General features: G+C 71.6%; 50 protein-coding genes, 1 pseudogene and 1 riboswitch (1 of these 52 running past the window's edge). Of the genes and pseudogenes, 38 read left to right on the top strand and 13 right to left on the bottom strand.

What is annotated here, in order from left to right:
- Positions 1-313, bottom strand: the 5' portion of a protein-coding gene (locus ACFWVE_RS08270; RefSeq protein WP_384009460.1) for a cold-shock protein. Its footprint begins 95 nt before the window's first position; only the first 313 of its 408 coding nucleotides appear in the window; it begins with the start codon at positions 311-313; its stop codon lies off the left edge, out of view.
- Between the two features lie 340 nt (positions 314-653).
- Between ACFWVE_RS08270 and ACFWVE_RS08265 the strand changes: the two are divergent.
- A pseudogene (locus ACFWVE_RS08265) lies at positions 654-885 on the top strand (type II toxin-antitoxin system Phd/YefM family antitoxin).
- The gene (locus ACFWVE_RS08260) at positions 885-1,259 is read left to right on the top strand and encodes a type II toxin-antitoxin system VapC family toxin (protein WP_384009458.1); all 375 of its coding nucleotides are present in this window, start codon (positions 885-887) and stop codon (positions 1,257-1,259) included. Before ACFWVE_RS08265 ends, ACFWVE_RS08260 begins: the two are co-directional and overlap by 1 nt.
- Positions 1,260-1,367: 108 nt before the next feature.
- On the opposite strand, the gene ACFWVE_RS08255 is transcribed toward ACFWVE_RS08260, so the two are convergent.
- The 4 genes from ACFWVE_RS08255 to gcvT form a co-directional block, all read right to left on the bottom strand.
- Positions 1,368-2,735, bottom strand: coding sequence for an L-serine ammonia-lyase (locus tag ACFWVE_RS08255; RefSeq protein ID WP_384009456.1), 1,368 nt, complete (start codon positions 2,733-2,735; stop codon positions 1,368-1,370).
- A 182-nt stretch (positions 2,736-2,917) separates the two neighbouring features.
- Positions 2,918-4,177, bottom strand: coding sequence for a serine hydroxymethyltransferase (gene glyA / locus ACFWVE_RS08250; protein WP_384009454.1), 1,260 nt, complete (start codon positions 4,175-4,177; stop codon positions 2,918-2,920).
- Between the two features lie 15 nt (positions 4,178-4,192).
- The gene (gene gcvH, locus ACFWVE_RS08245) at positions 4,193-4,570 is read right to left on the bottom strand and encodes a glycine cleavage system protein GcvH (RefSeq protein ID WP_042167847.1); all 378 of its coding nucleotides are present in this window, start codon (positions 4,568-4,570) and stop codon (positions 4,193-4,195) included.
- A 140-nt stretch (positions 4,571-4,710) separates the two neighbouring features.
- A complete protein-coding gene (gene gcvT / locus ACFWVE_RS08240; protein WP_384009451.1) occupies positions 4,711-5,889 on the bottom strand; it encodes a glycine cleavage system aminomethyltransferase GcvT in 1,179 nt (392 codons plus the stop codon).
- A 159-nt stretch (positions 5,890-6,048) separates the two neighbouring features.
- Positions 6,049-6,148: riboswitch (glycine riboswitch) on the bottom strand.
- 236 nt (positions 6,149-6,384) lie between these two features.
- Between gcvT and ACFWVE_RS08235 the strand changes: the two genes are divergently transcribed.
- The 10 genes from ACFWVE_RS08235 to ACFWVE_RS08190 all read left to right on the top strand — a co-directional run bounded on the left by ACFWVE_RS08235 (position 6,385) and on the right by ACFWVE_RS08190 (position 17,454).
- Positions 6,385-7,053, top strand: coding sequence for an AAA family ATPase (locus ACFWVE_RS08235; protein ID WP_384009449.1), 669 nt, complete (start codon positions 6,385-6,387; stop codon positions 7,051-7,053).
- A gap of 130 nt (positions 7,054-7,183) precedes the next feature.
- A complete protein-coding gene (locus ACFWVE_RS08230; protein WP_384009446.1) occupies positions 7,184-7,990 on the top strand; it encodes an enhanced serine sensitivity protein SseB in 807 nt (268 codons plus the stop codon).
- 166 nt (positions 7,991-8,156) lie between these two features.
- Complete coding sequence (locus tag ACFWVE_RS08225; protein WP_384009485.1) at positions 8,157-8,900, top strand: enhanced serine sensitivity protein SseB C-terminal domain-containing protein; 744 nt, start codon at positions 8,157-8,159, stop codon at positions 8,898-8,900.
- A gap of 681 nt (positions 8,901-9,581) precedes the next feature.
- Positions 9,582-11,252: an ABC transporter substrate-binding protein gene (locus ACFWVE_RS08220; RefSeq protein ID WP_384009444.1), complete on the top strand. Its 1,671-nt coding sequence runs from the start codon at positions 9,582-9,584 to the stop codon at positions 11,250-11,252.
- A 105-nt stretch (positions 11,253-11,357) separates the two neighbouring features.
- Entirely contained in the window at positions 11,358-12,362 is a 1,005-nt protein-coding gene (locus tag ACFWVE_RS08215; protein ID WP_384009442.1) for an ABC transporter permease, read from the top strand.
- A gap of 1 nt (position 12,363) precedes the next feature.
- Positions 12,364-13,323, top strand: coding sequence for an ABC transporter permease (locus ACFWVE_RS08210; RefSeq protein WP_384009440.1), 960 nt, complete (start codon positions 12,364-12,366; stop codon positions 13,321-13,323).
- 6 nt (positions 13,324-13,329) lie between these two features.
- Positions 13,330-14,331 carry an ABC transporter ATP-binding protein gene (locus ACFWVE_RS08205; RefSeq protein WP_384009438.1) on the top strand — a complete coding sequence of 334 codons (1,002 nt, stop codon included), beginning with the start codon at positions 13,330-13,332 and terminating at the stop codon, positions 14,329-14,331.
- On the top strand, positions 14,328-15,581 hold the full coding sequence (locus ACFWVE_RS08200) for an ABC transporter ATP-binding protein (protein ID WP_384009436.1): 1,254 nt from the start codon (positions 14,328-14,330) through the stop codon (positions 15,579-15,581). The genes ACFWVE_RS08205 and ACFWVE_RS08200 overlap by 4 nt, the downstream gene beginning before the upstream one ends.
- A 298-nt stretch (positions 15,582-15,879) precedes the next feature.
- Positions 15,880-16,539: a trimeric intracellular cation channel family protein gene (locus tag ACFWVE_RS08195; protein WP_384009483.1), complete on the top strand. Its 660-nt coding sequence runs from the start codon at positions 15,880-15,882 to the stop codon at positions 16,537-16,539.
- Between the two features lie 54 nt (positions 16,540-16,593).
- The gene (locus ACFWVE_RS08190) at positions 16,594-17,454 is read left to right on the top strand and encodes a thioesterase family protein (protein WP_384009434.1); all 861 of its coding nucleotides are present in this window, start codon (positions 16,594-16,596) and stop codon (positions 17,452-17,454) included.
- A 37-nt stretch (positions 17,455-17,491) separates the two neighbouring features.
- Here the strand turns inward: ACFWVE_RS08190 and ACFWVE_RS08185 are convergent, their stop codons facing one another.
- Positions 17,492-18,211, bottom strand: a complete 720-nt coding sequence (locus ACFWVE_RS08185) for a TetR family transcriptional regulator (RefSeq protein ID WP_384009432.1) — start codon at positions 18,209-18,211, stop codon at positions 17,492-17,494.
- A 132-nt stretch (positions 18,212-18,343) separates the two neighbouring features.
- Here ACFWVE_RS08185 and ACFWVE_RS08180 point away from each other — a divergent pair, with 132 nt between their 5' ends.
- From ACFWVE_RS08180 to ACFWVE_RS08170, 3 genes are all read left to right on the top strand, one after another.
- Positions 18,344-18,505, top strand: coding sequence for a hypothetical protein (locus tag ACFWVE_RS08180; protein WP_384009430.1), 162 nt, complete (start codon positions 18,344-18,346; stop codon positions 18,503-18,505).
- A gap of 5 nt (positions 18,506-18,510) precedes the next feature.
- Positions 18,511-18,777 (top strand): DUF4190 domain-containing protein, encoded by a 267-nt coding sequence (locus ACFWVE_RS08175; RefSeq protein ID WP_384009428.1) that lies wholly within the window; start codon positions 18,511-18,513, stop codon positions 18,775-18,777.
- Between the two features lie 67 nt (positions 18,778-18,844).
- Positions 18,845-20,014: a cysteine desulfurase family protein gene (locus ACFWVE_RS08170; RefSeq protein ID WP_384009426.1), complete on the top strand. Its 1,170-nt coding sequence runs from the start codon at positions 18,845-18,847 to the stop codon at positions 20,012-20,014.
- Between the two features lie 35 nt (positions 20,015-20,049).
- Here ACFWVE_RS08170 and ACFWVE_RS08165 read toward each other — a convergent pair whose 3' ends face one another.
- Positions 20,050-20,730 carry an N-acetylmuramoyl-L-alanine amidase gene (locus ACFWVE_RS08165; protein ID WP_384009424.1) on the bottom strand — a complete coding sequence of 227 codons (681 nt, stop codon included), beginning with the start codon at positions 20,728-20,730 and terminating at the stop codon, positions 20,050-20,052.
- A 59-nt stretch (positions 20,731-20,789) separates the two neighbouring features.
- On the opposite strand from ACFWVE_RS08165, the gene mnmA reads away from it, so the two are divergent.
- Entirely contained in the window at positions 20,790-21,935 is a 1,146-nt protein-coding gene (mnmA, locus tag ACFWVE_RS08160; RefSeq protein WP_384009422.1) for a tRNA 2-thiouridine(34) synthase MnmA, read from the top strand.
- Between the two features lie 497 nt (positions 21,936-22,432).
- On the opposite strand, the gene ACFWVE_RS08155 is transcribed toward mnmA, so the two are convergent.
- From ACFWVE_RS08155 to ACFWVE_RS08145, 3 genes are all read right to left on the bottom strand, one after another.
- Positions 22,433-22,912: an RICIN domain-containing protein gene (locus tag ACFWVE_RS08155; protein ID WP_384009420.1), complete on the bottom strand. Its 480-nt coding sequence runs from the start codon at positions 22,910-22,912 to the stop codon at positions 22,433-22,435.
- A gap of 511 nt (positions 22,913-23,423) precedes the next feature.
- Complete coding sequence (locus ACFWVE_RS08150; RefSeq protein WP_384009419.1) at positions 23,424-24,203, bottom strand: alpha/beta fold hydrolase; 780 nt, start codon at positions 24,201-24,203, stop codon at positions 23,424-23,426.
- A gap of 80 nt (positions 24,204-24,283) precedes the next feature.
- Positions 24,284-24,607, bottom strand: a complete 324-nt coding sequence (locus ACFWVE_RS08145) for a DUF427 domain-containing protein (RefSeq protein WP_384009417.1) — start codon at positions 24,605-24,607, stop codon at positions 24,284-24,286.
- A 147-nt stretch (positions 24,608-24,754) separates the two neighbouring features.
- Between ACFWVE_RS08145 and ACFWVE_RS08140 the strand changes: the two genes are divergently transcribed.
- The 9 genes from ACFWVE_RS08140 (at position 24,755) to gatB (ending at position 35,737) form a co-directional block, all read left to right on the top strand.
- Positions 24,755-25,294, top strand: a complete 540-nt coding sequence (locus ACFWVE_RS08140) for a TIGR00730 family Rossman fold protein (protein ID WP_384009415.1) — start codon at positions 24,755-24,757, stop codon at positions 25,292-25,294.
- 18 nt (positions 25,295-25,312) lie between these two features.
- Positions 25,313-26,023: an SDR family oxidoreductase gene (locus ACFWVE_RS08135; RefSeq protein ID WP_384009413.1), complete on the top strand. Its 711-nt coding sequence runs from the start codon at positions 25,313-25,315 to the stop codon at positions 26,021-26,023.
- Positions 26,024-26,203: 180 nt separating this feature from the next.
- Positions 26,204-27,211 (top strand): methionine synthase, encoded by a 1,008-nt coding sequence (locus tag ACFWVE_RS08130; RefSeq protein WP_384009411.1) that lies wholly within the window; start codon positions 26,204-26,206, stop codon positions 27,209-27,211.
- A 14-nt stretch (positions 27,212-27,225) separates the two neighbouring features.
- The gene (ligA, locus tag ACFWVE_RS08125) at positions 27,226-29,445 is read left to right on the top strand and encodes an NAD-dependent DNA ligase LigA (protein WP_384009409.1); all 2,220 of its coding nucleotides are present in this window, start codon (positions 27,226-27,228) and stop codon (positions 29,443-29,445) included.
- Between the two features lie 291 nt (positions 29,446-29,736).
- The gene (locus ACFWVE_RS08120) at positions 29,737-31,998 is read left to right on the top strand and encodes a putative bifunctional diguanylate cyclase/phosphodiesterase (protein ID WP_384009407.1); all 2,262 of its coding nucleotides are present in this window, start codon (positions 29,737-29,739) and stop codon (positions 31,996-31,998) included.
- 177 nt (positions 31,999-32,175) lie between these two features.
- Positions 32,176-32,472, top strand: a complete 297-nt coding sequence (gatC, locus tag ACFWVE_RS08115) for an Asp-tRNA(Asn)/Glu-tRNA(Gln) amidotransferase subunit GatC (protein WP_042167914.1) — start codon at positions 32,176-32,178, stop codon at positions 32,470-32,472.
- Between the two features lie 5 nt (positions 32,473-32,477).
- Positions 32,478-33,971, top strand: a complete 1,494-nt coding sequence (gene gatA / locus ACFWVE_RS08110; protein WP_384009405.1) for an Asp-tRNA(Asn)/Glu-tRNA(Gln) amidotransferase subunit GatA — start codon at positions 32,478-32,480, stop codon at positions 33,969-33,971.
- A complete protein-coding gene (locus tag ACFWVE_RS08105) occupies positions 33,968-34,207 on the top strand; it encodes a hypothetical protein (protein WP_384009403.1) in 240 nt (79 codons plus the stop codon). The genes gatA and ACFWVE_RS08105 overlap by 4 nt, the downstream gene beginning before the upstream one ends.
- Before the next feature lie 15 nt (positions 34,208-34,222).
- Positions 34,223-35,737 carry an Asp-tRNA(Asn)/Glu-tRNA(Gln) amidotransferase subunit GatB gene (gene gatB / locus ACFWVE_RS08100; RefSeq protein ID WP_384009401.1) on the top strand — a complete coding sequence of 505 codons (1,515 nt, stop codon included), beginning with the start codon at positions 34,223-34,225 and terminating at the stop codon, positions 35,735-35,737.
- 109 nt (positions 35,738-35,846) lie between these two features.
- On the opposite strand, the gene ACFWVE_RS08095 is transcribed toward gatB, so the two are convergent.
- Positions 35,847-36,650 (bottom strand): SAM-dependent methyltransferase, encoded by an 804-nt coding sequence (locus tag ACFWVE_RS08095; RefSeq protein WP_384009399.1) that lies wholly within the window; start codon positions 36,648-36,650, stop codon positions 35,847-35,849.
- Between the two features lie 190 nt (positions 36,651-36,840).
- On the opposite strand from ACFWVE_RS08095, the gene ACFWVE_RS08090 reads away from it, so the two are divergent.
- The 7 genes from ACFWVE_RS08090 (at position 36,841) to ACFWVE_RS08060 (ending at position 45,136) form a co-directional block, all read left to right on the top strand.
- Positions 36,841-37,314 carry a hypothetical protein gene (locus tag ACFWVE_RS08090; RefSeq protein WP_384009398.1) on the top strand — a complete coding sequence of 158 codons (474 nt, stop codon included), beginning with the start codon at positions 36,841-36,843 and terminating at the stop codon, positions 37,312-37,314.
- Between the two features lie 226 nt (positions 37,315-37,540).
- On the top strand, positions 37,541-39,787 hold the full coding sequence (locus ACFWVE_RS08085) for an MMPL family transporter (RefSeq protein ID WP_384009396.1): 2,247 nt from the start codon (positions 37,541-37,543) through the stop codon (positions 39,785-39,787).
- Positions 39,765-40,334: a GNAT family N-acetyltransferase gene (locus ACFWVE_RS08080; RefSeq protein ID WP_042167928.1), complete on the top strand. Its 570-nt coding sequence runs from the start codon at positions 39,765-39,767 to the stop codon at positions 40,332-40,334. Before ACFWVE_RS08085 ends, ACFWVE_RS08080 begins: the two co-directional genes overlap by 23 nt.
- A gap of 34 nt (positions 40,335-40,368) precedes the next feature.
- Positions 40,369-40,959 carry a hypothetical protein gene (locus ACFWVE_RS08075; RefSeq protein WP_384009394.1) on the top strand — a complete coding sequence of 197 codons (591 nt, stop codon included), beginning with the start codon at positions 40,369-40,371 and terminating at the stop codon, positions 40,957-40,959.
- A 250-nt stretch (positions 40,960-41,209) separates the two neighbouring features.
- Positions 41,210-41,395 carry a hypothetical protein gene (locus ACFWVE_RS08070; protein WP_384009392.1) on the top strand — a complete coding sequence of 62 codons (186 nt, stop codon included), beginning with the start codon at positions 41,210-41,212 and terminating at the stop codon, positions 41,393-41,395.
- Between the two features lie 362 nt (positions 41,396-41,757).
- A complete protein-coding gene (locus ACFWVE_RS08065) occupies positions 41,758-44,886 on the top strand; it encodes an AAA family ATPase (protein WP_384009481.1) in 3,129 nt (1,042 codons plus the stop codon).
- A gap of 37 nt (positions 44,887-44,923) precedes the next feature.
- Positions 44,924-45,136 (top strand): DUF6191 domain-containing protein, encoded by a 213-nt coding sequence (locus ACFWVE_RS08060; RefSeq protein WP_384009390.1) that lies wholly within the window; start codon positions 44,924-44,926, stop codon positions 45,134-45,136.
- On the opposite strand, the gene ACFWVE_RS08055 is transcribed toward ACFWVE_RS08060, so the two are convergent.
- Both ACFWVE_RS08055 and ACFWVE_RS08050 read right to left on the bottom strand, forming a co-directional pair.
- Positions 45,133-46,296, bottom strand: a complete 1,164-nt coding sequence (locus ACFWVE_RS08055; protein WP_384009388.1) for a PQQ-dependent sugar dehydrogenase — start codon at positions 46,294-46,296, stop codon at positions 45,133-45,135. The two genes, ACFWVE_RS08060 and ACFWVE_RS08055, sit on opposite strands and share 4 nt — an antisense overlap.
- 150 nt (positions 46,297-46,446) lie before the next feature.
- Entirely contained in the window at positions 46,447-47,445 is a 999-nt protein-coding gene (locus tag ACFWVE_RS08050; protein WP_384009386.1) for an aldo/keto reductase, read from the bottom strand.
- A 75-nt stretch (positions 47,446-47,520) separates the two neighbouring features.
- Here ACFWVE_RS08050 and ACFWVE_RS08045 point away from each other — a divergent pair, with 75 nt between their 5' ends.
- From ACFWVE_RS08045 to serA, 6 genes are all read left to right on the top strand, one after another.
- Positions 47,521-48,471, top strand: coding sequence for a 2-hydroxyacid dehydrogenase (locus ACFWVE_RS08045; RefSeq protein ID WP_384009384.1), 951 nt, complete (start codon positions 47,521-47,523; stop codon positions 48,469-48,471).
- 333 nt (positions 48,472-48,804) lie between these two features.
- A complete protein-coding gene (locus ACFWVE_RS08040) occupies positions 48,805-51,945 on the top strand; it encodes a putative bifunctional diguanylate cyclase/phosphodiesterase (RefSeq protein ID WP_384009382.1) in 3,141 nt (1,046 codons plus the stop codon).
- 228 nt (positions 51,946-52,173) lie between these two features.
- Positions 52,174-54,066 carry an acetolactate synthase large subunit gene (locus tag ACFWVE_RS08035; protein WP_384009380.1) on the top strand — a complete coding sequence of 631 codons (1,893 nt, stop codon included), beginning with the start codon at positions 52,174-52,176 and terminating at the stop codon, positions 54,064-54,066.
- 28 nt (positions 54,067-54,094) lie between these two features.
- Positions 54,095-54,619, top strand: coding sequence for an acetolactate synthase small subunit (gene ilvN, locus ACFWVE_RS08030; RefSeq protein WP_030216544.1), 525 nt, complete (start codon positions 54,095-54,097; stop codon positions 54,617-54,619).
- Between the two features lie 118 nt (positions 54,620-54,737).
- The gene (ilvC, locus tag ACFWVE_RS08025) at positions 54,738-55,736 is read left to right on the top strand and encodes a ketol-acid reductoisomerase (RefSeq protein ID WP_384009378.1); all 999 of its coding nucleotides are present in this window, start codon (positions 54,738-54,740) and stop codon (positions 55,734-55,736) included.
- Between the two features lie 264 nt (positions 55,737-56,000).
- Entirely contained in the window at positions 56,001-57,590 is a 1,590-nt protein-coding gene (gene serA / locus ACFWVE_RS08020) for a phosphoglycerate dehydrogenase (protein ID WP_384009376.1), read from the top strand.
- Positions 57,591-57,671 lie beyond the last annotated feature (81 nt).

Raw genomic sequence — 57,671 nt, 5'->3', positions numbered from 1 at the left:
GCAGGACCTCCGTGACCTCCTGGAGGTACTCCTCGGCGGTGAGCACGTCGCACAACGACTCGTCGCCGTCCGGGTGCCGGCCCACCCCGGCGGAGGGCACCGCGCTCGCGCCCTGGGCCAGCCGTACACCCGAGGCCTTGAGCCCCCGCTCGCCCTCCTCGATTTCGAACTCCACGGTGACCCCGGGACGCAGCTGATGCTCCGGAATCCGCACGTCGTTGACGTGGAGGAAGACGTCCTCCCCACCGTGCTCCGGAGCGATGAACCCGTAACCCCGTACGGCGTCGAACCGCACCACACGACCAGCAACCATGTGCACCAACCCTCAACAGAACACCGGACCCCATGCCCGGACCAGAACCCGACCAACGAGGACAACATACGCCGTCCGCGACGCCCCGCCCTCAACCCGTGTGCCGTTTCCTTGCGGGGCCCCCGCAGCGGACCAGGTCCGGCCCACGCCCGGGGGCCCCGTCGCTGCTTGGCACCCCGAGATCCACAACAACTTCGTCGGCGGGCCCCGGCGCTCCACGACCTGTCGACAACGTCGGCGTGATCACCGGGCCGGGAGCGCGACCGGTGCGTCGCGCCTCTCGGAGAGCCATCCTTGGTCCAGCGCTTGGTCCACCTGGTGACCGTATGGTGAGGCAGCCATGGAAGCAGCCCGTCAGTACAACGTCCATGCACTTCCCGCGGATCCTGGAGCAGGTCGCGACCGGTGAGGAGATCGTGATCAGCAAGGCGGGGGAGCCGGTGGCCAAGGTGGTGCCGCTGCGTCCCGAGGTGAAGCGGACCGGCCGGGGCTCGCTCCGGGGGCGGATCCACATCCCCGACGACTTCGACGAACTGCCCGACGACATCGCCGACGCCTTCGGGATGCACTGATGCGACTCCTGCTCGACACCCGTGTGGTCCTGTGGTGGCTGGACGACTCCGCCGAGCTGACCGGTGGGATCAAGGATCTGCTCGACACCGAACCCGCGGTGTACGTCAGTGCCGTATCGCCGTGGGAGATCGCCGTCAAACAGTCCCCCGGAAAACTGGAAGGCCCGGAAGACCTGGCCGAGCGGGTACACGACAGCCAGTTCACCGGCCTGCCCGTCACCACCGGGCACGGGGTGCGGGCAGGCAGGCTTCCGGCGCATCACCGGGACCCCTTCGACCGGATACTGGTCGCTCAAGCACAGATCGAGGGGATGACCCTGATGACGAGGGACAAGCGGATCCCGCGGTACGACGTGCGGATCGTGCCCGTGTGAGGGGCGGTCCGCTCCCTTCCGGTTCTGTCCCAGGGCCCCTCCGCCGCGCAGGCAGAGAAGGCCCCGCCCGCGCTAAAGGAAGGAAAAGAGCTGGTCAGGCCCTCATCCTCAGCACTCGATGATGTTCACCGCCAGCCCGCCCCGCGCCGTCTCCTTGTACTTGACGGACATGTCCGCGCCGGTGTCCTTCATGGTCTTGATGACCTTGTCCAGGGACACCTTGTGCGAGCCGTCGCCGCGCATCGCCATCCGTGCCGCGGTGACCGCCTTCACCGCGGCCATGCCGTTGCGCTCGATGCACGGGATCTGGACCAGGCCGCCGACCGGGTCGCAGGTCAGGCCGAGGTTGTGCTCCATGCCGATCTCGGCGGCGTTCTCGACCTGTTCCGGCGAGCCGCCCATCACCTCGGCGAGGGCGCCCGCCGCCATCGAGCAGGCGGAGCCGACCTCGCCCTGGCAGCCGACCTCGGCCCCGGAGATGGACGCGTTCTCCTTGAACAGCATGCCGATCGCACCGGCCGCCAGCAGAAAGCGGACCACGTCGTCCTCGTCGGCACCGGGGACGAAGTTGACGTAGTAGTGCAGGACGGCGGGAATGATGCCGGCCGCGCCGTTGGTCGGCGCGGTGACGACCCGGCCGCCGCCGGCGTTCTCCTCGTTCACGGCCATCGCGTAGAGCGTGATCCACTCCATGGCGAGGGCCTTCGGGTCGCCCTCCGCGCGCAGCTTGCGTGCCGTGTTCGCGGAACGCCGGCGCACCTTCAGGCCGCCCGGCAGGATGCCCTCGCGGGACATGCCGCGCGCCACGCACGCCTGCATCACCCGCCAGATCTCCAGCAGTCCCTCGCGGATCTCCTCCTCGGTCCGCCAGGCGCGCTCGTTCTCCAGCATCAGCGCCGAGATGGACAGGCCCGTCTCCCGGGTCAGGCGCAGCAGCTCGTCGCCCGTGCGGAACGGGTACTTCAGGACCGTGTCGTTGAGCTTGATGCGGTCCGCGCCCACCGCCTCCTCGTCGACGACGAAGCCGCCGCCCACCGAGTAGTACGTCTTCGACAGCACCTCGGCGCCGGACGCGTCGTAGGCCCACAGGGTCATGCCGTTCGCGTGGTACGGGAGCGTCTTGCGGCGGTGCAGTACCAGGTCGTCGTCGAAGGAGAACGCGATCTCGTGCTCGCCGAGGAGACGGATCCGGCCGCCGTCCCTGATCTTCTCCACCCGCTCGTCGGCCGTCTCCACGTCCACCGTGCGGGGCGAGGCGCCCTCCAGGCCGAGCAGCACCGCCTTGGGCGTGCCGTGGCCGTGTCCGGTGGCGCCGAGCGAGCCGTACAGCTCCGCGCGGACCGAGGCGACCGAGTCCAGCAGCTCCTCGTTGCGCAGCCGCCGGGCGAACATGCGGGCAGCCCGCATCGGGCCGACCGTGTGCGAGCTGGACGGCCCGATACCGATCGAGAACAGGTCGAAGACCGAGAGGGCCACGGGAGGACTCCTAGGGGTTCGGCGGACGCCGCTGTCCGCCGGGCAGGGGGTGGACCGAAGGTGAGGTCGGAGAGGGATCGGGGAGGGGATGTCGCGTGTGCGGTGCATGGTGCGGGGCACCGCGCTCACTGACCCAGTGTGCGCGGTGCCCCGGACGTCCGTACGAATGAAAGCGTACGAAATTACTGCAGACCGGGATACAGCGGGTGCTTCTCGGCGAGAGCCGTGACCCGCGCCCGGAGCGCCTCGACGTCGTAGGACGGCTTCAGCGCCTCGGCGATCACGTCCGCGACCTCGGCGAAGTCCTCGGCCGTGAAGCCGCGGGTGGCCAGGGCGGGCGTGCCGATCCGCAGACCCGAGGTGACCATCGGGGGGCGCGGGTCGTTCGGGATCGCGTTGCGGTTGACGGTGATGCCGACCTCGTGGAGCCGGTCCTCGGCCTGCTGCCCGTCCAGCTCGGAGTCGCGCAGGTCGACCAGGACCAGGTGCACGTCCGTACCGCCGGACAGCACGTCCACGCCCACGGCCTTGACGTCGTCCCGGACCAGGCGCTCGGCCAGGATGCGGGAGCCCTCCAGGGTGCGGCGCTGGCGGTCCTTGAACTCCTCGGACGCCGCGACCTTGAAGGCGACCGCCTTGGCCGCGACCACGTGCTCCAGCGGGCCGCCCTGCTGGCCGGGGAAGACCGCGGAGTTGATCTTCTTGGCCAGCTCGGCCGTGGAGAGGATCACGCCGCCGCGCGGGCCGCCGAGCGTCTTGTGCGTGGTCGTGGTGACGACGTGGGCGTGCGGGACCGGGTTCGGGTGCAGGCCCGCCGCGACCAGACCGGCGAAGTGCGCCATGTCGACCATCAGGTACGCGCCGACCTCGTCCGCGATCCGGCGGAACTCGGCGAAGTCCAGCTGCCGCGGGTACGCCGACCAGCCGGCGACGATCAGCTTCGGCCTGCTCTCCTTGGCCAGCCGCTCGACCTCGGCCATGTCGACCCGGCCGTCGTCGCCGACGTGGTAGGCGACGACGTCGTAGAGCTTGCCGGAGAAGTTGATCTTCATGCCGTGGGTCAGGTGCCCGCCGTGCGCGAGGTTCAGGCCCATGATCGTGTCACCGGGCTTGAGCAGCGCGAACATCGCGGCGGCGTTGGCCTGCGCGCCCGAGTGCGGCTGCACATTGGCGTGCTCGGCGCCGAACAGCTCCTTGACCCGGTCGATGGCGATCTGCTCGATCACGTCGACGTGCTCGCAGCCGCCGTAGTAGCGGCGGCCGGGGTAGCCCTCGGCGTACTTGTTGGTGAGGACCGTGCCCTGGGCCTCCATCACCGCGACCGGGGCGAAGTTCTCCGAGGCGATCATCTCGAGGGTGGACTGCTGGCGGTGCAGCTCGGCGTCGACCGCGGCGGCGACGTCGGGGTCGAGCTCGTGCAGGGGGGTGTTCAGAAGCGACATGCGGGTACGGCCTCCTCAGCCCTGGACGAAGGCGTCGTACTCGGCGGCGGAGAGCAGGTCGGCCGGCTCCTCGCCGGTCCGCACCCGGAACAGCCAGCCGCCCTCGAAGGGGGCCGAGTTCACCAGCGACGGGTCGTTCACCACGTCCTCGTTGATCTCGGTGACCTCGCCGGTGACCGGGCAGTACAGGTCGCTGACCGACTTGGTCGACTCCAGTTCGCCGCAGGTCTCGCCCGCGGTCACGGTGTCACCGACCTCGGGAAGCTGGACGAACACGACGTCGCCGAGCGCGTTGGCCGCGTGCTCGGTGATGCCGACCGTCGAGACACCGTCCTCGGCGGCCGACAGCCACTCGTGTTCCTTGCTGTAACGCAGCTGCTGGGGGTTGCTCATGACCTGGATTCTCCTGTACGCGGGGGATGTGCTGATGAGTCGGAAACTACGGCAACCTGCGCCGTCGTACGGCACCCGGCGCCGCCGGACGACGACGTGCGAAAGCCCGGAAGGCCGCGCCGGGGTCGTCTACGACGGTGTCACTTCTGCCGCTTGTAGAAGGGCAGTGCCACGACCTCGTACGGCTCGTGGCTGCCGCGGATGTCCACGCCGACGCCCTCCGTGCCCGGCGTCGCGTGCGCCACGTCGACGTACGCCATCGCGATCGGCCGGCCCAGCGTCGGGGAGGGCGCGCCGGAGGTGACCTCGCCGATCACCTCGCCGCCGGCGACCACCGCGTACCCGGCGCGCGGGATCCGGCGGCCCTCGGCGACCAGGCCGACCAGGGCGCGGGGCGGGGCCGCCTCGACGCGGGCGGCGGCCTCGGCCAGGGCGGCGCGGCCCACGAAGTCGCCCTCCTTCTCGAACTTCACCACCCGGCCGAACCCGGCGTCGAACGGCGTCAGGGAGGTGCTCAGCTCGTTGCCGTACAGCGGCATGCCGGCCTCCAGGCGCAGCGTGTCCCGGCAGGACAGCCCGCACGGGACCAGCCCGGCGCCCCCGCCCGCCTCGGTCAGCGCCTGCCACAGCCCGACCGCGTGCTCCGGCTTCACGAACAGCTCGAAGCCGTCCTCGCCGGTGTAACCGGTACGGGCGATCAGCGCGGGGACGCCCGCGACCGTGCCGGGCAGTCCGGCGTAGTACTTCAGGTTGTCGAGGTCGGAGTCGGTCAGGGACTGGAGGATGCCGGGGGACTCGGGGCCCTGCACCGCGAGCAGCGCGTACGCGTCGCGGTCGTCACGGACCTCGGCGTCGAAGCCGGCCGACCGCTCCACCAGCGCGTCCAGCACCACCTGGGCGTTGGAGGCGTTCGCGACCACCATGTAGTGAGGAGAACCGGCGTGAGGGGAACCGGCGTGAGGAGAACCGGCGTGAGGGGAACCGGCCCCGGTGTCCTCGAGCCGGTAGACGATCAGGTCGTCCAGGATGCCGCCGTCCTCGCGGCAGATCATGGTGTAGCGGGCGCGGCCGGGCTTGACGGTCCCGATGTTGCCGACCAGCGCGTGGTCGAGGAACCGGGCCGCCTGCGGGCCGGTGACGGTGATCTCGCCCATGTGGGAGAGGTCGAAGAGGCCGGCCCTCGTGCGCACGGCGTTGTGCTCGTCGCGTTCGGAGCCGTAGCGCAGGGGCATGTCCCAGCCGGCGAAATCGGTCATCGTGGCGCCGAGCGAACGATGCAGGGCGTCCAGTGCGGTCCGGCGGGGTTCGGTACTGCTCATCGGTCGGTCTCCCAGGGCAGGACAGGCGAGGTCGTTCCTCCCCATCTGTCATCGGAACCTGAGAGGTTCGCCATGACCGCCCGCGCAGGGGACGACCACGGTTTGCACCTTGGGTGGAGCCGCCGGAAACACGCGCGGCGGCCCGCTTTTCAGATGTGCCTCGCCCACGCGGTAACGGTGCCTGAGAGATTCAAGGGAGGGACTTGCTCCTTCGGCGCCCCGGCGGCAACGGTGCCGGGGACTCTCCCGCGCGGATTCAAACGGCCGGTATGCAGTTGGCGCCCACATCATTGCACGCATCGCCGGGCCGCGGCAGGGGGAGCCTTCCGAGAGGAAGCGCAGGGTGCTCGGGTGTTCACGGACGGCTGTGACAGGCCTGTATCGGGAAAGGGAAGGAATCCGGAAGCCCTCGGCGTTACCGTCCCTTTACACTCGGCGGGGAGACGGTCCGGTACCTGGCCACAGGGCCGGACCGCCCCCAGGGGAGGACTCACGGTGAACAAGGCCACGGCGTACGCCGCCACCACGGGCGTCGCGCTGCCCGAGCATCAGGCCCCCTCGGCCCGGGAGGCCTGCGCCGCCCTGCCCGCGCCGGCCGTCCGGGACCTGCGCGAGCGCGCCGGCCGCAGCCCGCACGCCCTGCTCTTCGGCCGCCGCGACCTCGTCGTGGTCACCGGACTGCCCGGCAGCGGAAAGTCCACCCTCATGCGGCGCGCGGCGCGCGGCACCCGCATCGACTCGCAGGACACCCGGGACCGCTGGGACCGCGGCATGCCGCGCCTCCTGCCGTACGCGGTCTACCGGCCCCTGGTCCGCCTCGCCCACTACACCGGACTGCGGCGCGCCCTGCGCACCGGCGAGGGCGTCGTCGTCCACGACTGCGGCACACAGGCCTGGGTGCGCCGCTGGCTGGCCCGCGAGGCCCGCCGCCGGGGCGCGGTCCTGCATCTGCTGCTGCTCGACGTCCCCCCGGAGCAGGCCCTGGACGGCCAGCGCGAGCGCGGCCGCGGGGTCTCCCGGTACGCCTTCCGGCGCCACCGCACCGCCATCGACCGGCTGCTGACGTCCGTGACGCGCGGCGACCTGCCCGCGGGCTGCGGCTCGGCGGTCCTGGCCGACCGCGACGCGGCGGACGCGCTGCACCGCATCGAGTTCGCGGACTGATCACGGGCCGCCGGCTCCACGGGGCCGTCGGCTCCACGGGGCCGCCGGCCGGTGGACGGGCCGCGCGCCGGGGTGCGGCAGCGGTTAGCCTTTCCAGCCACAGCAGTGGTCCCAGGCAGGCGGTAGGCAGATGGACTTCCCGGCGGGCTTCTCCGCGGACTTCCCGGCACAGACTCACCCCCACCCGCACGGCGGATGGCCCGGCAACGAGCTGGAGGAGGTGCTCTCCACCTCCCTCGGCGTCCCCTCGGCCGACGGCCGGATCATCGAGGTGCTGGGCCGCAGCCATCTGTGGATACCGCTGCCCAACGGCGGCGGACCGGACAGCGGCCCGCTGGACCTGCCCACGACGGAGATCGACGGCCAGGCGTACGTACCGGTCTTCAGCTCCGAGGAACAGTTCCGTCAGGTCGTCGGCACCCACATGTCGTTCACCGTCGCGCCCGCGGTGGAGTTCGCGCGCGGTCTGCCGCCGCAGGCCGGGATCGCCGTGAACCCCGGGGGAGTGGTCGGCCTCCCGCTGCCGCCTCCCGCCGTCGCCGCCCTGTGCCGCGCCGGACGCGGCCCGCTGGACGGCCCCGCGAGCGGCGGCCGGGTCAAGCTGTTCGAACCCGACTGGCAGGACGACCCGGTGGACTTCCTCGCCGCCGCCTCCGCGGAGTTCGACGCCCTCGGCGTCGTGACCACCGCCCGCCGCTGCCTCGCCGAGATCGAGACGGCCGACCCGGTGCTGTTCGTCGGCGTCGAACTGGCCCCCGCCGGACTGTCCCGGACCGAGGGCGACCTGCGGGCCGCGCCGACGGACGCGCTGGGCCGCGCACTGGGCCGCGAGCCGGTGAGGTGGCCCGTCAACCTCGTCCTCCTGGACGTGGCCCAGGACCCGGTCGGCCAGTGGATGCGCGACCGCGTCCGCCCCTTCTACCAGGGACAGCGGTGAGAAGGCCGCAGCGCTGCCGGAGACCGGTCGCCGACCGGCGGAGCTCCCCGGCGCCGGGAGGCGCTTAAGCTAGGTTCATCGGCTCGGGCGAGGGCGTTGTACGGGTGGCACGGAGGGGCGATACAAAGTGAGCGCTGGCACCGCGGCGGCCGGGCAGGTCGAGCACATGCTGCGCCAGGTGACACCCGGGCGTTACGACGCCTATGAGGCGTTGCTGCGCGCGCTCGCGACCCCCTCCTCCGGTCACGTCTGGATGCTGCTGTGGCACGGCCAGGCCGGCTCCCCGGACGCCCAGTACGGGAACATGGAGGTCGACGGCTTCGGCTACGCGCCCTGCGTCACCTCCGCCCAGGAGCTGTCCGCCAGCGGCTGGAACCGGTCCTACGAGGTCGTCGACGGCATCGACGCCGCCCGTACCCTCTACCCCGACCGCTACGGACTCTGGCTCAATCCGCACGCCCCCGGCGGCGGCCTCGGCATCCCCTGGCTCGATCTGCGCCGGCTCGCCACCGGGCTGGACCGCCAGCCCGCCGGACCCCTGCGGCTGTCCGAACCCGCCATCGCGATCCCGCAGTTCTACGCCCTGCTCGCGCAGAACGCGCACCGCACCCCCGCCGTCCGCTCGCTGCGCCGCGCCTGGGTGCAGCCGTCGCTCGGCGCCCCGTATCTCGCCGTCGGCCTGGACGTGTACGACACGTCGCCGCCGGCCGTGGACGCGGTGCGCGCGATGATGCAGCAGTCCCTCGGCGCGGTCCCGGACGGGCTCCCCGTGTCGACCGTCGCGATGTCCGACGAACACGACCCGGTCACGATGTGGCTGCGGGCCAACGCCCGCCCGTTCTACGACCGCGAGGCGCACGGCGCCGCTGCGCCTCCCGCCGCGGGCTCCGGCTACCCGCCCGCGCGTTAGGGCCCGACCGGCGGATCGTGCCAAAGACGCGGGGGCCGGCACGCCCTCCCTGGAGCTCTTCGAGCGGAGGGAGCCCCCAGCGGAGTTGCCGTCGGTCGCCGGCTCCCCCGCTCTCGACTGCGCTCGAGTGGGGCCCCATCGCGTCGACGCCCTCCTCCGCCTTGCGGCTGAACGCACCAGCCCCCGCTCGGCCCAGCGGGAGAGATACCGCCAGTCACCTCCGACTTGATCCGCCGGACAGGCCCTGGCGCTGACCGGGGCGTATGCGCGAGAGGCCGGTCCGGAAGGACTCGACCGCACCCTCTGTGCTGACTCAGCGTGACGGTGTCCGCGGAATGGACACACGGGCAGGCGAGGAGTACCGGCTCCGCCCCCGGGTGCTGATTTCGCGTCAGATTTTCGGCCATGTGCGCTCAGCTATGACCGGTCGACCGCCTGTCACCTGCGGTTTCACCCGTTCTTCACGCTGCCCGACGCCCTCTTCGAGGTTGCTGACGAGTTGTCAGATGTGTCTGAACGGTTAATTCATGACGAGGGGACGCCTGAACCGTCCCTTATGTCAACTGTTCAGATCTCAGGTGGGTATCACCGCTATCCGGACTGTTCTCGACTCGCTGTGAACATCTGTAGTGTTCGGCCGGTCAAGATGCATCCACATAGCGGACCCGGAGTGGCCCCAATATGCGCATACCCAAGTCCCGAGTCGCTCGGGCGATCACGGCCGCGGTGGCGGTCGGTCTGATCGCCACGGGCTGCTCCAGCGAACGGGACACTGACAACAAGAGCGACGGCGAGAAGGACACCTTCGTCTTCGCCGGTGCCGGTGACCCGGGCTCCCTCGATCCTGCCCTGGCGAGCGACGGTGAAACCTTCCGCGTGACGCGGCAGGCCTTCGAGGCGCTTCTGGAGCACGAGTCGGGCGGCAGCGAGCTCGTCGGCGGTCTCGCCGAGAAGTGGTCGAGCAACGACGAGGGCACCGTCTGGACCTTCGACCTCCGCAAGGGCGTGAAGTTCCACGACGGCGAGGCGTTCAACGCCGCGGCCGTCTGCGCCAACTACGACCACTGGTTCAACTGGACGGGCACCTACCAGTCCAGCGCGGTCTCGTACTACTGGCAGTCCATCATGGGCGGCTTCGCGAAGAACGAGGACAAGGAAACGCCCGAGGCGAACTACAAGTCCTGCACCGCGAAGGACGACAACACCGCCGTCATCGAGGTCAAGAAGCCTTCCGCCAACCTCCCCGGCGGCTTCTCCCTCCAGGCCCTGGCGATCCACTCGCCGAAGGCCCTCGAGGAGTACAAGAAGCAGGACGCCTCCGCCAAGGGCGACGCCATCACGTACCCCGAGTACAGCCAGAAGGCCGGCACGGTCGCCGGTACCGGCCCGTACAAGATCACGAAGTGGAACAAGGGCAACAAGGAAGTCTCCCTTGAGCGCTTCGACGGCTACTGGGGCGACAAGGCCAAGATCAAGAACCTGGTCTTCCGCACCATCGACACCGAAGAGGGCCGCCGTCAGGCGCTCCAGGCCGGTGACATCGACGGCTACGACCTCGTCGCTCCGGCCGACGTCAAGACCCTCGAGGACCAGGGTTACGGCGTCCCGACCCGTGGCGTCTTCAACCTCTTCTACGTGGGCATGAGCCAGGAGGCCAACCCCGCGCTCAAGAAGAAGGAAGTCCGCCAGGCCATCGCGCAGTCGATCGACCGGGAGAACCTGGTCAAGACCCAGCTGCCCGAGGGCGGCAAGGTCGCCGACCAGTTCATGCCCGACACGATCGAGGGCTACTCCAAGGACGTCAAGCAGTACCCGTACGACACGGCCGCTGCCAAGAAGCTCCTCAAGAAGGCCGGCCAGGAGAAGCTGAAGGTCGACTTCTGCTACCCGACCGAGGTCACCCGCCCGTACATGCCTGCCCCGCAGGACCTGTTCGAGCTGATGAAGGCCGACCTGGAGAAGTCCGGCATCACCGTCACGCCGAAGGCGATGAAGTGGGCCCCGGACTACCTGGACGCCACCGAGGCAGGCTCCTGCGACCTGCACATGCTCGGCTGGACCGGTGACTTCAACGACGGCTTCAACTTCATCGGCACCTGGTTCGCCGGGTACGACAAGCAGTGGGGCTTCAAGGACAAGAAGGTCTTCGACGCCGTGAACGCCGGCTCCAAGCTCGGCAACCACGAGGAGCGCGTGGCCGCGTACACGAAGGCCAACGAGGTCATCATGGACTACCTGCCCGGTGTCCCGGTCTCGTCCTCCCCGCCGGCCATCGCCTTCGCCAAGAACGTGAACCCGCCGAACGTCTCCCCGCTGACGCAGGAAGTCTTCGCCGAGACCTCGTTCAAGTAGGCGAGCAGTAGTCACCCAAGCACAAGGAGTCCGCCCGGCCGTCGCAACTCGGCGGCCGGGCGGGTCCGTTCATGTCACACATCACGTAAGAAAGGGGCATGCGGGGTGCTGCGTCTCGTCGTACGAAGACTGCTCCAGCTCATACCCACGCTGCTCGGCCTGTCGGTTCTGCTCTTCCTGTGGCTCGACCGGCTGCCCGGCGGACCCGCCTCAGCGATCCTGGGGGAAAAGGCCACCGAGGCCGAAGTGGCGCGCATCAACCGTGCGCTCGGGCTGGACCAGCCCGTCTACGTCCAGTACTGGCGCTTCCTCAAGCGCATCGCCGAACTCGACCTGGGTACCAGCACCCAGACCGGACAGCCGGTGTGGGACGAGTTCGTCCTGCGCTTCCCCGCGACGGTGGAGCTGGCCCTCCTGGGGATCCTCATCGCCGTAGCCGTCGGCATCCCGCTCGGCTACCTTGCCGCCCGCCACCGCGGCGGCTGGCTCGACGTCACCGCGGTCTCCGGATCGCTCGTCGGCATCTGTATCCCGGTCTTCTTCCTGGCCCTGATCCTCAAGCAGATCTTTGCCGTCGAGCTCGGGATCTTCCCCAGCTACGGACGTCAGGACACCGGCATCAACGCCACGAGCGTGACCGGATTCGCCGTCCTGGACGGCGTACTCACCGGGGAACTCGACGCCGCCTGGGACGCGATCATGCACCTGATCCTGCCCGCCGTCGCCCTGGCCTCCATCCCGCTCGCCGTCATCGTGCGCATGACCCGCGCCAGCGTCCTCGAGGTGCAGGACGAGGACTACGTCCGCACCGCCGAGGCCAAGGGCCTCAAGCGGAGCGTCGTGCGCAGCCGCCACGTGCTGCGCAACGCGATGCTCCCCGTGGTGACCGCGGTCGGCCTGCTCACCGGTTCCCTGCTGTCCGGCGCCGTCCTGACCGAGTCCGTGTTCTCCTTCGGCGGCATCGGTTCCTTCATCCGGACCGCGATCGACGGCCGCGACTATCCCGTGCTCGTCGGGTTCATCATGTTCATCGCGCTGGTGTATGTCCTGATCAACCTGCTGGTGGACGTGGCGTACAGCCTCATCGACCCGAGAGTGCGGGTGTACTGACGTGAGTGTCGCCACCAAGACCGAAAAGATTCAGCGGCTCGCGGAACTGACCGCGACCAAGGAGACCGGCACCGGCGCCAGCCTGTGGCGTGAGGCATTCCGCCGTCTCAAGCGCAGCAAGATGGCGATCATCGGCGCGGTCGTCATCTCCCTGTTCATCCTCCTCGCGATCGTCGGGCCCTACCTCGCGCCGTACGCCGCGACCGCCCAGACCTGGCGGGGCGAGGTCTTCCCCAACCGGGGCGAGTTCGTCGGCCCGCGCGGCGAGAACTGGTTCGGACTCGACCACCTCGGCCGGGACATGTTCTCCCGCATGCTGATCGGCGCCCGCCAGACGCTGCTCGTCGGCGTCGTCGCCACGCTGATCGGCCTGATCATCGGCTTCCTGATCGGCGGCCTCTCCGGAGCCGCCGCCACCCTCGGCGGCGACACCGGGCGACGCATCGACTCCGTCATCATGCGCCTCATCGACATGATGCTGGCGATGCCCTCGCTGCTGCTCGCCGTGTCCATCGCCGCCGTCATGGGCCAGTCACTGACCACCGTGATGATCGCCGTGGGCGTCGTCCAGATTCCGGTGTTCGCCCGGCTGCTGCGCGGCTCCATGCTGGCGCAGGGCGGCGCGGACTACGTGCTCGCGGCCAAGTCCCTGGGCGTGCGCAAGCGGCGCATCGTGGTCTCGCAGATCATCCCCAACTCGCTCAGCCCGGTGATCGTGCAGGCCACGCTCTCCCTGGCCACCGCGATCATCGAGGCGGCCGCCCTGTCCTACCTGGGTCTGGGCAACCCCGACCCGGCCATCCCCGAGTGGGGTGTCATGCTCACCCAGGCGCAGCGCTTCTTCGACAACGCGCCCTTGATGGCGGTCTACCCCGCTGTCGGCATCATCATCACCGCCCTCGGCTTCACCCTCCTCGGCGAGGCCATGCGGGAAGCCCTCGACCCGAAGCTGAGGGGCTGAACCACCATGTCTCTGCTCACTGTCGACGAACTGACCGTCACCTTCGGCGGCCGCGGCCGCAAGGAGTCCCGGGCGGTCGACGGCGTCTCCTTCGAGGTCGACCAGGGCCAGGTCGTGGGCCTGGTCGGCGAGTCCGGCTGCGGGAAGTCCGTCACCTCCCTGGCCCTGATGGGCCTGCTGCCCCACAAGGGCGTCACGGTCGGTGGCCGTGCCGAATTCGACGGTACGGACCTGTTCACCATGAACCCGTCCGCCCGCCGCGACCTGCGCGGCAGCAGGATGGCGATGATCTTCCAGGACCCGCTGTCCTCGCTCAACCCGGTCGTGCCGATCGGCGTGCAGGTCACCGAGATCCTGGAGCGCCACCGCGGGATGAAGGGGGAGGCCGCCCGCAAGGAGGCCGTCCACCTGCTGGACCGGGTCGGCATCCCCGACCCGACCCGGCGGCTCAAGGAGTACCCGCACCAGCTCTCCGGCGGTATGCGCCAGCGCGCGCTGATCGCCATGGCGGTGGCCTGCGCCCCCAGCCTGCTCATCGCCGACGAGCCCACCACGGCCCTCGACGTGACGATCCAGGCCCAGATCCTGGAACTGCTCAAGGAACTCGTGGACCAGGAGGGCACCGCCCTGCTGATGATCACCCACGACCTCGGGGTGGTCGCCGGCCTCTGCGACGAGGTCAACGTGCTCTACGCGGGCAAGGCCGTGGAGTCGGCCGGGCGCCGTGAGCTGTTCGCCCACCCGACCCACCCCTACGCGCACGGACTGCTGGGCTCCATCCCGCGCCTGGACGCTCCCCGGGGCGAGGCCCTCAGGCCCATCCGCGGCTCCATCAACGACCGCATCGCCTGGGCCGACGGCTGTGCCTTCGCGCCCCGCTGCGACCGGTACGAGATGGGCTGCCTGACCGGCACCCCGCAGCTCACCGAGCCGCGCGCCGCCGGTCACCAGGTGCGGTGCGTCAACCCCGTACTCGACGACGCGAAGGCCGAGGAGGTCCCCGCATGAGCCTGCTCGAACTGGACGGCGTCAAGGTCCACTTCCCCATCAAGAAGGGCGTGCTGTTCGACCGTACGGTCGGGCACGTCTACGCCGTGGACGGGGTGTCCCTGAAGGTCGAGGCCGGCGAGACCTACGGTCTGGTCGGCGAGTCCGGCTGCGGCAAGACCACCCTCGGGCGGTCGGTGCTGCGGCTCGTGGACATCACCGAGGGGTCGGTCGTCCTCGACGGCACCGACCTGGCGAAGCTGCCCGGCGAGGAGATGCGCCGCTTCCGGCGCCGGCTCCAGATGGTCTTCCAGGACCCGCTGGGCTCGCTCAACCCCCGGCAGAACATCGAGTCGATCCTGTCCGAGGGCATGGTCGCCCACGGCATCGGCAAGAACCAGGAGGAGCGCCGGGAGAAGATCAAGGCGATCCTGGAACGCGTCGGCCTGCCCTCCAACGCGCTGGCCCGCTACCCGCACGAGTTCTCCGGCGGCCAGCGCCAGCGCATCGGCATCGCCCGCGCGCTGGTCCTCGAACCGGACGTGATCATCTGCGACGAGCCGGTCTCCGCGCTCGACGTGTCGATCCAGGCCCAGGTCGTCAACCTCCTGGAGGAACTCCAGGAGGAACTCGGCCTGACCTACCTGGTGATCGCCCACGACCTCGCGGTCGTCCGGCACATCTCCGACGTGATCGGCGTGATGTACCTGGGCTCGCTGGTCGAGGAGGCACCGAGCGACACGCTCTACGCCGAGCCCAAGCACCCGTACACCAAGGCCCTGATGTCGGCCGTGCCGGTGCCGGACCCGGAGGTGGAGGACCGCCGCGAGCGCATCCTGCTCACCGGCGACCTGCCCTCCCCGGCGAACCCGCCCGCCGGCTGCCGCTTCCACACCCGCTGCCCCTGGGCCCAGGCCGAGAAGTGCGCGACCGAACGGCCGGAACTGCGGGACATCGGCGGCGGCCACCGGGTGGCCTGCCACTACACCGCCGAGATCGCGTCGGGAGAGCTGACGCGGACCCGGCCGACGGGCATCGAGGCCGTCACGAAGACCGAGGACGCGCTGGTGGAGCGGACCGAGGGCGAAGCGGAGGTTCCCGCCGCGCTCCTGCCGGCCGACTCGACGACCAAGCCGGACGCCGCGGTGGTCAAGGAGAAGGTACCCGCAGTGGTCGAGGTCCCGAGTGACCCGACGGCCGATGCCGTCGCGAAGGGCCACGACACCACGGGGCCGGACGCGTCCGGCAAGGGTTCGGCCGGGACCGGCTGACGGACCGCCGTGCTTCTCGGATTCCCGGAGCACCGGACGGAGCAGAACCCTCCGGTGGTCCGGGAACCCTCCGGGTCACCGCCCGGTGCCCGCCCGGATCGGTTCGCGCCTTCGCGGCCGGCCCGGCGGTCATCGGACGACCGGACCGCGGGTCTGATCCAGCGGCGATCGGCCGGGGAAGCGTCTGCCCCGCGGAGGCCTCGGCCGGCCCCGCTGATCGATCCACGGACAGCACGTTCGTCTCGCCCCTCGCCTTGCTTTGTAAGGCGAGGGGTTCTTGCTGAGTAAGAATGTGCGGGTGCTTCAGCAACTCTTCAGCCCGTCCCTCCTGCACGCGCTCGACCTGATCGGCATCTTCGTCTTCGCGATCTCGGGCGCCCTGCTGGCCGTGCGCAAGAACCTCGACGTCTTCGGCATCGCCGTACTCGCGGAGGTCACCGCCCTCGGCGGCGGTCTCTTCCGTGACGTGGTCATCGGGGCGGTGCCGCCCGCCGCCTTCACGGACCTGGGGTACTTCGTCACCCCGCTGTTCGCCGTGGTGCTGGTCTTCTTCCTCCACCCGCACGTGGAGCGCATCCAGAACGCCGTCAACTTCTTCGACGCCGCCGGGCTCGGTCTGTTCTGTGTCGTCGGCACCGTCAAGGCGTACGACTACGGGCTCGGCCTGACCGCCTCCGCCTGCATGGGCCTCGCCACCGCGGTGGGCGGCGGTGTGCTGCGGGACGTGCTCGCCAACGAGGTGCCCTCGCTGCTGCGCTGGGACCGCGACCTGTACGCGGTACCGGCCCTCGTCGGCGCCACCATGGTCGCCCTGTGCATCCGGTTCGACACGCTGAACGCGCTCACCAGCACCCTCGCCGTGATCACGGCGTTCGCGCTGCGGCTGCTGGCACTGCGGTACCACTGGCGGGCGCCCCGCGCGTGGCAGCGGCGCTCGACGGTCCGGGAGGAGGAGTAGGAGGAGGAGAGTCCAAAGCTACCGCTTAGTAGGTAACTCTTGTACTGTTCAGCCATGCCAGAAGCAGCCTCTGCCCCGGCCACCCGGGCCCTCATCGGCGACAGTGAGTTCGACCGCGACACCGCGGTCACGCCCCGCGAACCGGGCGTCTACGACACCGATCTCTCCGCCGGCTGGACGATCATCAGCGCCGTCAACGGCGGATACCTGCTGGCCGTCCTGGGCCGCGCCCTCGCCGACACCCTGCCGCACCCGGACCCGTTCACCCTCTCCGCGCACTATCTGACGGCCTCCCAGCCGGGCCCGGCGGTCGTCCGTACCCAGACCGTCCGCACCGGGCGCACCCTCTCGACCGGCCAGGCGTCCCTCTTCCAGACGGACGACCGGGGCCGTGAGGTCGAGCGCATCCGCCTCCTGGCCTCCTACGGCGACCTGGACGCCCTCCCCGACGACGTCCGTACGTCGGCCGAGCCGCCCGCGATACCGCCCATGGACCAGTGCCTCGGCCCCGAGGACGGACCGGCCCCCGTCGACGGCAGCTCCGCCATCATGGACCGGCTGATGCTCAAGCTGGACCCGTCGACCCTCGGCTGGGCCCTCGGGAAGCCCTCCGGCAAGGGGGAGATGCGAGCCTGGTTCGGGCTCGCCGACGGCCGGGACCACGACCCGCTCTCCCTGCTCCTCGCGGTGGACGCGCTGCCTCCCACCGCCTTCGAACTCGGGCTCAAGGGCTGGGTCCCCACGGTCGAGCTGACGGTGCACGTCCGCTCCCGTCCGGCGCCCGGCCCGCTGCGGGTGTCGATCACCACCCGCAACCTCGCCGGCGGCTTCCTCGAGGAGGACGCCGAGGCCTGGGACAGCACCGGCCGCCTGGTGGCCCAGTCCCGTCAGCTCGCCCGGGTACGCCTGGGCTGAGCGGTTCCACGCGGTCCTTCGCGGTGCGGCCGGCACGTCAGCCGGCCGCACCGTCGCCGTTCGTTCCGCCGCCGGGCGTGCCCCTGCCGGCCGGGTGGTCCAGCCAGTGCAGACGGCCGATGCTGATCAGCCGCAGCCGGCGGGCCGCCGTCAGTGCCACGCGCTCCCGCGTCCGCTCCCGCTCCCCGGGTCCTGCCGCCGGTCCTGTCGCCGGTCCCGGTGCCGATGCCTCCAGGAAGAGGCATCCCGTGGCGATCATCTGGTCGACGTAGAGCTGGGCCAGCATCAGCAGGTCGTCCTCGCCCCAGCCCGCGGACACCGGGTCCTCGGCCAGCGCCTTCGCGACCTCCTCGGCGAACCGGGCGAGCTGGTCGCGTATCGCCTCCCGGACCGCCTGCACCCCGCCGTGCCGCTCGCGGACGATGAACCGCATGTGTGCCGGGTACCGGTCCACATGCCCGGCGATCAGCTCCACGGCACGCGCGATGCGCTCCTCGGCGTCACCGGTCGTGGCCACCGCCGTCCCGATCAACGGGTGCAGGCTCTCGAGCGCCTCCCCGACCAGTGCCACGCCCAGATCCTCGATCGAGCGGAAGTGCCGGTAGAAGGCGGTCGGGGCGATCCCCGCGGCCCGGGTGACCTCGCGCAGGCCCAGGCTGCCGAGGCTCTGTTCCTCGAGCAGCCCCAGCGCCGCGTCGAGAAGTGCCCGCCGGGTCCTCCGCTTCTGGGCCTGCCGGGTGCCGAGGGTGTGACTCATGCCATGCAGTCAACAACTGTTCTCCGGAATTGCAAAGTGCGACGGCGGGCGGCGAGTGTTTAGACTGCAGAGTCAGTGAACACTCGTATCTACAGTTGTTCACCGAATCCCGAAGTCCGGAGGATCCGACTCATGCTGTTCCTCGTCGCCGCGCTTCTGCTGATGGGCGTCGTCCTGGGCACCGTGGCCCACGCACCGCTGACCTTTTCCGTGGCCGGGGGTGCCGTCATCGCCGTCTGGCTCGCCGTCTTCGCCCTGCGCGAGCGCCACGCCCGCACCCACCGGGAGGGCTGACCACCATGCACCCCGCCTCCCGGGTCCCCCACCGAACCGCTGCCCAGGACGCCGACGGCATGGCGGTCGCGTCCTTCGTCCTGGGACTGCTGGGCCTGCTCGTCCTCAACGTCGTTCTCGGGCCGATCGCCATCGTGCTGGCGGGCGTCGCCCTGCGGCGGGGCACGACCCGGCGCGCACGCGCCTGCCTGGGCCTCGGCCTGGGCATCGCCGACCTGCTGGTCCTGCTGGCGTTGATGCAGATGAACGACACGGTCTCCTGGAGCTTCTGAGCGGGTGTGGTATCCGGCCGACCGCACCCCGGGACCACCGGGCGCGGCCCGTAGAATCGGCCCCACCATGGCTTACCTCGACCACGCCGCGACCACCCCGATGCTTTCCGAGGCAGTCGAGGCACTCACCGCGCACCTCGGCGTCACCGGCAACGCCTCCTCCCTCCACGCCGCCGGCCGGCGTGCCCGCCGGAGTGTCGAGGAGGCCCGCGAAGCCCTCGCCGAAGCCCTCGGCGCCCGCCCCAGCGAGGTGGTCTTCACCTCGGGCGGGACCGAGGCCGACAACCTCGCCGTGAAGGGCCTGTACTGGGCCCGCCGCGACGCCGAGCCGGCCCGCACCCGGGTCCTCGCCAGCCCTGTCGAGCACCATGCCGTCCTGGACGCCGTCCACTGGCTCGGCGAGCACGAGGGCGCCACCGTCGAGTACCTGCCGGTCGACCCGCACGGCAGGGTCCACCCGGACGCCCTGCGCGAGGCGATCGCCCGCAATCCCGACGACGTGGCCCTGGCCACCGTGATGTGGGCCAACAACGAGATCGGGACAATTCTGCCGGTCCGCGAACTCGCCGAGGTCGCCGCCGGGTTCGGCGTCCCGCTGCACTCCGACGCCGTCCAGGCCTTCGGCCAGGTGCCCGTGGACTTCGCCTCGTCGGGGCTCGCCGCGATGACCGTCTCGGGCCACAAGATCGGCGGCCCGTACGGCATCGGAGCGCTGGTCCTGGGCCGCGAGTACACCCCCGTACCCGTGCTGCACGGCGGCGGTCAGGAGCGGCACGTACGCTCCGGCACACTCGACGTGCCCGCGATCGCCTCCTTCGCGGTCGCCGGCCGGCTCGCCGCCCGGCAGCGGGAGTGGTTCGCCCACGAGATCGGCGCGCTCCGCGACGAACTGGTCGCCGCGGTCCGTGAGGCCGTCCCTGACGCCGTTCTCGGCGGCGACCCCGCGCCCGGGGGCCGGCTTCCGGCCAACGCCCACTTCACGTTCCCCGGCTGCGAGGGCGACTCCCTGCTGCTCCTGCTCGACGCCCAGGGCATCGAGTGCTCCACCGGCTCCGCCTGCACCGCCGGTGTCGCCCAGCCCAGCCACGTCCTCCTGGCCACCGGCACCGACCCGGACCTGGCCCGCGGCACCCTCCGCTTCTCCCTCGGCCACACCTCCACCCGTGCCGACGTCGAGGCCCTGGCCAAGACCATCGGACCGGCGGTGGAACGCGCCCGCCGGGCAGGGCTGACGTAACGGTCCTCCGCTCTCCACCAGGCAGGGCGGGTCCGTCAGGCCTGTGCCGTACGCGCCCGGCGGACCAGCTTCATGTAGCGGTCCCAGTCCCAGTGCGGACCCGGGTCGGTGTGGTCGGTGCCCGGCACCTCGATGTGGCCGATGATGTGCTCCCGGTCGACCGGGATGTCGTACCGGGCGCAGACACGGGCCGTGAGCCGGGCCGAGGCTTCGTACATCTCGTCCGTGAGGTCCTGCGGCCGGTCCACGAACCCCTCGTGCTCGATGCCGATACTGCGCTCGTTGTAGTCGCGGTTCCCCGCGTGGTAGGCCACGTCCAGCTCGCGGATCATCTGCGTGACGCGTCCGTCCTGGCCGACGATGTAGTGCGTCGCCGCCTGGTGCCCGGGGTCCTGGAAGGCCCGCACCGCGCTGTCGAAACTGCCCTGGGTGACATGCACGATCACCATGTCTATGCCGAAGTCGTCGGGCCGGTCCGCGCGCCGCCAGTTGGCGTCCGAGGCCGCCACCCAGCGCGCGCCCGAGAAGTCGACGACACCGTCCTCGCGCGGCTTCTCCACCCCGGGCACCCTCCACCACAGGCGGCCCAGCTCGTCCCGCGCCAGCACGGCCGTACCCGCGGCGGCGGCCACACCGCCGACGATCAGGGCCCGCCGGCCGATGCGACGGTCCCCGTCCTTGGCGGCCCGGTCCCTGGAAAGTCTTCTCTCCCCCATGCGAGCAACAACGGATACCCGGCGGCTCCGGTTCCCGTGCCCCGTACCCTGGAGGGGTTATGACTGACACCCCGCAGCCCTCCCGCCCCCGCCCCCTCCGGGTACTGGCCGCCATGTCCGGCGGCGTCGACTCCGCCGTGGCCGCAGCCCGTGCCGCCGAAGCGGGACACGACGTGACCGGCGTCCACCTCGCGCTCTCCGCGAACCCCCAATCCTTCCGCACGGGCGCGCGGGGCTGCTGCACCATCGAGGACTCGCGCGACGCCCGCCGCGCCGCCGACGTCATCGGCATCCCGTTCTACGTGTGGGACCTCGCCGACCGCTTCCGTGAGGACGTGGTGGAGAACTTCGTCGCCGAGTACGAGGCCGGCCGCACCCCCAACCCGTGCCTGCGCTGCAACGAGAAGATCAAGTTCGCCGCGCTGCTGGACAAGGCCCTCGCCCTCGGCTTCGACGCCGTGGCCACCGGCCACTACGCACGCGTGGTCACCCTGCCCGACGGCACGCGCGAGCTGCACCGAGCCTCCGACATGGCCAAGGACCAGTCGTACGTCCTCGGCGTACTGGACGACCGGCAGCTCGCCCACGCGATGTTCCCGCTCGGCGACACGGTCACCACCAAGGACGAGATCCGCGCGGAGGCCGAGCGCAGGGGACTGGCGGTGGCCAAGAAGCCCGACTCGCACGACATCTGCTTCATCGCCGACGGCGACACCCAGGGCTTCCTCGCGAACCGGCTGGGCCGGGCCGAGGGCGACATCGTCGACGAGTCCGGCACCAGGGTCGGCACGCACGAGGGCGCCCACGGCTTCACCATCGGCCAGCGCAAGGGCCTGCGGATCGGCACCCCCGCCGCCGACGGCAAGCCCCGGTACGTCCTGGACATCTCCCCGGTGACCAACACGGTCACCGTCGGCCCCGCGGACGCCCTCGACGTCGGCGCGCTCACCGCGATCCGGCCCCGCTGGTGCGGTCCCGCCCCGACCGGCCCCGGCACCTACACCGCCCAGCTCCGCGCCCACGGAGACGAGACCGAGGTCACCGCCGAACCGACCGACGACGGCACCCTGGAGATCTCGTTCAAGGAGCCGGTCCGCGGCGTGGCCCCCGGCCAGGCCGTCGTCCTCTACGCCGGCACCCGCGTCGTCGGCTCGGCGACGATCGCGTCGACGTCCCGCACGACGAGGACGCCCACGACGGTCTGACCCGGGCGCGGTACCCGCCCGACTGGACGCGCGATTGTCACGGTGACGCTGGAAACTCGTGGACGAGTCCGATCCCACCCACGACGGGGGAGTTGAACTCGTCGGGTTCCCGGCCGGAACCCACAGTCCGAGGATGGGCCGCCTGTCCGCCTGTCCGCCGGACGGGATACCGGGCGGGGAACCCCGACTCGACCTCGAAGCGGGTGACGGACCCGGCACCGTCGTGCCTTCGGCCCGTCCGGGCCGGCCGCGCACCGTCGCATCACCAGATGGACTGCCGCCCGCGGGGAGTCGGACTGCTCGCGGCACGCAGTCGACTCGGTGGACACGCGGGTCCGCCCTGAAGGGACTTCGGGGAAGGGGGCCGGTGACGTCCAGCAGCGGGTGACCGCCGTTGCACCGCCGTCGTGGCCGGTGCTTGGCGGCCACCCGCTGATTGACCGGCACGCTTCAGGCAGCACTCCCCGCGAGGGGGCAGCGCGCGTGCTCGTCCGGTGTCATCCCCGGTCCTCCGACGAGGGGTAGATCCGCCACAGCTGGGAGAGGTTCGGTCCGCCCCACATGCGGGTCAGGCCTACCAGCCGGTCGTTGCCCTGGAGGTGGTCCGCGATGGCCAGGGCGTAGCGCGGGTGCACGACCGAGACCATGTAGAAGTCATTGCCCCGCTCTGCCTGGGAGACCAGCCGCCAGTGCTGGCTGAGGCTGTCCGTGCGTTCTCGAAGGGTCACGGTGTCGGGCGGGTTGGCCCCCGCGGTGAGGCAGCGGTGGTTGGCGTACGACTCGATGCGCACGGTGCCGTCGGCGTTCTGCCGCAGGAACCACCGGTGCGAGGTGTTGTCCTTGGCGAACGGGTCCTGTGCCCAGGTCTGGGTGTGGTTGCCGACACCGTCGTGCCAGTCGTTGCACATGAAGTAGGTACCGGTGATGTGGTGGGTCATCGTCACCGATCCGCCCGCGAGCAGTACGAGGTCGGTCAAGTCGGTGCTCCTCAGCCTCGAGAGTTCTGCACAGGGGGAGGGCTCCCCCTGAAACTCAGCGTAGGCAGCCGGCTGCTGCTCCACAGCGTGGCGAACCGGTCGTTTCGCCAGGCCAGAGCCTGTCTGGAAGGTCTCGAACGGGTGGGCGGCACTACTCGAACCACTTCACCGAACGTCACCCACATGTCGCGCACGCGGCGCAACGGTGTGGCAGCGCACTGCTGGATTCGAACGGTCGGGGTGAACGCCACGCGGCAGGCGGGAGCGGCAGGAACGGGAAACCGACAGCCGTCCCGACGGGGCGGCTGTCCCATTCCGTTGTTCACGACGACGGCCGGCGCCGCCCACCGCCGGCCCCGGAGCCGGAGCCCGTGTCCTCAGCCACCGGGACACCGACAGCGACGCAGACGGCGGAGCGCTTTCCCGGCGGCCCGGTGCCCGCCGCCGAAGTGCCTCCCGAAGTACGAGCTGCACTTCCCCCGCGATCCGCGCGGCCCGGCCTCGCCACGCCTCATGACGTGAAGAACTCCGCCAGCACCGGGGCCAGGACGTCCGGTTCCACCATGTGGGTCTGGCCCGCCAGGGTGCGGCAGGTGCCGTGGGGGACGGCGTCCGCGACGGCCCGGGCGGCCTCGCGCATCCAGGCCGGGCTCGCGTCGCCCGCGATGGAGAGCACCGGCACGGGAACCGACGCCAGCAGCTTCACCGGGACGCCGCCGTCGCCCATGACCGCGTCGTCGTGGGCGAGGCTCGGCGCGATCGACTCCATACCGGCCCACAGGGGGGACTGGCGGGCGCCCTCGATCACCGCCTCGCTCAGTCCGGTGAGGCGGAGGAAGAGTTCCACCGCGTCCCCGCGGCGCCCGTCCCCGAGTGCTTCCGTCAGGCGCTCGGTGTACCGCGCGCGCTCCCTCAGATCCTCCTCGGACATCGCGTACGGCGTCTCGTACACGGCGACGTGCCGCACCGGAAGACCGCTCGCCGCCGCGCGCAGCGCCAGCGCGCCGCCCGAGGAGACGCCGTACAGCGACGCCTGTCCGCCCACCGCCCCGATCAGCGCCGCCAGGTCCTCGACCTCGCGTTCCACCGCGTACGGGGCCGTGTCCCCGCTCGCACCGCGGCCCCGGCGGTCGTACACGACGACCCGGAACCGCTCCGAGAGCGGCGCGGCCAGCGGGGCCACCGTGGCGCCCGTCGACATCGCGCCGCTGACGAGGACGACCACGGAACCCCGTCCGGCGCTCTCGTGGGCGATGTGGGTGCCGTCACGCGAAACGATGTTCTTGTCCATGTCTCAGCAGACTGCCGCACCGCGGCCCGATCGTCGGTGAGGCGGGCCGCGCGTCCGACGATCGCAACCCTTCTATCCGATCATCGGACTTCCACCTCGTAGAAGCACAAATGGTCCTTGATGCCGGCGACGTCCGGCTTCGGGTCCGGGTACGCCCACACGAGGTCGGGCGCGTCCGGCCGTGACCAGTAGGACGCGGTGCCCTTGAAGGGGCAGTGGGTGCGGGTGCCGGACGGGGTCAGCAGGTCGAGCCGTACGTCCCCGGACGGGATGTAGTACCGCGGGGGACAGCCCGTCTCGCGCAGGACCAGCGCCCGGTCGCTCTCGGCCAGAACCTCCCCGCCGTGCACCACCCGCACGTGCCGCTCGCTCCGTTCGACGGTGATGCGGTGTCCTACGGTCACGGTCCACGCTCCTCGGTCGGCCGGGTCAGGGGCATCCGGGACGGCGGGGAAGGCTGAACACCGACCGGCCAGGACGCCGGACGGTGCAGCGTCCGGCGACGCCGAATTCTTCCCCTCCCCGCAGGGCCGGGCCCGTACCCTGGACCGGTGAACATCTGTGTCTTCCTCTCCGCCGCCGATCTCGACGAGCGCTACACACGTCCCGCGCGGGAGTTCGCGCAGCTGCTCGGCAAGGGCGGCCACACGCTGGTGTGGGGCGGCTCCGACACCGGTCTGATGAAGGTCGTCGCCGACGGCGTGCAGGAGGCGGGCGGCCGGCTCCTCGGCGTCTCCGTGGAGTTCCTGGCGGCGAAGGCACGCCGGAACGCCGACGAGATGCTGATCGCCCCCGACCTGGCGGAGCGCAAGCGGCTGCTCCTGGAGAAGGCCGACGCGGTGGTGATCATGGTGGGTGGTACCGGCACGCTCGACGAGGCCACCGAGATCCTCGAGCTGAAGAAGCACGGGCACACGGACAAGCCGGTGGTCCTGCTGAACAGCGCGGGCTTCTACGACGGCCTCAAGACCCAGTTCCGGCGGATGGAGGACGAGGGCTTCCTGCCCCGCGCCCTCACCGACCTGGTGTTCTTCGCCGAGGAGCCCGTCGGGGCGCTGGCGTACCTGGAGGAGAGCCGGGGCATCGAGTAAGCCGTGCGTGATGCGAGCATGGCGGACATGCCTACACATGTGATCACCGGAGCAGGCTCCGGCATCGGCGCGGCCGTCGCCCGCCGGCTGCACGCGCGCGGGGACGACCTCGTCCTGCACGCGCGCTCGGCGGGCCGTGCGAAGGAACTGGCGGCCGAGTTCCCCGGCGCGCGGACCCTCGTCGGCGACCTGGCGGACCCCGAGAGGCTCAGCTGGGCCTTCTCCCACCAGTCCCTCCCGGACCGGGTGGACTCCCTGCTGCACGTCGCCGGCGTCGTCGACCTCGGCGGGGTCGGCGAGCTGACCCCCAAGACCTGGCGGCACCAGCTCGACGTCAACCTCGTCGCCCCCGCCGAACTCACCCGGCACTTCCTGCCCCAGCTGCGCGCGAGCCGCGGACACGTGGTCTTCGTCAACTCCGGCGCCGGCCTGAACGCCCACGCCCGGTGGGGTGCCTACGCGGCCTCCAAGCACGGCCTGAAGGCCCTCGCCGACTCCCTGCGCGAGGAGGAGCACGCGGGCGGCGTCCGCGTCACCTCGGTCCACCCCGGCCGCACCGCCAGTCCCATGCAGGCCAAGGTCCACCAGCAGGAGGGCAAGGACTACGACGCCGGTCGGTGGATCGACCCCGAGTCGGTCGCCACGACCATCGTCATGGCCCTCGACCTGCCCCGGGACGCGGAGGTCAACGACCTGACCGTGCGGCCGGGGCCGGGGGCCGGGCGCTGACCCACGGGCGCACGGCCGGGCGCTTCGGGGACGCCGTCCCACCGGGTGTGCGGACCGTCGGGGGCAGGCCGACTGCCCGCCCGCCCTGCGGCCGGGGGCGGAACCGTCCGTGCCGCCGGGCGCGCTCCCCGCGGCCCGGCCGGGACACCGGCCCCGCCACCCGTTCCGTACGCTTCTCGGGTGAGCGAAAACAGCCAGTTCAGGTTCGGGGCCGCGACCGGGGTCGGGTCCATGCCGGGCGGGGACGCCCGCGAGGCCGTCAAGACCGTCACCGGAAGCTTCGAGGACTTCCCCTTCCTGCCCGAACTGCCCGCCCGGGGACCCGGCGCGGACATGATCGGACGGACCGCCGGGATGCTCGTCGAGCTGTACGCGCGCGTGGAGCCCAGCGGCTGGCGGTTCGGGGACCGGCCCGGACGCGACACCAAGCGGGCCCGCTCCTGGCTCGGCGAGGACCTCGACGCGCTGGAGGAGTACACCCAGGGGTACGAGGGCCCGCTGAAGGTGCAGGCCGTCGGCCCCTGGACGCTCGCCGCCCACCTGGAGCTGCGCAACGGCGAGGCGGCCCTCTCCGACCCCGGTGCCTGCCGGGACCTGGCCGCCTCGCTCACCGAAGGGCTGCGCCTGCACCTCGCCGAGGTGAGCCGGCGCGTGCCCGGCGCGCGGCTCGTCCTCCAGCTCGACGAACCGTCCCTCACCGACGTCCTGCGCGGCCGGGTGCGCAGCGCCAGCGGCTACCGCACCCACCGCGCGGTGGACCGCCAGGTCGCCGAGTCCGGGCTGAGGGACGTGTTCGCGGTGCACGACGGCGGCCCGGTCGTGGTCCACTCGTGCGCACCCGACGTGCCGTTCGCCCTGCTGCGGCGGGCGGGAGCGCAGGCGGTCTCCTTCGACTTCTCGCTCCTCACCGAACGTGACGACGAGACGATCGGGGAGGCGGTCGAGAGCGGTACCCGGCTGTTCACCGGTGTGGTGCCGGGCACGGACGGCCCGTTGTCGGACCCTGCCGGTAGCGTCACGGGTGTCAGAACGCTGTGGCGCAGGCTGGGTCTGCGACCGGGCCTCCTCGCGGAGGCGGTCACGGTCACCCCGGCGTGCGGACTCGCGGGGGCGTCCCCGGAGTACGCGCGCACCGCCTACGCGCACTGCGTCCGGGCGGCGAGATCCCTCGCGGACAACCCAGAGTGACGGAAGGACACACGGTGGCGGGTGACCAGCAGGCGGAGACGACGAGCGTGCCGGCCGAGGCGCGGGAGCAGCACGCCCGGCTCGCCGAGCAGATCGAGGAGCACCGCTTCCGGTACTACGTGAACGACGCGCCCGTCGTCAGCGACGCCGAGTTCGACCGGCTGCTGCGCGAACTGGAGGAGCTGGAGGAGCGGTTCCCGGAGCTGCGCACCCCCGACTCCCCGACCCAGAAGGTCGCCGGGGCGTACGCGACGGAGTTCACGTCCGTCCAGCACCGCTCCCGCATGCTCTCCCTCGACAACACCTTCAACGACGACGACCTCGCCGCCTGGGCCGAGCGCATCCACCGGGAGCTGGGCGAGCAGGAGTTCCACTTCCTGTGCGAGCTGAAGGTCGACGGCCTCGCCGTGAACCTCACCTACGAGCACGGGCGCCTGGTCCGCGCGGCGACCCGCGGTGACGGCCGCACCGGCGAGGACATCACGCCCAACGTGCGGACGATCACCGAGATCCCGGACCGCCTGAAGGGCGACGACGTACCCGCCCTCGTGGAGATCCGCGGCGAGGTCTTCTTCCCGATGGAGGAGTTCCAGGGCCTCAACGCCCGCCTGGTGGAGGCCGGCGACAAGCCCTTCGCCAACCCGCGCAACGCGGCGGCCGGTTCGCTGCGCCAGAAGGACCCGCGCGTCACCGCCACCCGCCCCCTGCACATGGTCGTCCACGGCATCGGCGCCCTGGAGGGCTTCGAGGGCCTCGCCCGCCTCTCCGAGGCGTACGACCTGCTGAAGACCTGGGGCCTGCCCACCTCCGCGCACAACCGTGTGGTCGGGGGCCTCGCCGGCGTACGGGAGTTCATCGCGCACTACGGCGAGAACCGGCACTCCGTGGCGCACGAGATCGACGGCGCGGTGATCAAGCTCGACGAGATCCCGCTCCAGGGCCGCCTCGGCTCCACCTCGCGCGCACCGCGCTGGGCCATCGCGTACAAGTACGCGCCCGAGGAGGTCAACACCAAACTCGTCAACATCCGCGTGGGCGTCGGCCGTACGGGCAGGGTCACGCCGTACGCGCAGGTCGAGCCGGTCACCGTGGCCGGCTCCGAGGTGGAGTTCGCCACGCTGCACAACCAGGACGTGGTCAAGGCCAAGGGCGTCCTCATCGGGGACACGGTGGTGCTGCGCAAGGCCGGTGACGTCATCCCGGAGATCCTCGGTCCGGTCGCCGACCTGCGCGACGGCAGTGAGCGCGCTTTCGTGATGCCGGCCGAGTGCCCGGAGTGCGGTACGCCGCTGCGGCCGATGAAGGAGGGTGACGTCGACCTGCGCTGCCCCAACGCCCGTACCTGTCCGGCCCAGCTGCGGGAGCGCCTGTTCTATCTCGCGGGCCGCAAGGCGCTGGACATCGAGCACTTCGGCTATGTCGCCGCCGCGGCGCTCACCGGGCCCCTCGAGCCCGCCGACCCGCCGCTGAAGGACGAGGGCGACCTCTTCGACCTCACCGTCGACCAACTGCTGCCCATCAGGGCGTACGTCCTCGACCAGGACAGCGGCCTGCCCAAGCGGGACCCGAAGACGGGCGAGGAGAAGACCGCCACCGTCTTCGCCAACCAGGAGGGCGAACCGCGCAAGAACGCGGTCGCGATGCTGGCGAACATCGCGGCGGCCAAGGAGCGCCCGCTCGCCCGGGTCCTCACCGGTCTGTCGATCCGGCACGTCGGCCCGGTCGCGTCGGAGGCGCTGGCCCGGGAGTTCCGGTCCATCGACCGGATCGAGCAGGCCACCGAGAAGGAACTGGCCGACACCGAGGGCGTCGGCGGCATCATCGCCGCCTCCGTCAAGCAGTGGTTCGCCGAGGAGTGGCACCGCGAGATCATCCGCAAGTGGCGGGCGGCCGGTGTCCGCATGGAGGACGAGGGGGCCGGCGAGGACGAGGGCCCGCGCCCGCTCGAAGGGCTGACGGTCGTGGTGACCGGCACCCTGGAGCACTTCACCCGGGACGGCGCGAAGGAGGCGCTGCAGAGCCGCGGAGCGAAGGTGACCGGCTCGGTCTCGAAGAAGACGTCCTTCGTCGTCGTGGGCGACAACCCGGGGTCGAAGTACGACAAGGCGATGCAGCTCAAGGTACCGGTCCTGAACGAGGAGGGCTTCACCGTCCTGCTCGACGAAGGGCCACGGGCGGCGGCCGACGCGGCGCTGCCCGTCGAGGAGCAGTCCGCGCAACAGTCCGCGGAGTAGTGGGGGAGCAGCCGGGGAACAGGCGAGAAGCAGCGGGGAAAGGCCACCCGATCGGCGCATACCAGATGGATACGGGCGCCTGGGGTGCATTCGGGCAACCGTCGGCGACCGTGCCCCTGGAAGCCTTCCGCGGCCTACTGTTGGGAGGTGCGCCCGCCGTGCCCAGCTGCGGTCGGGGCATCCCTGTGTTCGTGGCGGCACCGTGGAAGGGCTTTCTATCACGGAGCCGCCGGGGGTTGTCAGGCATCGAGCCGTGTGGCGTGGGCACCGCCGGCTGTGAGAGGGACGGGAATGAAACCCACCGAGAGCGCCGCCCCGGGCTCACGGCTGCGCCTGGGCCTGCGCCGCACGGCGGCCGCACGGTGGCGCGGACGTGGGACGGGACGGCCCGCGGGGCAGCCGGCGGCCGGACAGCCGGGCGCCGGGCGGGGCCCCGGAGTGCCCCGGCTCGCCACCGGACTGTCCGCGGACGGTCCCGGGCTGTCCGAAGCACACGCGGAACGGCACCTGTCCTGGCCCGCGTTGCCCACCGCGGTCGTCTCGGCCGCCGCGTTCGTGCTCGGCGCCGGCGTCCTCGGAGCGTTCACCGGCGGTCACGCGCTCTTCCCGTCCGGCCGCGTCGGCTGGTCCCTGGCCGTACTGACCGGGATCGTCGTCGGCCACCTGGTGATGCTGGGCCGCTCCCGCTGGTGGGGCGGCACCGGCTCGGGTGCCGCCGTCACCCTCGCCGTGCTGCTGCTCTACGGCTGGGTCCCGGCCGGCATGGTCAGCCTCACCGTGGTCGTGCTGGTCGGCATGGCCCGGCGCGGCCGCTGGCGGCACGGCATCCTGCACGGCGCGGTGGACCTGCTCGGCATCGGCGCCGGCGCGCTGGTGCTGGCCCTGCTCGGATCCGTACCGTCCGTCGAGTCCCCCGCGACTCCGGACACCTGGGGGCTGCACACCGCCTTCGAAGTGGTGCTCGTCGCCGCCGCGTATCTCACGGTCACCCGCACCCTCTACTGGTACCTGCACGTCCCGCGGGGCGGACTGCCCACGGTCGCCCGCACCGCCCTGGTCAGACAGGGCCTGGTCGCGGTGGCGCTGCTCGGCATAGCGCCGCTGATCTGCGTGGTCGCCGACGCCCGGCCGGTCGTCCTGCCGCTGTTCGCCATCCCGCTGATCGCGCTCGACTCCATGCTGTGGATGGCCAGGGCCCGCGCGGAGGAGCAGTTGCGCGATCCCCTGACCGGACTGCCCAACCGCCAGTGGCTCCTCGAGCGCATCTGGACCGCGCTGGACGACGCCGAGCGCGCCGACGCCCGCACCACCCTCATGCTGATCGACCTCGACCGGTTCCGATCGGTCAATGACACGCTCGGTCACCTCGCGGGTGACCGGCTGCTGCTGCAGATCGCCGACCGGCTGAGGCTGGCCCTGCCGCGCGGGGCGGAGGCCGCGCGGCTCGGCGGCGACGAGTTCGCCGTCTTACTGCCGGTCGCCGACTCCATCACGTCGGCGACCCGGGTCGCCCGCAGTCTGGTGTCCGCCCTCAGCTCACCGCTCGACCTCGACGGCCTCACCCTCGTGCTGGAGGCCAGCGCGGGCGTCGCCGTGTTCCCCGACCACGCCCTCGACGCCGAGGGCCTGCTGCGGCGCGCGGACGTGGCGATGTACCAGGCCAAACGGGACCGCACGGGCGTCGAGGTCTACGAGTCCAAGCGGGACTCCAACACCCCCGACCGGCTGGGACTCCTGGGCGACCTGCGCCGGGCCCTGGACGCACACGAGGTCCAGCTCCACTACCAGCCCAAGGTCCGCTTCGACGGACAGGTCGCGGGCCTGGAGGCCCTGGTCCGCTGGGTGCACCCGGAGCGCGGCAAGGTGCCGCCGGACGAGTTCATAGCCATCGCCGAGTCCTCCGGCCTGATGCCGCAGCTCACCGACTACGTGCTGGAGACCGCCCTCGGGCAGGTCGCCCGGTGGCGTGCCCAGGGCCTGTTCGTGCCGGTCGCGGTCAACGTCTCCCCGCGCGACGTCCACAGCCCCGGCTTCGCCGGCTCCGTCGCGGCGCGACTGGCCCGGCACGGGGTTCCGGCGGGAGCGCTCCAGCTCGAGATCACCGAGAACGTCCTCCTGGAGGACCCGCAGCGCGCCGCCGACACCCTCAACGGACTGACCGGGCACGGGGTGAAGATGTCCCTCGACGACTTCGGCACCGGCTACTCCTCCCTCGTGCACCTGCGGCGGCTGCCCGTCAGCGAGCTGAAGATCGACCGCTCGTTCGTGGCCAGGCTGGCCGTCGACACCGAGGACGCCGAGATCGTGCGCTGCACCGTCGACCTCGCCCACTCGCTCGGACTGCTCGTCGTCGCCGAGGGCGTCGAGGACGACGAGACCTGGGAACGCCTGCGCGACCTCGGCTGCGACGCCGTCCAGGGCTGGCTGGTCGCGGCCGCGATGCCGCCCGACGAAACCACGGCCTGGCTCCTCGCCCGCGGCTCCCGCGGCTGGCAGCGCCCGGCAGTCGCCCTCCCGGCAGCAGTCACCGACGACTTCGGCCGCCCGGCCTGAAGCCGTGAGGCGTCCCGCTTTCGGGAGGCGCGGGGAAACCGTTTCACGGGTACGGGGCGGCGACCCATAGGATTGGGGCCTGTCGTCACCTTCCCGCGGACCGCGCCACGCCCGGCCGCCCGGAACGCGGCGGCAGGCCCTAGCCCGAACCGCACACTCACCCCAGAGGAACGCTGCATGCCTGGCATCACGCGCGAGGAGGTCGCCCACCTCGCCCGGCTGGCGCGTCTGGAGCTGAAGCCCGAAGAGCTCGACCACTTCGCAGGCCAGCTCGACGACATCATCGGCGCGGTGGCCCGCGTCAGCGAAGTCGCCGACCAAGACGTACCGCCGACCTCGCACCCGCTCCCGCTGACGAACGTCATGCGCCCGGACGAGGTCCGTCCCTCGCTCACCCCCGCGCAGGCGCTCTCCGGCGCCCCGGCCCAGGAGCAGCAGCGTTTCAAGGTGCCGCAGATCCTGGGGGAGGACTGAATTCCATGACGGACATCATCAAGCTCACGGCCGCCGACACCGCCGCGAGGATCGCCTCCGGCGAGCTCACGGCCGTCGAGGTCACCGAGGCACACCTGGCCCGGATCGAGGCCGTCGACGAGAAGGTGCACGCCTTCCTGCACGTCGACCGCGAGGGCGCTCTCGCCCAGGCCCGCGCCGTCGACGAGAAGCGCGCCAAGGGGGAGAAGCTCGGCCCGCTGGCCGGCGTCCCCCTCGCGCTCAAGGACATCTTCACCACCGAGGGCATCCCGACCACCGTCGGCTCCAAGCTCCTCGAGGGCTGGATCCCGCCGTACGACGCGACGCTCACCAAGCGGCTCAAGGCCGCCGACGTCGTCATCCTCGGCAAGACCAACATGGACGAGTTCGCCATGGGGTCCTCCACCGAGAACAGTGCCTACGGACCGACCGGCAACCCCTGGGACCTCACCAAGATCCCCGGCGGCTCCGGCGGCGGGTCGAGCGCCGCGCTCGCCTCCTTCCAGGCCCCCCTCGCCATCGGCACCGACACCGGCGGCTCCATCCGCCAGCCGGCCTCCGTCACCGGCACGGTCGGCGTGAAGCCGACCTACGGCGCGGTCTCCCGCTACGGCATGGTGGCGTTCTCCTCCTCCCTCGACCAGGGCGGCCCCTGCGCCCGCACGGTCCTGGACGCGGCCCTGCTGCACGAGGTCATCGCCGGGCACGACCCGCTCGACTCCACCTCCATCGACGCCCCGGTCCCGCCGGTCGTCGAGGCCGCCCGCAACGGTTCGGTCACCGGCATGCGCGTCGGTGTCGTCCAGCAGTTCCGCGGCGAGGGCTACCAGGCCGGCGTCATCCAGCGGTTCGACGAGACCGTCGCCCTGCTGAAGGAACTCGGCGCCGAGATCGTCGAGCTGGACTGCCCGTCCTTCGACCTCGCGCTGTCGGCGTACTACCTGATCGCGCCGTCCGAGTGCTCCTCCAACCTCGCCCGCTTCGACGGCCTGCGCTACGGCCTGCGGACCGGCGACGACGGCACGCACTCCGCCGAGGAGGTCACCTCGCTGACCCGCGAGGCCGGCTTCGGCCCCGAGGTCAAGCGCCGCATCATGCTCGGCACGTACGCGCTCAGCTCCGGCTACTACGACGCGTACTACGGCAGCGCCCAGAAGGTCCGTACGCTGATCAAGCAGGACTTCGACACGGCGTTCGAACAGGTCGACGTGATCGTCTCCCCGACGACGCCCACCACCGCCTTCGCGATCGGCGAGCGCGCCGACGACCCGATGGCGATGTACCTCGCCGACCTGTGCACCATCCCGACCAACCTGGCGGGCAACGCGGCCATGTCGCTGCCCTGCGGCCTCGCGCCCGAGGACAACCTGCCGGTCGGACTGCAGATCATCGCCCCGGTCATGAAGGACGACCGCCTCTACAAGGTGGGCGCAGCCGTCGAGGCGGCCTTCGTGGAAAAGTGGGGCCACCCGCTGATCGAGGAGGCTCCGTCGTTGTGAGTGCACTGACCAAGGCCAAGGGTTTCACGAAGTCCAGGTCCGGCACGTATCTGGCCATGGCCGGTACCGCGTTCAGCGCGTTCGGTGTCGCCAAGCGCCTCAAGAAGGCGCGGCACGAGAAGGACACCCTGGTCCTGATCGACGCCACCGTGTCCGCCGCCGCGATCGTCACCGGCCTCGCCATCCTGTACCGCGAGCTGAAGCGGCTGGGCGACGACGACGTCCTGCTGGGCTGAGAGGGAAGTTACACCGTGACCATCACGACCGACCTGGTGTCGTACGAGGACGCGCTGGCGTCGTACGACCCCGTCATGGGCCTCGAGGTCCATGTCGAACTCGGCACCAGGACCAAGATGTTCTGCGGCTGCTCGACCACGCTCGGCGCCGACCCGAACACCCAGACCTGCCCCACCTGCCTCGGCATGCCGGGCGCGCTCCCGGTCGTCAACGCGACCGGGGTCGAGTCCGCCATCAAGATCGGTCTCGCGCTGAACTGCGAGATCGCCGAGTGGTGCCGCTTCGCCCGGAAGAACTACTTCTATCCGGACATGCCGAAGAACTTCCAGACCTCCCAGTACGACGAGCCGATCGCCTTCGACGGCTACCTCGACGTGCAGCTGGAGGACGGCGAAACCTTCCGCGTGGACATCGAGCGCGCCCACATGGAGGAGGACACCGGCAAGTCGACGCACGTCGGCGGCGCCACCGGCCGTATCCACGGCGCGTCCCACTCCCTGCTCGACTACAACCGGGCCGGCATCCCGCTGATCGAGATCGTCACCAAGCCGATCGAGGGAGCGGGCGAGCGCGCCCCCGAGGTCGCCCGCGCCTACGTCCGTGAGCTGCGCGAGCTCATCCGTGCGCTCGGGGTGTCCGAGGCCCGGATGGAGATGGGCCAGATGCGCTGCGACGTCAACCTGTCGCTGCGCCCGCACGGCCGGGAGAAGTTCGGCACCCGCTCGGAGACGAAGAACGTCAACTCGCTGCGGTCCGTGGAGCGCGCGGCCCGCTTCGAGATCCAGCGGCACGCCGCCGTGCTGAACGACGGCGGGACGATCATCCAGGAGACCCGGCACTTCCACGAGGACACGGGGTCGACGACCTCCGGTCGCGTGAAGGAGGAGGCCGAGGACTACCGGTACTTCCCGGAGCCCGACCTGGTCCCCGTCGCCCCGTCCCGCGAGTGGGTCGAGGAACTGCGCGCCGGGCTGCCCGAGCTGCCGCTGGTGCGCCGCAGCCGGCTCCGCGAGGAGTGGGGGATCTCCGGCACCGACATGCAGGCGATCCTCAACGCCGGTGCGCTGGACCCGATCGTCGCCACGATCGACGCGGGCGCCGACGCGGCCTCCGCCCGCAAGTGGTGGATGGGCGAGCTGGCCCGCAGCGCCAACGAGTCGGGCAAGGCGCTCGACGAGCTGACGATCACGCCGGAGCAGGTCGCCCGGGTCGCCGAGCTGGTGACCTCCGGCGACCTGAACGACAAGCTGGCCCGCCAGGTCATCCTGGGCGTCCTCGCCGGTGAGGGCACTCCGGACGAGGTGGTCGAGAAGCGCGGCCTGAAGGTCGTCTCCGACGACGGCGCGCTCACCGCCGCCGTGGAGGAGGCCATCGCCGGCAACCCGGGCGTCGCGGACAAGATCCGTGGCGGCAAGGTGGCGGCGGCCGGCGCGCTGGTCGGCGCGGTCATGAAGGCCACCCGCGGCCAGGCGGACGCGGCCCGCGTCAAGGAGCTGATTCTGGAGAAGCTGGGCGTCGCCGAGGGCTGATCCCCGGGCGCCGCACGGGAACGGAAGAGGGGGACGCATCGGATTCGACGCGTCCCCCTCTTCCGTCGATCAGTTCTCGCACGCGGTCGGCGCCACATGCCTCACACGGTCAGGGCCGACGCCCCACCACGCGGGCGAAGCCCAGCATGCGGCCCTCGTCCACGCGCAGCATCCGCGCGCTCTCACGGCTCGACCGCACGTGGAACTCCTCCGTGCTCTCCTCGGCGACGACGTCGCACCAGAGCAGCCACTCCCGCCAGCCGTCCGGCAGCCAGTCGGCCGTCTCGACCTCCACGGCCGCGCTGCGGGTCCAGTGACGGCGCCACCAGGCGGGGGTGTGGAAGCACCAGAACGCGGGGTCCCAGAAGGGCTTCAGGTGCTCCGGCGGTTCGGTGCCCTCGATCTCCTCACGCATCGCCGGGACGACGACACCGATCCGCCCGCCCGGCTTCAGCAGCCGGGTCAGGGACGGCAGGTACAGATCGTCGGTGCCGAAGTACTGGTACGCGTCGATGGAGACGATCGCGTCGAAGCTCTCGTCGCCGAAGGGCAGGTCGTGTGCCTCGGCGAGGACCGGCAGCACCCGGTCGGCGACGCCCGCCTCGGCGATACGGCGCGCGTTCTCCCCGGGCCTGATCCACAGGTCGGCCGCGGTGACCCGGACGTCGTACTCCCTGGCCAGGAAGACGGACGTCATGGCGCGTCCGCAGCCCAGGTCGAGCACCCGGGCGCCGGGGCGCAGGGTGTCGAGGCCGAGGGCCGGGGCGAGCCACTCCAGCAGCCACAGCGCGTGCGGGCCCATCGCGTTCTCGACGGTCCAGCGGGCGTCGTAGGTGCTGCTGCGCGGGTACCGGGGCAGCGTCAGGCGGCTAGCGAGGTCGTCGTGCGGGGTGTTCGATGTGATGTCCGACATCGGTGAACGGGCTCCTTGGGTCCGTGCGGGGAAAAAGGGGTTGCGTCGGAGATCGGGCGGACCGTCATCAAAGCACCTGCTTCGGCCGGGGCGGCGGGCTGCCGCGGAGCGTCGGACCGACGGACGGTAACAGGCGGCCACGCGCCCCCGCATCCGGGTTTGCGAGCCCGGGGCGCTACGCTCCCGCGCCATGAGTGGACGCACTGATTCCGACCCGCCCCCGGACACTCACGCCGAAGACGCCGAAGACGCCGAAGACGCCGAAGACGCCGAAGACGCCGAAGACGCCGAAGACGCCGGACACGGCGACGACGCCGAAGACGCCGGACACGCCGAAGACGCCGGACACGCCGAAGACGCCGGACACGGCGACGACGCCGAAGACGCCGAACAGGGCGAGCAGGGCGACGACGCCCTTCGGGGGGCCCGGCGGGCCAGGTGGGCCGCGGTCGGCACCGGGGCCGTGCTCGCCCTGGCCGGGGTGGCCGCGGCGCTGCTCCGCCTCACCGGCTCCACCCCGGCCCTCGTGCCGGTGGCCTACGCCTGCGGCGCCGGTGCCTGCGCACTCGCCGCCGTCCTCGGCTCGCGCGGGCGGACCCGCAGGGCGCTGTGGCTGCTGATCGCGGGGCTGATGGTGATGGCGGTGGGGGATCAGTTCGACTGACCCCCGCTCGGCGGTGGGCGACCCCACGTCCGGCGACGGATTCAGGATGGTGGTCCGAATGGATGACAATAACCCGCATTGTGAATAAAAACACGAATGCCGCAATGGATCACCGACGGCTGGAAGAGTGCCACTTCATTGCTCATGCGTTCTTTGCGGGCTGTTCGGTCACGAGTGGCTGTTCCCGGTCAAAGATCCGCCGACAGTCGCTCTGGGAGCACGATTCGTGGCAGCCCTCGCACGCTGGTGTGTCCGACGCCGTCTGATCACCGTTCTGCTGTGGCTCCTCGCCCTCGGCGGGGTCGCGGCGGGAGCCTTCGCGACCGGAAACGCGTACTCGAACGACTACGAGGTGCCCGGCACCGAGTCCGGGCACGCCACCGAGCTGCTGCGCGAGGGCTTCCCGGCGCTGTCGGGCGACAGCGACACCGTGGTCTGGCACACCCCGTCCGGCAGCGTCCGGGACTCCGATGTCGAACAGAGCATGACCCGCACCCTGGACCGGATGGCGGACCTGCCCGGCATCGCCGCCGTGACCGGCCCGTACGAGGACGACGGCACCGGCGGGATCAGCGCGGACGGCCGTACCGCCTACGCCACCGTCACCTACGACGACCTGGCCAAGGACATCGACGAGGGCGAGGCGGCGGCCGTGCTCGACGCGGCCGAGGCCGCCCGGACCGACGGACTCCAGGTGGAACTGGGCGGCAGCGCCGCCGCGCTGACCGGGGCACCGGAGGGGCACCTCGCGGAGATCGTCGGAGTGGCCGTCGCCGCCCTCGTCCTCTTCCTCGCCTTCGGCTCGCTCGCCGCCTCGCTGCTGCCCATCGCCACCGCCCTGGTCGGCGTCGGCACCGCGTACGCCTCGATCGTGCTGCTCGGGCACGTCATGACCGTCGCCGACTTCGCGCCGATGCTGGGCATGCTGATCGGCCTCGGCGTCGGCATCGACTACGCGCTGTTCATCGTGACCAGGCACCGGCGCGGACTGAAGCGCGGGCTGTCCGTCGCCGAGGCCGCCACCGACGCCGTCGCCACCACCGGACGCGCGGTCGTGTTCGCGGGGGTCACCGTGTGCATCGCCCTGCTGGGCATGCTGATCCTCCGGCTGAACTTCCTCAACGGCGTCGCCGTCGCGGCCTCGCTCACCGTGGTGCTGACCGTCGCCGCCTCGGTCACCCTGCTGCCCGCGCTGCTGTCGCTCATCGGCATGCGCGCCCTCAGCCGCCGCGAACGGCGCCGACTGGCCGAGGCCGGCCCGCAACCGGAACTGCCGACCGGCTTCGCCGCACGCTGGGCGGCGTTCGTGGAGCGCAGGCCCAAGCTGCTCGGGGCGCTCGCCCTGGTCGTCATGGCGGTGCTGGCGCTGCCCACCTCCTCCCTCCATCTCGGCACCTCCGACCAGGGCAACGACCCGAAGACCTCCACCACCCGCCAGGCCTACGACCTCCTCGCCGACGGATTCGGGCCCGGCGTCAACGGCCCCCTCACCCTCGTGACCGAGGTCGACGGCGCCGCCGACCGGCTCGCCCTGGACACGCTCGGCCCCGCCCTGCGCGAGACCGAGGGCGTCGCGAACGTCGGGCCGGTGGTCCACAGCGCCGACGGCGGTACCGCGTACCTCTCCGTCGTACCGGAGTCCTCCCCGCAGTCGAAGCCGACCAGCGACCTGGTCGACCGGCTGCGCGAGGACGTACTGCCGCGCGCCGAGGCCGGTACCGCCCTCGATGTGCGGGTCGGCGGCATGACGGCCGGCTACGACGACTTCGCCGAGGTCATCGTCGACAAGCTGCCCCTGTTCGTCGGCGTCGTCGTCGGCCTGGGGTGTCTGCTGCTCCTGCTCGCCTTCCGGTCCGTCGTCATTCCGCTCAAGGCCGCCGCGATGAACGTGGCCGCCGTCGCCGCCGCCTTCGGCGTGGTCGTGGCGATCTTCCAGTGGGGCTGGGGCAGCGAACTGCTGGGCCTCGGCAGCGGGGGTCCCATCGAACCCTTCCTGCCCGTGATCATGGTGTCGGTCCTCTTCGGACTCTCCATGGACTACCAGGTCTTCCTGGTCAGCCGGATGTACGAGGAATGGCTGGAGACCGGGGACAACCGGCGCGCGGTACGGGTCGGCCTCGCCGAGACCGGCCGGGTGATCAACTCCGCGGCCGTGATCATGATCTCGGTCTTCCTCGCCTTCGTCCTGACCGGCGACCGCGTCATAGCGATGTTCGGCATCGCGCTCGCCGCCGCCGTCGCCCTCGACGCCTTCGTGCTGCGCACCCTGCTCGTCCCCGCGCTCATGCATCTGCTCGGCGGCGCCAACTGGTGGCTGCCCCGCCGACTGGACCGGATCCTGCCGCGCGTCGGCATCGAGCCGCCGGAGAGCCGCGCCACCCATGAGAGGCTGGCCGCCACCACCGACGCCGAGGTGGGGGATGTGCTCGCCAAGGAGGAACGGCAGACGGATGTACGCGATACGACTGGGTGACGACGGAGCCGAACTGCGTCCCCTGGAGCCCTGGCACGCGGAGGAGTTCCTCGCCCATCTGGAGCGGGGCCGGGAATTCATCAACCGGTACGTCCCCTTCGGCTCCAAGGCCGTCGACGTGCCCACCGCGCGGGAGGCCCTCCAGCGGTACGCCGACTTCCGCGCCGCCGACACGGCCGCGCTGCACGGCCTGTGGCTGGACGGCACGCTCGTGGGCGGGGTGCTCACGCTGAACTTCGACGCCGCAGGCGGTACCTGCGAGGTCGGCTGCTGGCTGGAGCCCGCCGCCACCGGGCGCGGGCTCGTCACGCGCGCCATGCGGGTGCTGATCGACTGGGTGATCGAGCAGCGGGGCATTCACCGCGTGGAGTGGGTCGCCGCCGCCGGCAACGAGCCCAGCCTCAACACGGCCCGCCGGCTCGGCATGACCCGGGACGGGGTACGGCGCGCGTCCCATCTCCACCACGGCGTACGGCACGACCTGGAGGTGTGGTCGGTGCTGGCCCCCGAATGGCGGACGGCGCGCGCGGCGCACAGCGATCATTAAGGGACTTTTCAGAGAGCGTCCGTACGGTGCGCCCATGGGAACCAAGACCGAGACCGAGAAAGCGGCCAAGGCCGAGGACAACAGCGCGGACACCAGCGCGGACAGGAGCGGGACCGAGGCCGGGACCGGGGCGGTCGCCGACGCCGACGCGGTCGACGGCGGCACCACGGAGCCGGAGCCGGAGACGGAACCGGAGACGGAACCGGCCTTGAAGCCGGAGGCCCGGGGCGCCACCGGCGTCGGGCAGGGCGCCGCGGCCGTCGTCTCCGCCGGACTCGGCGTCGTCTCGCTCACCGGCAGCTGGCTCGGCACGGTGGCCGCCGCCCGAGAGACCCTGGTCGGCCAGCTGGAGACCGCCGCGGACTCGACCGTCGCCGTCCAGATCAAGGAGGTCTACGGCGACGCCTGGCAGACCAGCGCGCTGTGGGGCGGCCTGTTCGCGCTCACCGCGCTGATCGTCGGCGCGGCGGTGCTCGCCCGGCCGGCGTTCGGGACGCCCGGCGCCGCACAGGCGCCCTGGATCAAGTCGGTCGCCTGGGCCGGTGTCGCACTCGGTGCCATCGGGCTGCTGTTCGCCGTACTCAAGTACACCGACGTCCTGCTGGGGCTGCCCGCCGCCGGTTGAGCCGTCGCGGGACCCCGGCGGGCACCGGGGATTCCGAGGAGTTCTCGAGCAGTTCCAAAGGGGCCTTGGTCCGGCCACGAGCACCTTAGGCCGGACCGGGGCCCCTCACCCGTGTCTAAGGCCACGTGTCTAAGGCCACGACGGCCGCCGAATATGCGGAACTCTCCCGATGCGGCGGGCCCGCCTGGGAGACGAAGGTGGAGGCATCGCGGAAAGCGACGCCGGACACCGCCTCCCAGGGGAACACGCCATGTACGAGTACGAGATCGCCAGGAACCGCTCCGCCGACCTCATCCGCCGGGCCGACGACGAGCGCAGGGCCCGCGAGGCCGTCCGCCTCGCACGAGCCGCCCGCCGCGAAGCCGAGGCACAGGACGCCGAGCACGAGAGCCATAGCCGCCGCCCACGCCGCCACCGGTTCGCCCGGGCCGTATGAGCCCCGCCACCGGGACGGGGAGCGCCGGCCGCGGTGGCCGCACGCGAACCGGCGACCGCACCGGGACAAGTGACCACATCGGGACGAGTGACAGCAGTGGGAAGAGCGGTCGCGGCGGGACGAGTGACCTCACCCGAAAGAGTGGCCACATCGGGACGAGCGACAGCAGCGGGACGAGTGAGCGCACGCGGACCGGCGGCCGTACGGGGGTCGGCCGTCGTTCCGTCGGCACGGAACCGGTGCCGGAGCGCGCCGTCGTGCCCAGGAGCGGAGGCGTCCGGCCGGCTCCGGCCGTGAACGGGCACCGCCCCGCCGTGCCCCGCGCGGCGAAAACCGGTGCCGCGCTGTCGGACCCGCGTGCGATGCTCGGGGCCGTGGAGACGAGGTCCGTCAGTCCCGTGTTCGTCGGCCGTACCGGCGAACTCGACATGTTGAACACCGCGCTCGCCCGCGCCGCCACCGGCGCGGGCGAGCCGCAGGCGTTGCTTGTCGGGGGCGAGGCCGGCGTCGGGAAGACCCGTCTCGTCGAGGAGTTCGCCGCCGCGGCCCGCCACCGGGGCGCGGTCGTCGCCCTCGGCGGCTGCGTCGAGATCGGTGCCGACGGCCTGCCCTTCGCCCCGTTCTCCACCGCCCTGCGCCAGCTGCGCCGCGAGCTCCCCGAGCGGCTCGCCGCCGCGGCCGCAGGACAGGAGGAGGAACTGGCCCGCCTCCTGCCCGAACTCGGCACCTCCGCCCCCGAGATCCGGCGCGACGAACACGGCACGGCCCGCCTCTTCGCCCTCACCGCCCGCCTGCTGGAACGCGTCGCCGCCGAACACACCGTCGTCCTCGCCCTGGAGGACCTGCACTGGGCCGACGCCTCCACCCGCCACCTGCTCGCCTATCTCTTCCGCACCCTGCGCACCGGCCGCCTCGTCGTCCTCGCCACCTACCGCTCCGACGACATCCACCGCCGCCACCCGCTGCGCCCCCTGCTCGCCGAACTCGACCGGCTCCGCACGGTCCACCGCGTCGAACTCGGCCGCTTCAACCGCGAGGAGGCCGGCCGTCAGATCGCCGGCATCCTCGACCGGGAACCCGAACCCGACCGCGTCGACGACATCTTCGAACGCTCCGACGGCAACGCCTTCTTCATCGAGGAACTCGCCGCCGCCTCCCACGAGGGCTGCCGCACCGGACTCACCGACACCCTGCGCGACCTGCTCCTGGTCAGGGTCGAGAGCCTGCCGGAGAGCGCCCAGCAGGTGGTCCGGTGCGTCGCCGAGGGCGGCTCCACCGTCGAGCACCGGCTGCTGGCCGCCGTCGCCCGGCTCGCCGAGGACGACCTCCTCGGCGCCCTGCGCTCCACGGTGAACGCCGGCATCCTCACACCCGTGCCCGACCGCGACGGCTACCGCTTCCGCCACTCCCTGGTCCGCGAGGCCGTCAGCGACGACCTGCTGCCCGGCGAACGCTCCCGCCTCAACCGCCGCTACGCCCGAGCCCTGGAGGCCGACCCCACCCCCGTCCCCGCCGACGAGCGGGTGACCCGCCTGGCCAGCTACTGGTACCACGCCCACGACGCCGCCAAGGCCCTGCCCGCCGTCCTCGACGCCTCCGTCGAGGCCCGACGGCGCCACGCCTACTCCGAGCAACTGGGCCTGCTGGAGCGGGCGATGGAACTGTGGGACGCCGTCCCCGACGCCGTACGGGCCACCCTGCGCCCGGTCGACTACACCGAGGCCTACCCGCCCCCACTGCCGAAACGGCGCGGTACACCGCCCGGCGCGCCCCCGGCCGGCGGTGACCCCGACGCGGCCGGGACAGCCGACGCGGCCCCCCTGCGCTATCTCGACCTGATGGCCGAGGCCGCCGTCGCCGGGCGGCTCTGCGGGGAACGCGAACGCGCCATGAAGATCACCAAACGGGCCCTGCGCGTCCTGGAGGAGGAACCGGACCCGCTGCGTGCCGCCTGGTTCTGGGTGCAGCGCTCCCGGCTCGTCCAGTCCCTCGCCCGCGGCGACGGCTGGAGCGAACTGGGCACCGCGCAGGACCTGGTGCGTGGCCTGCCCCCGTCCGAGGTGCACGCCGAGGTCCTCGCCTCCGTCGCCGGCTGGTCCATGCTGCACGAACCGGGCCCCGACGCCATGGCCGCCGCCGAACGGGCCGTCGAGTACGCGCGCATGGTCGGCGCCCACGACATCGAACTGGGCGCCCGGCTCACGCTCGGCGGCCTCAAGGTCGACGCCGGCGACATCGACGCCGGCCTCGCCGAGATGTACGAGGTCAAGGACCGGGCGACCGAACTGGGCGTGGACATGGTGGTGGGCCGCAGCCACATCAACCTGCCGTCCGCCCTCGAAGGCATCGGCCGCTCGCAGGAGGCGGTCGCACTCCTGCGGGAGGGCGTGCGGGTCACCCGCGGGCTCGGCCTGCTGGAATCGGAGGGCTGGGTGTGGGGCAACCTCGCCGAGACCCTCCACTCCCTCGGCCGCTGGGACGAGGCGGCCGAGGCCGCGGCCGGCGCCCAGCACCTGGAGCAGAGCGCCAAACCACGCGCCGGAGCCTGGGTGCGGCTGGCCCATCTCGCCCTCGACCGGGGCGAGACGACCGAGGCCGGCCGCCATCTCGGCGCGGCCCGCGCCTCCTTCGGCACCCACGACGCCATGCCGCAGTACTTCCTGCCACTGGCCCGGGTCGCCATCGGGATCGCCGCCGCCGAAGGCCGCCTGACCGACGCCAGGACCGAACTGCTCACCGGGCTCGGCGCTTTCGAGACCGGTCTGCCGCCCGGCACCCAGCGCTACGGCTGGCCGCTGCTGCTCGCCGCCGCGACCGCCGAAGCCGACGCGTACGGCAGCACGGCCACCGAACCTGAGCGCCCCCGGATCCTCGGACACCTCCGTGCCGCGGCCAAGTGCCTGACGACCGGCGTCCCGCTGTGGCGGGCGTACGAGACATGGCTGCGCGCCGAGCTGCTGCGCGCCGAGGGCCGGCCGGAACCGGACGAGTGGGCCGCGGCCGTCGCCGCGCTGGAACAGCTGGAGCGGCCCTACGACCTCGCCCGGGTCCGCTTCCGGCTCGCCGAGGCGCTGCTCGCCCCCGGAACGGGCGAGGACGAGCGCGCCCGAGCCACCGCACTGCTCCGGCTGTCCAGGGCCGTCGCCGAACGCCTGGGGGCGGCCCCGCTGGCCCGGTCGGCCACCCAACTGGCCCAGCGCGCCCGCCTCGCCCTCGACCCCGGTACGCGGCAGCGCGCCCCGGCCCCCGCCGACCCGGCCGACGCACTCGGCCTCACCGGCCGGGAACGCGACGTGCTGCGCCTGGTGGCGGCCGGCCACACCAACCGCCGTATCGCCGAGGAGCTGTTCATCTCACCGAAGACGGCCAGCGTGCACGTGTCCAACATCCTCGCCAAGCTCGGCGTCTCCGGCCGCGGCGAGGCGGCGGCGCTCGCCCACCGCCTGGGGCTGTTCGCGGCCCCGGCCGGGAACCGGTCCGCTACGGGATAATGGGCGGCACGCCCACGCGACCCTGGAAGGGGGAGCGGTGTTCAACGCCTTCGAGGAACTGTTCGCTCCCGGCCGCAAGCACACCCGGGACGAGCAGAACCGGCTCGAACTGACCCGGGAGGACGTCGGCGACGCCGATCCCGGGCGCGGACCGATAGACCTCGCGTCCGGAAAGGTCGTCGTGCACCCGTCACCGGACCACCCCGAACCGGAACCGGACTCCGAACCGGAACCGAACGACACGCCCTAGCTCACCCGGACCTCCAGGATGCGGTCGTCCTCGCCGCCCGGGTCGCCGCGGCCGTCCGTGTTGCTGGTGACCAGCCACAGCGTGTCGCCGCCCGCCGCCGCCACCGTGCGCAGCCGCCCGTACTCGCCCTCGAGGAAGGCCTGCGGGTCCGCCGAGGCCTCCGTGCCCTCGAGCGGGATCCGCCACAGGCGCTCCCCGCGCAGGCCCGCCATCCAGATCGACCCCTGCGCGTACGCGATGCCGCTCGGGGAAGCCTCGTCCGTGCTCCACTGGGCGATCGGATCGTGGAAGCCGCCCTCGTCGGACGTGCCCTCCGCCTCGGGCCAGCCGTAGTTGTCGCCGGGCTTGATCGCGTTCAGCTCGTCCCAGGTGTTCTGGCCGAACTCCGAAGCGAACAGCCGCTGTTCGGAGTCCCAGGCCAGGCCCTGCACATTGCGGTGGCCCAGCGAGTACACCGCGGAGTCGGGGAGCGGGTTGCCCGGCGCCGGCTCGCCCTCCGGGGTCAGCCGCAGGATCTTGCCGCCCAGCGACTTCTCGTCCTGGGAGAGGCCGGTGTCGCCGCTCTCGCCCGTGCCCACGTACAGCATCCGGTCCGGGCCGAACGCGATCCGGCCGCCGTTGTGGACCACTCCCTTGGGGATGCCCCGGAACACCGTGTCCGGCGCGCCCAGCCGCTCGCCCTCCGGCTTGCTCTCGTCGTAGATCATGCGGACGATGCGATTGTCCGAGGCCGAGGTGAAGTAGGCGTAGACCATGCGGTCCGAGGCGTAGTCGGGGGAGAGCGCGATGCCGAGCAGACCGCCCTCGCCGGACGGCGACACCCCGGGCACCTCGCCCAGCTCGGAGGTCTCGCCCGTCCCGGCGTCGACCCGGCTGATCGTGGCATCGTCACGCGACGACACCAGCAGATCGCCGTCGGCCAGGGGCGCGAGCCCCCAGGGGGAGCGCAGGTCCGTACCGACCGTACGGAGCACCTTCACCGAGCCCTTCGCGGGCGGTGTCTCCTCTGCGCCGCTCTCCGGGGACGCGGACCGCCCCGCCGTACTGCCCGGGGAGGAGCCGTCGTCTCCGTCCGGCGATCCTCCGTCCTCGGAGGAACAGCCGGCCGTCAGCAGGAGCGCGGCGGTGGCCAGTACGGCCGTAACGGCTCGATGGTGCACGATGTCGTCCCTTCGACGCGGCGGGTTCTCCCTGTCATACCCCGCCCGCGCCCCACAAGTTCCCGATCACGGGAGACCGAACCGCCGATCACCGTCCGATCCCGGCCCGACGGCCGGTGGCTTCCGGTCCCGCTCCCGCGGGCCTCCGTCTCAGTCCCACGACCCCCGGGCCGCGGGCAGGTCCGCGATCTCCGCCAGGTCGGCTTCCGTCAGGCGCAGGTCCGCCGCCCCCGCGTTCTCGGCGACCCACCGCTCCCGCTTGGCACCCGGCACCGGGATCACCTGCCGGCCCTGGGCCAGTACCCAGGCCAGAGCCACCTGCGCCGGGGTGACGTCCTTGCCGTGCCGGCGGGCGACACGGCGCAGGCCGACCACGATCGGCTGGTTCGCGGCCATCATCTCGGCGGTGAAACGGGGATGCCGGGCCCGCAGATCGTCCGCCTCGAAACCCTCACCGGGCGTCAGCGTGCCGGTCAGGAAGCCGTTGCCGAGCGGCATCGCGGCCAGGAAACCCACACCGCGCGCCGCGCACCACGGCAGCAGCCCCTCCCGCGCCTCCGGCGACCACACCGACAGCTCCGCCTCCACAGCGCTCACCGGGAAAACCTGCTGCACCCGCTCCAGCTGCCGGACCGTCGCGTCGTGCAGCCGTGCCCCCGACCGCCGCGCGGACCGCGCACCGACCGCGCAGAGCCCCAACGCCCGTACTTTTCCTGCCCGTACGAGCTCCGCCATCGCGCCCCAGGTCTCCTCGACGGGGACCTCCGGGTCCGCGCGGTGCAGCTGGTACAGGTCGATGACGTCGGTCTGCAGCCGGCGCAGCGAGGCGTCGCAGGCCCTTCTCACGTACCCGGGGCGGCCGTTGGCCACGACGTGCTGATCACCCACCAGCAGACCCACCTTCGTCGACACGAAGGCGTCACCGCGCCGCTCCTTCAACACCCGCCCCAGCAACAGCTCGTTGGTGAACGGGCCGTACATGTCGGCCGTGTCCAGCAGTGTCGCCCCCAGGTCCAGTGCCCGGTGCACCGCCCTGAGCGAGTCCTCGCCGCGCTGCCGCGAGGTGCTGTAGGCCCAGCTCATCGGCATGCACCCGAGTCCGACGGCCCCCACCGCGAGCGCCGCCGCGCCGATCGTCCTGCGCTCCACCTGGTCGTGACCCTCCCTTTCCCGGACCCCAACCTAACCTCTGGCGTCGCGGGCCCCTGACGTAGCCTCCGCTGCATGACTGCTGACGTATGGCTTCCCATCCCGCCGGACGAGATCGAGGGCCTTCCGGAAGGGCCGAAGTACCACTTCTGGGACGGCGCGCAGGAGTACCCGGCGGACCCGGCCGACTGCGCGTTCTACGTCGTGCCGTACATGAAGCCCGGCGACGTCGGGGTGCGCCCGCTGCCGCTGATGAGCTCGGTCGAGGTCGTGCAGACCCTGTCCGCCGGCGTCGACCACGTCCAGCCGGGCCTGCGCCACGTGGGCTCCGGCGTACGGCTGTGCAACGCGCGCGGCGTGCACGAGGCGAGCACGGCGGAGCTGGCGCTCGCCCTGATCCTCGCCTCGCTGCGCGGCCTGCCCGACTTCGTGCGGGCGCAGGACACGGGGGAGTGGCTCGGCGGATTCCGGCCCGCGCTCGCCGACCGGAACGTGCTCATCGTGGGATACGGAGCGATCGGCGCGGCCATCGAGGACCGGCTCGTTCCGTTCGAGCTCGCGCGGGTGGCGCGCGTCGCGCGCTCCGCACGCACCACGGCGCGCGGCCCGGTGCATCCGTTCACCGAGCTGCCCGTTCTGCTGCCCGAGGCGGACGTCGTCGTTCTCTCCACCCCGCTCACGGAGGCCACCCGCCACCTCGTGGACGCCGGCTTCCTGGCCCGGATGAAGGACGGCGCGCTGCTCGTCAACGTGGCCCGGGGGCCCGTCGTCGACACCCCGGCCCTGCTCACCGAGGTGGAGAGCGGCCGCATCACCGCGGCCCTCGACGTGACCGATCCCGAACCCCTCCCTTCGGAGCACCCCCTGTGGCGGGCGCCGGGCGTTCTCATCAGCCCGCACGTCGGCGGACCCACCTCCGCGTTCCGGCCACGCGCCGAGCGGCTGCTGGTGGACCAGTTGAACCGGTTCTTGAACCGGGAAGAACTTCGGAACGTGATCCTGGTGACGGAGGCGGCGGACCTGTAGCCCGCTTCGAGCACCGTCCGCGTTTTTTCGGATGCGGTGGGTACTCATACATCAGGTGATCGTTACGGAGCGTAGAGAAGCTATGTCCCTGAGTGACGAGACTGGTGTATCGTCCCGACAGGGGCTGCGCCGCCGACCGATCGGCGCGGGGGATGGACATTGCAGACTGTGAGGGGGGCGACGGGCGATGCACGGCCTATGGACAAGCGATCCGACGCGATTGAGCCGTCGTCGGCGACCCTGGCGCACGGCCGCGCGCAGCCGGGGTCACCACAGCGGTCACCACACCCGCGCTCACCCCACCCGCAGCGGCGACCGCCCCGGGAGGGACCGGTGAGCGCGCCGGCCCCCACGACCACGCTCGACGGAGCGGGGCGGGCGCACCCCGCCCCGGAAGCGCTGCTGCCCTGCCCGCCGGCCGCGGCCCGCCGGCAGGGACTGCTGCCGCAGCTCGTCCTCGCCGTCGTCTGCGCGGCCTACGCGATCGGGGCAGCCTTCGGTTGGGGATCGGATCAACTCGCGCTGATCATGGGTGATTTCGGACTGAGTGCCGCGGCGGCCGCGGCCGCCGTGTCCTGCGTCCTGTACGCGCGCGGCCCCCGCATCCGCTTCCGGCCCGCCTGGCTGCTGTTCGGCATCTCCTCCGCCATGGCCTCCCTCGGCAATCTCGTCTGGGGGTGGTACGAGGTCGTCCTCGGGCTTCCCGTGCCCAGCCCCAGCTACGCCGACCTGTTCTTCCTGTGCTTCGCGCCACCCGCCATCGTGGGGCTGCTGGTGCTCGCCAAACGGCCCGTGACCAAGGCCGGATGGGTCTGCCTGGGCCTGGACGCCTGGCTGATCGGCGGCTCCCTGCTCACGCTCGCGTGGAGCCTCGCGCTCGCCCGGACCGCACAGGCCGGGGGCGAGGACGTGGCGCACACCGCGCTGTCCCTGGCGTATCCGCTGCTCGACATCGCCCTGGTCAGCATGGTGCTGGCACTGCACTTCCGGCGGTCGGCGGTCAACCGCTCCGCGGTCAACACCGCGATCGGCGCGCTCGCGCTCACCGTGATGTGCGACGCCCTGTTCACCTCCCCGCTGCTGCACGACACCTACCGCTCGGGACAACTGCTCGACGCGGGCTGGTTCGCCGGCTCACTGCTCCTGGCGTACGCGCCCTGGACCCGTCGTCGGGGCGGCCGGCCCGACGACGAGGGGCGCACGCGCGTGGTGCGCGAGCACCTCCCCGGACCACGCGGCGGACCGAACCCCCGGGCGAACGGACACCGGGCCGCCCGCGATCCGGGTCACCCCACGGCTCACGAGACGGCCTACGACCCGGTCCACCACTCGGCCCCGCACCCGTACCCCCACCACCCCTACCTCCAGCACCCGAACCCCCGGCATCCGGCCGCGCCCGGTGGTGAACGCGGCCGGTATCCGGTCTCCCGGCCCATCGCCGGCTCCCTCGGCGCGCTCGCGCCGTACCTCGCCGCCGCGGTGTGCACCCTGGGGATCCTCTACACCGTCCTCAACGGCCGCAGCGTCGACCGCGTGGTCCTGCTCACCGGCGGCACCGTGGTGCTCGCGCTCGTCGTGCGCCAGGGCATCATGCTGATGGACAACATCACCCTCACCCAGGAACTGGCCCACAAGGAGAACCACTTCCGCTCCCTGGTGCAGGGATCGAGCGACGTCATCATGATCGCCGCGCCGAGCGGCATCCTCCGCTACGTCTCCCCGGCCGCCGCCGGCGTGTACGGCCGCCCCGCGGAGGACCTGGTGGGGACGGAACTGGCGCAGCTCATCCACCCCGAGGACCTGGACTGCGTCGTGCACGAGGTGCGCCGGTTCCTCGCCGCCGGCCCGGCCGAGGAACCCACCACACGCATCGAGTGCCGGTTCCGCTCCGGTGACGACGGCTGGCTGAACGTGGAGTCGACCGTCAACCGGCACCACGGCGGTCTCATCTTCAACAGCCGGGACGTCACCGAGCGCGTGCGGCTCCAGGCGCAGCTCCAGCACAACGCCGAGCACGACCCGCTCACCGACCTGCCCAACCGCGCCCTGTTCACCCGGCGCGTCCAGCAGGCCCTGTCCGGCCGCCGGGCCTCCGACCGGGGTGCCGCCCTCCGGGGCACGGCCGTGCTCTTCATCGACCTCGACGGTTTCAAGGCCGTCAACGACACCATCGGCCACCAGGCCGGCGACGAACTGCTGATCCACGCCGCCCGCAGACTCCGGGACGCGGTCCGCAAGGGCGACACCGCCTCCCGGCTGGGCGGCGACGAGTTCGCCGCCCTGATCGTGGGCGACGGCGCCCGTGACCGGGAGGCCCGCGAGCGGCACATCCTGGAGCTCGCCGACCGCCTCCGGGTGACCCTCTCCCAGCCCTATCCGATCGACGGCAACGATGTCCGGGTCAACGCCTCCATCGGTGTCGCCTTCGCCGAGCCGGCCCTCGGCGCGGGCGAGTTGCTGCGCAACGCGGACCTCGCCATGTACCGGGCCAAGGCCGGCGGCAAGGGCCGGGTGGAGCTGTACCGGCCGCAGATGCAGCAGGACGTCGTCCGCAGGGCGGAGCTGGCCACCCGGCTGCGCGCCGCGCTGCACGACGGCGAGTTCGCGCTGCTGCACCAGCCGGTGGTGTCCCTCCAGGACGGCAGGATCACCTCGGTCTGCGCCCAGGCGCGCTGGCGTTCCTCGCAGGGCGTGCTCTTCACCCCCGCGGAGTTCCTGCGCGTCTCCGAGGACAGTGAGAAGACCGCCGAGCTGGGCCGCTGGCTGCTGGAGGAGGCCGTGGAACAGGCCGCCGAACGGCAGGCGACAGGCGTGGCGGTGCCCGTGGCGGTCCGGATCGGTGCCCGCCGGCTCCTTGACCGCTCGCTCCCGCTCGGCTCCATCGAGGCCCTGCTCACCCGGCACGGGCTGCCCTTCGGCTCGCTGGTCGTCGAGGTGGCCGAGACCGACCCGCGGGTCTGCCTGGACGAGCTGGAGCGCCGGCTGACCGCGCTCAAGCGGGTCGGCGTCCGGATCGCCCTGGACGGCTTCGGCAGCGGCTACGCGGCGATCGCCGCCCTCAGGCGCCTCCCCGTCGACGTACTGAAACTCGACCGCAGCCTGGTCGAGGGCGTGGTCGAGTCCGCGCGGCTGCACAAGATCACCAGTGGGCTGCTGCGGATCGCCGGGGACCTGGGCATGCAGTCCGTGGCCGACGGGGTGGACCTGCCCGAGCAGGTCGTCGCCCTGCGCGCGATGGGATGCACGCACGGGCAGGGCATGGCCTTCTCCGGGCCGCTGGACGAGTACCGGCTGCGCAGGGCACTCGGCACCGGCCGCTGCCCGGTGCCGCACGGACCGGCCGAACCCGTGTACGCGGGCAGCGGTTCCGGTGGCTCGGGAGGCTCGGGAGGGTACGCGTCGGGGGTCGCCTCGGTGCTCCGCACCGGTGCGGTCCTGCGCTCACATGATGAGACTCCCGTCCCACCCACTTGACAGTCGGTGCGCGCCGGGGGGAAGGTCAGTGCCATGCGCACCCGAATTCTCGTACTTGGACAGCGCGTCGGCCGACGCTGAGCATCGCCTGCTCAACGCCCCCGCCCGACGCGCTCCCCTCGCTTGCCTCATGGCACGAGGGGTTTTTTGTTGCACGAGCACCTGTCGCACCGTCCACGCACACCGCGCGAACCTCGCAAAAACCCTCAGCATCGAGAAGAGAAGCCGATGACCGAGCAGGCCACCGGGGCCCACCCGCAGCCGCGGCCCCGATCCGGAGGACAGCAGTCCGTCCCCGAGAGCGTCACGGGCGCGCAGTCCCTCATTCGCTCGCTCGAGGAGGTCGGCGCCGACACGGTATTCGGCATTCCCGGCGGTGCGATCCTTCCCGCCTACGACCCGCTGATGGACTCCACCCGGGTGCGCCACGTCCTGGTCCGGCACGAGCAGGGCGCGGGCCACGCGGCCACCGGGTACGCGCAGGCCACCGGCAAGGTCGGCGTCTGCATGGCGACCTCGGGCCCCGGCGCCACCAACCTGGTCACCCCGATCGCCGACGCGCACATGGACTCCGTGCCGCTGGTCGCGATCACCGGCCAGGTCGCCTCCAAGGCGATCGGCACGGACGCCTTCCAGGAGGCGGACATCGTCGGCATCACCATGCCGATCACCAAGCACAACTTCCTGGTCACCAGGGCCGAGGACATCCCACGGGTGATCGCCGAGGCCTTCCACATCGCCGCCACCGGCCGCCCCGGCCCGGTGCTCGTGGACATCGCCAAGGACGCCCTCCAGGCGCGGACCACCTTCTCCTGGCCGCCCACCATGGACCTGCCCGGCTACCGGCCCGTCACCAAGCCGCACGCCAAGCAGATCCGCGAGGCCGCCAAACTCATCACCTCCGCGAAGCGGCCGGTCCTCTACGTCGGCGGCGGAGTCCTCAAGGCCCACGCCACGGCCGAGCTGAAGGTCCTCGCGGAACTCACCGAGGCCCCCGTCACCACCACCCTGATGGGGCTCGGCGCATTCCCCGACAGCCACCCGCTGCACGTGGGAATGCCGGGCATGCACGGTGCGGTCACCGCCGTCACCGCGCTGCAGAAGGCCGACCTGATCGTCGCCCTCGGAGCCCGCTTCGACGACCGCGTCACCGGCAAGCTGGACAGCTTCGCCCCGTACGCCAAGATCGTCCACGCCGACATCGACCCGGCCGAGATCGGCAAGAACCGCGCCGCCGACGTGCCGATCGTCGGTGACGCCCGCGAGGTCCTCGCCGACCTCGTCCAGGCCGTCCAGAAGGAGCACGCCGAGGGCCACCGGGGTGACTACACCGCATGGTGGAAGGACCTGAGCCGCTGGCGCGACACCTACCCCCTGGGCTACGACCAGCCCGAGGACGGTTCGCTCTCCCCGCAACAGGTCATCGAGCGCATCGGACAACTGGCGCCCGAGGACACGATCTTCGCCGCCGGCGTCGGCCAGCACCAGATGTGGGCCGCGCACTTCATCCGGTACGAGAAGCCCGCCACCTGGCTGAACTCCGGCGGAGCCGGAACCATGGGCTACGCCGTCCCGGCCGCCATGGGCGCCAAGGCCGGACAGCCGGGCCGGGCCGTCTGGGCGATCGACGGCGACGGCTGCTTCCAGATGACCAACCAGGAACTCACCACCTGCGCCCTGAACAACATCCCGATCAAGGTCGCCATCATCAACAACGGCGCCCTCGGGATGGTCCGCCAGTGGCAGACCCTGTTCTACAACCAGCGCTACTCCAACACCGTGCTCCACTCCGGCCCCATCGAGGCGAACGGCGCCCCCACCGACCTGAACGGCGGCTCCGCGGTGGGCCCCGGCACGCAGCGGAGCGCCGGTACCCGCGTCCCCGACTTCGTCAAGCTGTCGGAGGCCATGGGCTGCTACGCGATCCGCTGCGAGGACCCGGCGGACCTCGACAAGGTCATCGAGGAGGCGAACTCGATCAACGACCGCCCGGTCGTCGTGGACTTCATCGTCCACCAGGACGCCATGGTGTGGCCGATGGTCGCCGCCGGCACCTCCAACGACGAGATCATGGCCGCCCGCGACGTCCGTCCCGACTTCGGCGACAACGAAGACGACTGAGCCAGGAAGAGCGAAGAGGAAACACGACATGTCCAAGCACACGCTCTCCGTCCTGGTGGAGAACACCCCCGGCATCCTGGCCCGGATCGCCGCGCTGTTCTCCCGCCGCGGCTTCAACATCGACTCGCTCGCGGTCGGCGTCACCGAGCACCCCGACATCTCCCGCATCACCATCGTGGTGAGCGTCGAGGAGTTCCCGCTGGAGCAGGTGACCAAGCAGCTCAACAAGCTCGTCAACGTGCTGAAGATCGTCGAGCTCGAACCCGGGCAGGCCGTTCAGCGCGAACTCGTTCTGGTGAAGGTGCGTGCCGACAACGAGACGCGTTCCCAGATCGTCGAGATCGTCCAGCTCTTCCGGGCCAAGACCGTGGACGTCTCCCCGGAGGCCGTGACCATCGAGGCCACCGGCAGCAGCGACAAGCTGTCCGCCATGCTGAAGATGCTGGAACCGTTCGGCATCAAGGAACTGGTCCAGTCCGGCACGATCGCGATCGGACGCGGCGCCCGTTCGATCACCGACCGATCGCTGCGCGCGCTCGACCGGTCGGCGTAAGACGGAGAAGGGCGGTCGGCGACACTCCGGCCGCCCGTATTCCGAGACTCCGAACCGTCCCCTCCGCTCACCGTCATACGGTGGGACGCGACACCTGCACACAAGGAGAGAACCCAAAGTGGCCGAGCTGTTCTACGACGCCGACGCCGACCTGTCCATCATCCAGGGCCGCAAGGTCGCGGTCATCGGTTACGGCAGCCAGGGCCACGCCCACGCCCTGTCGCTGCGCGACTCCGGCGTCGACGTGCGCGTCGGTCTGCACGAGGGCTCGAAGTCCAAGGCCAAGGCCGAGGAGCAGGGCCTGCGCGTGGTGAGCCCGTCCGAGGCCGCCGCCGAGGCCGACGTCATCATGATCCTCGTCCCGGACCCGATCCAGGCCCAGGTCTACGAGGAGCACATCAAGGACAACCTGAAGGACGGCGACGCCCTGTTCTTCGGCCACGGCCTGAACATCCGCTACGGCTTCATCAAGCCCCCGGCCGGCGTGGACGTCTGCATGGTCGCCCCGAAGGGCCCGGGCCACCTGGTGCGCCGTCAGTACGAGGAGGGCCGCGGCGTTCCCTGCATCGCCGCCGTCGAGCAGGACGCCACGGGAGGCGGCTTCGAGCTGGCCCTGTCGTACGCGAAGGGGATCGGCGGCACCCGCGCCGGCGTCATCAAGACGACCTTCACCGAGGAGACCGAGACCGACCTGTTCGGTGAGCAGGCCGTCCTGTGCGGTGGCACCGCGGCGCTGGTCAAGGCGGGCTTCGAGACCCTGACCGAGGCCGGCTACCAGCCGGAGATCGCCTACTTCGAGTGCCTGCACGAGCTGAAGCTGATCGTCGACCTCATGTACGAGGGCGGCCTGGAGAAGATGCGCTGGTCGATCTCCGAGACCGCCGAGTGGGGCGACTACGTCACCGGCCCGCGGATCATCACCGACGCCACCAAGGCCGAGATGAAGAAGGTCCTCGCCGAGATCCAGGACGGCACCTTCGCGCAGCAGTGGATGGACGAGTACCACGGCGGTCTGAAGAAGTACAACGAGTACAAGAAGCAGGACAGCGAGCACCTGCTGGAGACCACCGGCAAGGAGCTGCGCAAGCTCATGAGCTGGGTCGACGAAGAGGCGTGAGCCGCACGGCCGAGGGCCGGAGCGACGTGCTCCGGCCCTCGGCCGAACCCGGGGTAACGTCGGTGGTACGGCGTTGTCCGTCCCGTCCTGTCACGGACGGGTGATCCTTCCGAAGCGCCGTAAGACGACGCCCTCGGCGCCACTAGACTGCTGCACTACATACGCGTCAGGCCCACAGCGTCGTGCGTCTTCCACGCGGCTAGCACTTCTTCACCGCATGCGGCCGTCGGGACGGCCGTCCGCATTGGACATGTGAGGACTCACGTGAGCTCGAAACCTGTCGTACTCATCGCCGAAGAACTGTCGCCCGCGACCGTGGACGCGCTCGGCCCGGACTTCGAGATCCGCCACTGCAACGGAGCGGACCGCACCGAGCTGCTGCCGGCCATCGCCGGCGTCGACGCGATCCTGATCCGCTCGGCCACCAAGGTCGACGCCGAGGCCATCGCCGCCGCGAAGAAGCTCAAGGTCGTCGCGCGGGCCGGCGTCGGCCTGGACAACGTCGACGTCTCCGCCGCCACCAAGGCCGGCGTGATGGTGGTCAACGCGCCCACCTCGAACATCGTGACCGCCGCGGAACTCGCGTGCGGTCTGATCATCGCCACCGCGCGCAACATTCCGCAGGCCAACGCCGCGCTGAAGAACCACGAGTGGAAGCGCAGCAAGTACACGGGTGTCGAGCTCGCCGAGAAGACCCTCGGAGTCGTGGGTCTGGGGCGGATCGGCGCCCTCGTCGCGCAGCGCATGTCCGCCTTCGGCATGAAGGTCGTCGCCTACGACCCCTACGTGCAGCCCGCGCGGGCCGCGCAGATGGGCGTCAAGGTGCTGTCGCTGGACGAGTTGCTCGAGGTCTCCGACTTCATCACCGTCCACCTGCCCAAGACCCCCGAGACGCTCGGCCTGATCGGCGACGAGGCGCTGCGCAAGGTCAAGCCGAGCGTGCGCGTCATCAACGCCGCGCGCGGCGGCATCGTCGACGAGGAGGCGCTGCACGCGGCGCTCAAGGAGGGCCGCGTCGCCGGCGCCGGCCTGGACGTGTACGCGAAGGAGCCCTGCACGGACTCCCCGCTCTTCGAGTTCGACCAGGTCGTCTGCACCCCGCACCTCGGCGCGTCCACCGACGAGGCCCAGGAGAAGGCCGGTATCGCCGTCGCCCGCTCGGTGCGCCTCGCGCTCGCCGGCGAACTGGTCCCGGACGCGGTGAACGTGCAGGGCGGCGTCATCGCCGAGGACGTCAAGCCGGGCCTGCCGCTGGCCGAGCGCCTCGGCCGGATCTTCACGGCGCTGGCCGGCGAGGTCGCCGTCCGTCTCGACGTCGAGGTGTACGGCGAGATCACCCAGCACGACGTGAAGGTGCTCGAACTCTCCGCGCTCAAGGGCGTCTTCGAGGACGTCGTCGACGAGACGGTGTCCTACGTGAACGCGCCGCTGTTCGCCCAGGAGCGGGGGGTCGAGGTCCGGCTGACCACCAGCTCCGAGTCCGCCGACCACCGCAACGTCGTCACGGTGCGCGGCACCCTGGCCGACGGTGAGGAGATCGCGGTCTCCGGCACGCTGGCCGGTCACAAGAACGTGCAGAAGATCGTCGCGATCGGCGACTACGACGTGGACCTCGCGCTCGCGGACCACATGGCCGTACTGCGCTACGAGGACCGCCCCGGTGTCGTCGGCACCGTGGGCCGGCTCTTCGGCGAGGCCGGCATCAACATCGCCGGCATGCAGGTCGCGCGGGCCGCGGCAGGCGGCGAGGCCCTCGCCGTCCTGACCGTCGACGACACGGTGCCCTCCACGGTCCTGGCCGAGCTCGCGGCGGAGATCGGCGCCACGTCGGCCCGCTCGGTGGAACTGGTCTGAGACCACCGTCCCCGGGAGCTCCGCTCCCGGGCCCCCGTCCGGTCCGAAAGGCGCCGGACGGCCGCACCGGCTGTGCGGCCG

Origin of the sequence: Streptomyces sp. NPDC058632 (assembly GCF_042717095.1) — a bacterium.
In the GTDB taxonomy this organism is placed as follows: Bacteria; Actinomycetota; Actinomycetes; order Streptomycetales; family Streptomycetaceae; genus Streptomyces.
This window is presented reverse-complemented; position numbering and strand designations above follow the sequence as displayed.

Coding starts and splice junctions, on each gene's coding strand:
- ACFWVE_RS08260 (WP_384009458.1), top strand. CDS start 885: ATGCGACTCCTGCTCGACACCCGTGTGGTCCTGTGGTGGCTGGACGAC.
- glyA (WP_384009454.1), bottom strand. CDS start 4,177: ATGTCGCTTCTGAACACCCCCCTGCACGAGCTCGACCCCGACGTCGCC.
- gcvH (WP_042167847.1), bottom strand. CDS start 4,570: ATGAGCAACCCCCAGCAGCTGCGTTACAGCAAGGAACACGAGTGGCTG.
- gcvT (WP_384009451.1), bottom strand. CDS start 5,889: ATGAGCAGTACCGAACCCCGCCGGACCGCACTGGACGCCCTGCATCGT.
- ACFWVE_RS08230 (WP_384009446.1), top strand. CDS start 7,184: ATGGACTTCCCGGCGGGCTTCTCCGCGGACTTCCCGGCACAGACTCAC.
- ACFWVE_RS08225 (WP_384009485.1), top strand. CDS start 8,157: ATGCTGCGCCAGGTGACACCCGGGCGTTACGACGCCTATGAGGCGTTG.
- ACFWVE_RS08220 (WP_384009444.1), top strand. CDS start 9,582: ATGCGCATACCCAAGTCCCGAGTCGCTCGGGCGATCACGGCCGCGGTG.
- ACFWVE_RS08205 (WP_384009438.1), top strand. CDS start 13,330: ATGTCTCTGCTCACTGTCGACGAACTGACCGTCACCTTCGGCGGCCGC.
- ACFWVE_RS08200 (WP_384009436.1), top strand. CDS start 14,328: ATGAGCCTGCTCGAACTGGACGGCGTCAAGGTCCACTTCCCCATCAAG.
- ACFWVE_RS08190 (WP_384009434.1), top strand. CDS start 16,594: ATGCCAGAAGCAGCCTCTGCCCCGGCCACCCGGGCCCTCATCGGCGAC.
- ACFWVE_RS08185 (WP_384009432.1), bottom strand. CDS start 18,211: ATGAGTCACACCCTCGGCACCCGGCAGGCCCAGAAGCGGAGGACCCGG.
- ACFWVE_RS08180 (WP_384009430.1), top strand. CDS start 18,344: ATGCTGTTCCTCGTCGCCGCGCTTCTGCTGATGGGCGTCGTCCTGGGC.
- ACFWVE_RS08175 (WP_384009428.1), top strand. CDS start 18,511: ATGCACCCCGCCTCCCGGGTCCCCCACCGAACCGCTGCCCAGGACGCC.
- ACFWVE_RS08170 (WP_384009426.1), top strand. CDS start 18,845: ATGGCTTACCTCGACCACGCCGCGACCACCCCGATGCTTTCCGAGGCA.
- ACFWVE_RS08165 (WP_384009424.1), bottom strand. CDS start 20,730: ATGGGGGAGAGAAGACTTTCCAGGGACCGGGCCGCCAAGGACGGGGAC.
- mnmA (WP_384009422.1), top strand. CDS start 20,790: ATGACTGACACCCCGCAGCCCTCCCGCCCCCGCCCCCTCCGGGTACTG.
- ACFWVE_RS08150 (WP_384009419.1), bottom strand. CDS start 24,203: ATGGACAAGAACATCGTTTCGCGTGACGGCACCCACATCGCCCACGAG.
- ACFWVE_RS08135 (WP_384009413.1), top strand. CDS start 25,313: ATGGCGGACATGCCTACACATGTGATCACCGGAGCAGGCTCCGGCATC.
- ACFWVE_RS08120 (WP_384009407.1), top strand. CDS start 29,737: ATGAAACCCACCGAGAGCGCCGCCCCGGGCTCACGGCTGCGCCTGGGC.
- gatC (WP_042167914.1), top strand. CDS start 32,176: ATGCCTGGCATCACGCGCGAGGAGGTCGCCCACCTCGCCCGGCTGGCG.
- gatA (WP_384009405.1), top strand. CDS start 32,478: ATGACGGACATCATCAAGCTCACGGCCGCCGACACCGCCGCGAGGATC.
- ACFWVE_RS08095 (WP_384009399.1), bottom strand. CDS start 36,650: ATGTCGGACATCACATCGAACACCCCGCACGACGACCTCGCTAGCCGC.
- ACFWVE_RS08090 (WP_384009398.1), top strand. CDS start 36,841: ATGAGTGGACGCACTGATTCCGACCCGCCCCCGGACACTCACGCCGAA.
- ACFWVE_RS08080 (WP_042167928.1), top strand. CDS start 39,765: ATGTACGCGATACGACTGGGTGACGACGGAGCCGAACTGCGTCCCCTG.
- ACFWVE_RS08075 (WP_384009394.1), top strand. CDS start 40,369: ATGGGAACCAAGACCGAGACCGAGAAAGCGGCCAAGGCCGAGGACAAC.
- ACFWVE_RS08070 (WP_384009392.1), top strand. CDS start 41,210: ATGTACGAGTACGAGATCGCCAGGAACCGCTCCGCCGACCTCATCCGC.
- ACFWVE_RS08065 (WP_384009481.1), top strand. CDS start 41,758: ATGCTCGGGGCCGTGGAGACGAGGTCCGTCAGTCCCGTGTTCGTCGGC.
- ACFWVE_RS08045 (WP_384009384.1), top strand. CDS start 47,521: ATGACTGCTGACGTATGGCTTCCCATCCCGCCGGACGAGATCGAGGGC.
- ACFWVE_RS08035 (WP_384009380.1), top strand. CDS start 52,174: ATGACCGAGCAGGCCACCGGGGCCCACCCGCAGCCGCGGCCCCGATCC.
- ilvN (WP_030216544.1), top strand. CDS start 54,095: ATGTCCAAGCACACGCTCTCCGTCCTGGTGGAGAACACCCCCGGCATC.